General features: G+C 53.6%; 44 protein-coding genes (1 of these 44 running past the window's edge). 26 read left to right on the top strand and 18 right to left on the bottom strand.

Annotated elements, in window-relative coordinates; genetic code table 11:
* Positions 1–879 precede the first annotated feature (879 nt).
* The 5 genes from ACFODX_RS08710 to ACFODX_RS08730 form a co-directional block, all read right to left on the bottom strand.
* Positions 880–1749 carry a glycoside hydrolase family 11 protein gene (locus ACFODX_RS08710; RefSeq protein WP_378118141.1) on the bottom strand — a complete coding sequence of 290 codons (870 nt, stop codon included), beginning with the start codon at positions 1747–1749 and terminating at the stop codon, positions 880–882.
* A 150-nt stretch (positions 1750–1899) separates the two neighbouring features.
* Positions 1900–3798 carry a putative bifunctional diguanylate cyclase/phosphodiesterase gene (locus ACFODX_RS08715; protein WP_378118143.1) on the bottom strand — a complete coding sequence of 633 codons (1899 nt, stop codon included), beginning with the start codon at positions 3796–3798 and terminating at the stop codon, positions 1900–1902.
* A gap of 215 nt (positions 3799–4013) precedes the next feature.
* Complete coding sequence (locus tag ACFODX_RS08720; RefSeq protein ID WP_324259809.1) at positions 4014–4367, bottom strand: DMT family protein; 354 nt, start codon at positions 4365–4367, stop codon at positions 4014–4016.
* Between the two features lie 15 nt (positions 4368–4382).
* Positions 4383–4820 carry a hypothetical protein gene (locus ACFODX_RS08725; protein WP_324259810.1) on the bottom strand — a complete coding sequence of 146 codons (438 nt, stop codon included), beginning with the start codon at positions 4818–4820 and terminating at the stop codon, positions 4383–4385.
* Between the two features lie 4 nt (positions 4821–4824).
* Entirely contained in the window at positions 4825–5670 is an 846-nt protein-coding gene (locus tag ACFODX_RS08730; RefSeq protein ID WP_378118146.1) for a 23S rRNA (adenine(2030)-N(6))-methyltransferase RlmJ, read from the bottom strand.
* 136 nt (positions 5671–5806) lie between these two features.
* Between ACFODX_RS08730 and ACFODX_RS08735 the strand changes: the two genes are divergently transcribed.
* The 3 genes from ACFODX_RS08735 (at position 5807) to ACFODX_RS08745 (ending at position 12855) form a co-directional block, all read left to right on the top strand.
* The gene (locus ACFODX_RS08735) at positions 5807–7663 is read left to right on the top strand and encodes an autotransporter assembly complex protein TamA (protein WP_378118148.1); all 1857 of its coding nucleotides are present in this window, start codon (positions 5807–5809) and stop codon (positions 7661–7663) included.
* The gene (locus ACFODX_RS08740) at positions 7663–11628 is read left to right on the top strand and encodes a translocation/assembly module TamB domain-containing protein (RefSeq protein ID WP_378118150.1); all 3966 of its coding nucleotides are present in this window, start codon (positions 7663–7665) and stop codon (positions 11626–11628) included. The genes ACFODX_RS08735 and ACFODX_RS08740 overlap by 1 nt, the downstream gene beginning before the upstream one ends.
* 111 nt (positions 11629–11739) lie before the next feature.
* Positions 11740–12855, top strand: coding sequence for a glycoside hydrolase family 5 protein (locus tag ACFODX_RS08745; protein WP_378118152.1), 1116 nt, complete (start codon positions 11740–11742; stop codon positions 12853–12855).
* A 61-nt stretch (positions 12856–12916) separates the two neighbouring features.
* On the opposite strand, the gene smpB is transcribed toward ACFODX_RS08745, so the two are convergent.
* On the bottom strand, positions 12917–13399 hold the full coding sequence (smpB, locus tag ACFODX_RS08750) for an SsrA-binding protein SmpB (RefSeq protein ID WP_378118154.1): 483 nt from the start codon (positions 13397–13399) through the stop codon (positions 12917–12919).
* Here smpB and ACFODX_RS08755 point away from each other — a divergent pair.
* From ACFODX_RS08755 to ACFODX_RS08780, 6 genes are all read left to right on the top strand, one after another.
* On the top strand, positions 13398–14897 hold the full coding sequence (locus ACFODX_RS08755; protein WP_378118156.1) for a sodium-dependent transporter: 1500 nt from the start codon (positions 13398–13400) through the stop codon (positions 14895–14897). The genes smpB and ACFODX_RS08755 overlap by 2 nt on opposite strands.
* A 30-nt stretch (positions 14898–14927) precedes the next feature.
* Positions 14928–15362, top strand: coding sequence for a type II toxin-antitoxin system RatA family toxin (locus ACFODX_RS08760; protein WP_378118158.1), 435 nt, complete (start codon positions 14928–14930; stop codon positions 15360–15362).
* Between the two features lie 60 nt (positions 15363–15422).
* Positions 15423–15785 (top strand): RnfH family protein, encoded by a 363-nt coding sequence (locus ACFODX_RS08765; protein ID WP_378118160.1) that lies wholly within the window; start codon positions 15423–15425, stop codon positions 15783–15785.
* 67 nt (positions 15786–15852) lie between these two features.
* On the top strand, positions 15853–19806 hold the full coding sequence (locus ACFODX_RS08770) for a PAS domain S-box protein (protein ID WP_378118162.1): 3954 nt from the start codon (positions 15853–15855) through the stop codon (positions 19804–19806).
* Entirely contained in the window at positions 19803–21398 is a 1596-nt protein-coding gene (locus tag ACFODX_RS08775; protein WP_378118164.1) for a GAF domain-containing sensor histidine kinase, read from the top strand. Before ACFODX_RS08770 ends, ACFODX_RS08775 begins: the two co-directional genes overlap by 4 nt.
* A 19-nt stretch (positions 21399–21417) precedes the next feature.
* Positions 21418–21801 (top strand): response regulator, encoded by a 384-nt coding sequence (locus ACFODX_RS08780; protein ID WP_378118166.1) that lies wholly within the window; start codon positions 21418–21420, stop codon positions 21799–21801.
* A 29-nt stretch (positions 21802–21830) separates the two neighbouring features.
* Here the strand turns inward: ACFODX_RS08780 and ACFODX_RS08785 are convergent, their stop codons facing one another.
* Entirely contained in the window at positions 21831–23054 is a 1224-nt protein-coding gene (locus tag ACFODX_RS08785; RefSeq protein WP_378118168.1) for an HD-GYP domain-containing protein, read from the bottom strand.
* Positions 23055–23319: 265 nt separating this feature from the next.
* Between ACFODX_RS08785 and ACFODX_RS08790 the strand changes: the two genes are divergently transcribed.
* Positions 23320–24966, top strand: a complete 1647-nt coding sequence (locus ACFODX_RS08790) for a diguanylate cyclase (protein ID WP_378118171.1) — start codon at positions 23320–23322, stop codon at positions 24964–24966.
* A 93-nt stretch (positions 24967–25059) separates the two neighbouring features.
* Here the strand turns inward: ACFODX_RS08790 and ACFODX_RS08795 are convergent, their stop codons facing one another.
* Complete coding sequence (locus tag ACFODX_RS08795) at positions 25060–25515, bottom strand: outer membrane protein assembly factor BamE (protein ID WP_378118173.1); 456 nt, start codon at positions 25513–25515, stop codon at positions 25060–25062.
* Between the two features lie 78 nt (positions 25516–25593).
* Here ACFODX_RS08795 and fur point away from each other — a divergent pair, with 78 nt between their 5' ends.
* Complete coding sequence (fur, locus tag ACFODX_RS08800; protein ID WP_324259824.1) at positions 25594–26001, top strand: ferric iron uptake transcriptional regulator; 408 nt, start codon at positions 25594–25596, stop codon at positions 25999–26001.
* A 66-nt stretch (positions 26002–26067) separates the two neighbouring features.
* Here the strand turns inward: fur and recN are convergent, their stop codons facing one another.
* Positions 26068–27738, bottom strand: a complete 1671-nt coding sequence (gene recN, locus ACFODX_RS08805) for a DNA repair protein RecN (protein WP_378118176.1) — start codon at positions 27736–27738, stop codon at positions 26068–26070.
* 160 nt (positions 27739–27898) lie between these two features.
* Complete coding sequence (locus ACFODX_RS08810) at positions 27899–29518, bottom strand: methyl-accepting chemotaxis protein (protein WP_378118178.1); 1620 nt, start codon at positions 29516–29518, stop codon at positions 27899–27901.
* Positions 29519–29839: 321 nt separating this feature from the next.
* Here ACFODX_RS08810 and grpE point away from each other — a divergent pair, with 321 nt between their 5' ends.
* From grpE to ACFODX_RS08860, 10 genes are all read left to right on the top strand, one after another.
* Positions 29840–30412 carry a nucleotide exchange factor GrpE gene (grpE, locus tag ACFODX_RS08815; protein WP_378118180.1) on the top strand — a complete coding sequence of 191 codons (573 nt, stop codon included), beginning with the start codon at positions 29840–29842 and terminating at the stop codon, positions 30410–30412.
* A gap of 214 nt (positions 30413–30626) precedes the next feature.
* Positions 30627–32549 carry a molecular chaperone DnaK gene (gene dnaK, locus ACFODX_RS08820; protein ID WP_378118182.1) on the top strand — a complete coding sequence of 641 codons (1923 nt, stop codon included), beginning with the start codon at positions 30627–30629 and terminating at the stop codon, positions 32547–32549.
* A gap of 275 nt (positions 32550–32824) precedes the next feature.
* Positions 32825–33943: a molecular chaperone DnaJ gene (gene dnaJ / locus ACFODX_RS08825; RefSeq protein WP_378118184.1), complete on the top strand. Its 1119-nt coding sequence runs from the start codon at positions 32825–32827 to the stop codon at positions 33941–33943.
* Between the two features lie 65 nt (positions 33944–34008).
* Positions 34009–34755, top strand: a complete 747-nt coding sequence (locus ACFODX_RS08830) for a hypothetical protein (protein ID WP_378118186.1) — start codon at positions 34009–34011, stop codon at positions 34753–34755.
* 70 nt (positions 34756–34825) lie between these two features.
* The gene (locus tag ACFODX_RS08835) at positions 34826–35632 is read left to right on the top strand and encodes a CPBP family intramembrane glutamic endopeptidase (RefSeq protein ID WP_378118188.1); all 807 of its coding nucleotides are present in this window, start codon (positions 34826–34828) and stop codon (positions 35630–35632) included.
* Between the two features lie 226 nt (positions 35633–35858).
* Positions 35859–36467, top strand: coding sequence for a hypothetical protein (locus ACFODX_RS08840; RefSeq protein ID WP_378118190.1), 609 nt, complete (start codon positions 35859–35861; stop codon positions 36465–36467).
* 45 nt (positions 36468–36512) lie between these two features.
* A complete protein-coding gene (locus ACFODX_RS08845) occupies positions 36513–38456 on the top strand; it encodes a RecQ family ATP-dependent DNA helicase (RefSeq protein WP_378118192.1) in 1944 nt (647 codons plus the stop codon).
* Between the two features lie 212 nt (positions 38457–38668).
* Positions 38669–39721 (top strand): sugar phosphate isomerase/epimerase family protein, encoded by a 1053-nt coding sequence (locus ACFODX_RS08850; RefSeq protein WP_378118194.1) that lies wholly within the window; start codon positions 38669–38671, stop codon positions 39719–39721.
* 161 nt (positions 39722–39882) lie between these two features.
* Complete coding sequence (locus tag ACFODX_RS08855) at positions 39883–41028, top strand: Gfo/Idh/MocA family protein (protein WP_378118196.1); 1146 nt, start codon at positions 39883–39885, stop codon at positions 41026–41028.
* Positions 41029–41150: 122 nt separating this feature from the next.
* A complete protein-coding gene (locus tag ACFODX_RS08860; RefSeq protein WP_378118198.1) occupies positions 41151–42368 on the top strand; it encodes an MFS transporter in 1218 nt (405 codons plus the stop codon).
* A 47-nt stretch (positions 42369–42415) separates the two neighbouring features.
* Here the strand turns inward: ACFODX_RS08860 and ACFODX_RS08865 are convergent, their stop codons facing one another.
* The 4 genes from ACFODX_RS08865 to ACFODX_RS08880 form a co-directional block, all read right to left on the bottom strand.
* Positions 42416–42613 (bottom strand): hypothetical protein, encoded by a 198-nt coding sequence (locus tag ACFODX_RS08865; RefSeq protein WP_378118200.1) that lies wholly within the window; start codon positions 42611–42613, stop codon positions 42416–42418.
* A 166-nt stretch (positions 42614–42779) separates the two neighbouring features.
* Positions 42780–44003, bottom strand: a complete 1224-nt coding sequence (locus tag ACFODX_RS08870; RefSeq protein ID WP_378118202.1) for a cellulase family glycosylhydrolase — start codon at positions 44001–44003, stop codon at positions 42780–42782.
* A gap of 358 nt (positions 44004–44361) precedes the next feature.
* Entirely contained in the window at positions 44362–45216 is an 855-nt protein-coding gene (gene fghA, locus ACFODX_RS08875; RefSeq protein WP_378118204.1) for an S-formylglutathione hydrolase, read from the bottom strand.
* A gap of 44 nt (positions 45217–45260) precedes the next feature.
* Positions 45261–46370, bottom strand: a complete 1110-nt coding sequence (locus ACFODX_RS08880) for an S-(hydroxymethyl)glutathione dehydrogenase/class III alcohol dehydrogenase (protein WP_378118206.1) — start codon at positions 46368–46370, stop codon at positions 45261–45263.
* 125 nt (positions 46371–46495) lie between these two features.
* Here ACFODX_RS08880 and ACFODX_RS08885 point away from each other — a divergent pair, with 125 nt between their 5' ends.
* On the top strand, positions 46496–47395 hold the full coding sequence (locus ACFODX_RS08885) for a LysR family transcriptional regulator (RefSeq protein WP_378118208.1): 900 nt from the start codon (positions 46496–46498) through the stop codon (positions 47393–47395).
* Here the strand turns inward: ACFODX_RS08885 and ACFODX_RS08890 are convergent.
* From ACFODX_RS08890 to ACFODX_RS08905, 4 genes are all read right to left on the bottom strand, one after another.
* The gene (locus tag ACFODX_RS08890) at positions 47392–48285 is read right to left on the bottom strand and encodes a chemotaxis protein (protein WP_378118210.1); all 894 of its coding nucleotides are present in this window, start codon (positions 48283–48285) and stop codon (positions 47392–47394) included. The genes ACFODX_RS08885 and ACFODX_RS08890 overlap by 4 nt on opposite strands.
* A gap of 76 nt (positions 48286–48361) precedes the next feature.
* Positions 48362–50272 carry a 1-deoxy-D-xylulose-5-phosphate synthase gene (dxs, locus tag ACFODX_RS08895; RefSeq protein ID WP_378118212.1) on the bottom strand — a complete coding sequence of 637 codons (1911 nt, stop codon included), beginning with the start codon at positions 50270–50272 and terminating at the stop codon, positions 48362–48364.
* A gap of 65 nt (positions 50273–50337) precedes the next feature.
* Entirely contained in the window at positions 50338–51225 is an 888-nt protein-coding gene (gene ispA / locus ACFODX_RS08900; RefSeq protein ID WP_378118214.1) for a (2E,6E)-farnesyl diphosphate synthase, read from the bottom strand.
* Positions 51225–51473, bottom strand: a complete 249-nt coding sequence (locus ACFODX_RS08905) for an exodeoxyribonuclease VII small subunit (RefSeq protein WP_378118216.1) — start codon at positions 51471–51473, stop codon at positions 51225–51227. The genes ispA and ACFODX_RS08905 overlap by 1 nt, the downstream gene beginning before the upstream one ends.
* Before the next feature lie 547 nt (positions 51474–52020).
* Between ACFODX_RS08905 and gspC the strand changes: the two genes are divergently transcribed.
* The 4 genes in view from gspC to gspF are tightly spaced (at most 14 nt apart) and all read left to right on the top strand, a layout consistent with a single transcriptional unit that may run on beyond the window.
* Positions 52021–53028, top strand: coding sequence for a type II secretion system protein GspC (gspC, locus tag ACFODX_RS08910; protein ID WP_378118218.1), 1008 nt, complete (start codon positions 52021–52023; stop codon positions 53026–53028).
* Between the two features lie 7 nt (positions 53029–53035).
* Positions 53036–55111 (top strand): type II secretion system secretin GspD, encoded by a 2076-nt coding sequence (gspD, locus tag ACFODX_RS08915; RefSeq protein ID WP_378118220.1) that lies wholly within the window; start codon positions 53036–53038, stop codon positions 55109–55111.
* 14 nt (positions 55112–55125) lie between these two features.
* Positions 55126–56649 (top strand): type II secretion system ATPase GspE, encoded by a 1524-nt coding sequence (gene gspE / locus ACFODX_RS08920; protein ID WP_378120068.1) that lies wholly within the window; start codon positions 55126–55128, stop codon positions 56647–56649.
* Between the two features lie 10 nt (positions 56650–56659).
* Positions 56660–57671 carry the 5' portion of a type II secretion system inner membrane protein GspF gene (gene gspF, locus ACFODX_RS08925; protein ID WP_378118222.1) on the top strand. It continues 224 nt past the right edge of the window, so only the first 1012 of its 1236 coding nucleotides appear in the window; its start codon is at positions 56660–56662; its stop codon lies off the right edge, out of view.

Consider the following 57671-nt stretch of genomic DNA (forward strand, 5'->3'; position numbering starts at 1 on the left):
AAAAATGATGACGATTTTAAACGCTATGGTGCGGGATAACTGCGAGTGGCAGGCTAACTAAATTTGCGTTTCAGGTATTGATTTTCTACCACAGTCGCTTGTTAGCCTTTAAATTTGTTTTTTTTAGATTTGAAATAAAACCGCGATAAATAGAACCACCAAATGCTACCAAAAACACCATGAATTAAATATGGAGGATATAAGAAATACCCTAGAGAAGGATAGCTTAGATGCATTGTGAGGAGTGACTTAGGAAGAAGAAAATGAAGCAATGAAATGGGGAGATCAATCAGCGTCCAAACACCCCAGACAAATACAGCATTCCAGCCTTCATTTAGATTGGCAATAGGTATAGATATTAAAAAGAGGACAAAATGCAAAAAAGCTACATGATAAGGATTCTTTAACATTTTATAATTAAGCTCGCATTCCATTTGAGTTCTATTTGGCTAACATTTGTATACCGCGCATGCGCGTTATAACTCTTTAAGATTTTTCCAGATTTACTTTTGAGGTGTTTGAATTCAAAAGATATTTAGCTGGGGTTTTTCGCTTTTCCCTAGTGTGAAAGTGTGCGTGCGTGTTTTGCACTGGGGGTTGCGCGTTATCATTCTAGTGTTATTCCAAGTTGTTGACTACACGGGTGTTTTTTTAGCGCGTGGGGAAAATGTGCTGTATAGATAGTTAATCCACGCAGCGTGTTGGCGCTTTTAAAAATATACTGGTTATTGTGTCAGGGGTTTAGGTATAAACCAGATGTGAGTAATAAATAGGAATAAACCCCTTAATGCAATTACAGGGGATAACAGCCTTGGTGGTTGAGTGATGGAGGGGTTGAGAAAAATGCCGCGCGGTAAAGGCGCGGCATTTTTTGCGGGCTTATTGTGCTGAGGCGTCCCAGACTTTGCCGGAGGCGGTGCCGTCTTTGGGGGGATTGAAAACTTCTACGGCCATAACTTGATAGCTGGGGTCGTCGCTGGCGTTGAGGTTGTTCATGTTGGGAATAATCCAACCGCTGTCAGCCCAGGCTTTTACGTGGTCTGCAAAAATAATGACATGGTCTTCACCCAGTGGGCGCTGTTCTGTGGGTTTGCTCCAGTATTGATAAAACGTGGAGGGGCCATTGATGGAAGGTTTTTGCTCGCGAATGGAGCGATAGGTGGAATATTCCACGCCGTTGCTCACGAAGGTTTTGCCAAAGGTGCCGTCTTTGCTCGGGTCGTAAGTCCAGCGTTGCAAAATGTAATATTCCACCAGATGGGCGGGGTCGGTGGCGGGCATGGTGTTGTCGTAACCCCAGCCGTAGAGGGTGATATAACTTGCGCCGCTGTCTTCGTTAAAACGATAACCAATCTTGCGCGTTTCATCACCGTAGTGCCAGCCGGGGCCGCCTACGTAGTTATAGCCACCACCTTGCCAGCTCACACTGAATTCACCATTGGGGTTGAGGGTGAGTGATGCGGCGCCGCCATCTTTCCAATGGGTGAAGAAAAAATTACCCACATGACCGGTGGCGTGGTTTTGGGTGATTTGTGTTTGCCCGCTAAATTGTTGGGTGTAGGCAGTAAATTTTTTTAACGCTGATTGTGAGCTGTCGCTGCTGCTGGCGGCCGATAATGCTGTGGCAGCCGGAATGACGCTGGATTCCGGGCTGGCTTGATTGGTTGGTTGTTGTTGATCATCACTACAGCCGGTGATCTGGGTGACAGCCAGCAAACTGGCCGCAATTAAAGCGATTGGATATTTCACAGATTTTCCTCGCGTGCGGTTAAAGGGTTTGGGTTGCGGCTGTGTAAGACAGGTTTTTGTTTTTTGGAATATGAATAAATTAAAACACTGATTGCCGGGTAAACCAATCGCAGTGCTTGTGAATAAATGCAAAGGTATTTGGTTTTTTATCTAGAGCGATTCCGCGCTATTTTTTTCCCACAAATCGCAATAAATCGGCACTTCGTCGGCGGGCATGGGGCGCGCCCAATAATAGCCCTGTGCCTGGGTGCAACCCAGGTTGCGCAGCAGCGCGAGGGTGGGTGCGTCCTCTACACCTTCGGCGATGGTTTTCAAGCCGAGGCTGTTGGCCATTTGAATAATCGCGCGCACTATGGCGGCATCGTTACTGTGATCATCCATTTTGCGCACAAAGGATTGATCGATTTTCAGCGCTTCCACTTCAAATTTTTTCAAATAACCCAAATTGGAATAGCCGGTGCCAAAGTCGTCGATGGAGAGGTGTACTCCTTCGCTGCGCAGATGGCTGAGGGTGGTGGCGAGCCGGTCGCTGTCTTCAATTAATAGTGATTCGGTTAATTCCAATTCCAAATACTGCGGTGGCAAACCGCTGGCGGCGAGTGCACCCAATACCAAATTATCGATATTGCCGCGCTTGAATTGGATGGAGGAAATATTGATGGCAACGGTAAATTGCAGCAGGCCAATGTCGTACCAGTGTTTGGCCTGACGACAAACTTCCTGAATAACCCATTCGCCCAATTGAATAATTAAACCGGAGGATTCCGCCAGTGGAATAAAAATACCCGGTGAAATAAAACCCTGCTCCGGGTGTTGCCAGCGCAGCAGTGCTTCAAAGCCACATATTTGTTGGGTGCGCAAATCAATTTTGGGTTGGTAGTGCAAACTGAATTGTTGGTCTTGCAGGGCTTTGCGCATTCCGGAAATCAAACTGATATGGTCGAGCATATTGCGATTAATCGCCGGGTTGAAAAAACGGAAACTGTTGCGGCCGGAATCTTTGGAGTGATACATGGCGATATCGGCTTTTTTAATCAGCGTGTCCAAATCCTCGCCGTCCTGTGGTGCCAGTGCTATGCCAATAGAGCAGGTGCAAAAAATTTCTATATTGCGATACCAATAGTTTTCCGACACCAGTTGCAATATTTCCAGGCTGGCTTGGGAGGCTTGCTCGGCGGATGCTATGTTGGGCAAAAATACAATAAATTCATCGCCGCCATAGCGACACACCGCCTCGACTTTTTTGGTGTAACCCAGCAGGCGCAGCGCCACCTCTTTGAGAATTTGATCGCCGGCCTGGTGACCCAGTGAATCGTTGATGGGTTTTAAATTATCCAGATCGATATAAATAATGCCGAGCAGTTGCTGTTGTTGTTTGGCGGGCAGGAAAAATTTTTCAAAATTGCGTTGTGCAACATTGCGGTTGGGCAAGCCGGTGAGTGTGTCGTGGGTGGCCAGGTGTTCAATCTGGTTTTTGATATTTTTCATGCGCTCATTTTCGCGCGCCAATTCATCCAGCGCGGCGCGGTAATCCTGCGCGAGTAAACCCACAGCGAGCGCAATCACACACAAAATAATAATAGTGATGCTGCCGGTCGCGAGGTTAATCGGTGCCAGGCTATTGGTATACCAGCCGACATGGTTGACGTAACTGATGCTGGCGAGCATCAACACCATGATGGCGACCAACAAAATCAACAGGCGTTTGTTGCCGAGCATGGCAGCAAATACCAACACCCCGCAGTAACCGAGCAGTGCGCTGTCGCGAATGCCGCTGCCATGCCAGGCGAGGTAGGAGAGCATCAGGGTGAGGCTGAATAAAAAAATACTGGCGCCCAGTAACAGGCGGTGACGCGCGATTGCCCAATCGACACTGAACAGGAAAATCCCGCAGGTCACCATGATCAAACTGTCGTGATAGCGCGCCGCCAGCATCGTAATAATGCTCACCAGCAGTAGCGCAATTTGGGTGACGCGCAGGCTTTGCACCAGTCGTCGGGTTTTGGTCTGTTTGAGAGAGTCACAGACGTGCGGCGTTTCTAGGTCCACAGTATGCCCCGGCCATAAAGCCAGCGGCCTGCCTGCACCAAGGGGGTGGTGGGTGAATCACAAAATCCGTTGCGGTAGGGCAAGCGCTGGGAAAAGGTTGATGCCGACACCGGCGGCGGTTGTTGTGGTTATAGGAATAACCCGCGGCTCGATGCGGTGTGCGTAACCCTAGTTATAGTTGAAATTCGCGCCAGTTTCCCGCGAAGGTGCGGTTTTTAACCTGTTATTTTGTCCCTAAACATAAAAAAGACTGCGCCTAAAAGACATAAGCCGGCCCAGAGGTAATCCAGCTTGAGCGGTTCTTTCAGGTAAAACAGGGCAAAGGGCACAAATACGCTGAGCGTGATCACCTCCTGCAGGATTTTCAGCTGCCCGACATTCATCACCGTGTAACCAATGCGATTGGCGGGCACCTGCAGTAAATATTCAAACAGCGCTATACCCCAGCTGATAAGGGCAGCGATGATCCAGGGTTTGTTGTTTAACTCCTTCAGGTGGGCGTACCAGGCGAAGGTCATAAAAATGTTGCTGCAAAACAACAGGCCTATGGCGATAAGTGATGCCTGCATAAGGGCTCCAAGGGGTTAGGGTGATTCCGGCGCGGCAGTAGCGGTGGTTTGCGCCTGTTCCAGATCGCGCTTTTTCCCCACCGCGTAGGAGCTGGTGATGCTGAATAGCCAGGCCGCCAGCAGCAGCCATTTGCCCTGCTCCCAGTAGGGCGAAGCAAATACGGCGTTGTGCAAACTCTGCCAGAGATAGGGAATATCCAGCGCAAAGTCGCCACGTTTGGCGCGCTCATCCAGTTCATTGGAAAGCTGTATGGCCACCTGCAACAGGTTGATAAACAGCAGGCCAATAATCAGCGCCGAGGGCACCGCAAAAATACAGCCGCGCAGGCGCTGCCCGAGCAGGAATAAACCGGCGCCGGGAAAAATAAAGGCCGAGGCTATTGCGGCGCGTTTGGCATGGCTCATACCGGCACTGGCATTGTTCGTTTTAGTCATGGTGCTCGTTTTAGTCATGGTGTTAGTTCTCCGCAACCAGTTGTTCCAGGCGATAAAACCCCTGGCCGGCCTCACTCAGGTTGTCCACCAGCCAGGGCAGGGTTTCTTCCATCGCGGCCCAGAGTGTCCAGGGCGGGTTAATCACTATCATGCCGCTGGCGGTCATGCCATGCTCCAGGCTGTCGGGCGCTGTGGCGAATTCCATCAGTTGGATATTTTTGATGCCGGATTTTTTCAGCGCCAATTCCATCTCATCGATACGCAGGCGATTCACCACCGGATACCAGATGGCGATAGTCCCCACCGCAAAACGTTTGTGGGCACTAATCACCTGTTTGATGACCTGCTGGTAGTCGCTTTTGATTTCGTAGGAGGGGTCGATCAATACCAGCGCGCGGCGCTCCAGCGGCGGCAACAGCGCCTGCAGGTTGGTCAGGCCGTCTTCATTGAGCACTTTTACCCGTTTATCGCTGCGCATCGCATCGCGCAGGAACTGGTAGTCGGCGGGGTGCAGCTCGTGCAGGAACAGGCGGTCTATGGAGCGCATCAGGGTTTGGGCGATCAGGGGCGAGCCGGGGTAAATTTGCAGGTTGCCGCGGTCGTTGAGGTTTTTTACCAGGTCCAACAGGCGGTTGATGGCGGCCGGCGCCTGCGGCAGTGTCCAAAGTGGGCCAATGCCCGTATCAAACTCGCGATTCTTTTGTGCCTGGGGGCCGTTTAGCTTGTACACCCCGGCGCCGGCGTGGGTATCGATAATACGCAGGGGTTTATCTTTTTGCGTCATATACTCCAGCATATGCACCAGCACGGCGTGTTTGAGGATATCGGCATGGTTGCCGGCGTGAAAACCGTGACGGTAGCTGAGCATAGGGCGCGATCCAGGTGTGCGGGAGAAGGGCCGGAATTATAGCGAGGCGGGTGGATAAATACCCGAACAAGATTGTCACACACTTGCCCTTTTAGAGAAGGAACCAAGCAGTTAGAGTAGCCGCTGCATCCATCATATGAAGATACCCGGATTGTTATCTCTCCCTCCCTCCAAGCTGTTCAGCGGCGGTTTCCTGCATTTGTGGCGCGCGGCTTGTGCCCCGCTATCGTCCTTATTGCTGCTGTCATTGTTGCTGGTAGTGCTGCCCGCAGGCGCGGCGCGGGCGGCGGAACCGGAAATCGACATAGAGGGCGGCACCAAGGCGCTGCGCGACAATATTCGCCTGCACCTGAGCCTGGCGGAGGAGAGCTGCAGCTCGCCTCTGTGGCGACTCAACAGCCTGCTCAACGACAGCGAGGCGCAAATCAAGGCGGCGGCCCAGGCGCTGGGGTTTTATGAGCTGGAGTACGAGGCCAAACTGGTGCGCAACAAGGATTGCTGGGGGCTGAACATCCAGCTCACGCCCGGTGAGCCGATTCTGGTCACTGAGCTGCGCATCGAAATCCTCGGCGAGGGCAGTAACGACCCCATTTTCAAGCCGCTTTACGACAAGCCCGGTATCAAACTGGGCAATCGCCTCAATCACGGCCGCTATGAAACCCTCAAGGCGCGTTTTGCAACCCTGGCCTCGCTGCACGGTTATTTTGATGCGGAGTTTGTGCAATCCCAAATCGCCATCAATGTCGGCCAGAAAAGTGCGGCCATAGCGTTGGTGTATGACACCGGCAAACGCTATCGCATTGGCGCCATCAGCCTCAAACACGGGATTCTGGATCAGGATTTTCTGGAGCGCTATTACACCTTCCGCAGTGGCGATTACTACGATACCGATGAGCTGCTGGAGCTGAAAAACCTCTACAACGCCAGCAATTATTTTGCAGTGGCGAGTGTGGCGCCGGATCTGCGGGCGCTGGACGGGCAGCAGGTGCCGATTAATATCGAACTGGAAGAGCGCAAGCGCCGCGCCTATTCACTGGGTGCGGGCATTGAAAATGACGAGCCGCGCCTGCTGCTGGGGTTTGAGGATCGCTACCTGAACCGTCGCGGCCACAGGTTTGATGCAGACCTGGCGCTGGCAGAAAACAAAACCGCCGCGCTCGCCACTTACACCATCCCGCTGCGGCGCCCCGCCTATGAGTTCCTGCGCTTTTACACGGGTTACGACAAAGAGGACACGGTGACCTCGCTGAGTAAAAAGTACACCTACGGCAGCAGCTATACCTATTATCAGGACAACAAATGGCTGCAAACCTACGCGCTGGATTACGTGCAGGAGGAGTCTGTTATCGGGCGTATGGCACCTATTAATACCAACCTGATCATTCCCTCTGTGTCCTTTCTGCGCACCCAGACCGATGGCGCTCCTTACCCCTTGAGCGGCTGGTCGGCGCTGGGGCGCATCTCCGGTTCACCCAAAAGTATCGGTTCGGATTTCAGTTTTGCGCAGTTTTATGGCCGCGCCAAATACGTGAAAGGGTTTAGTTACGGGCGACTGCTGCTGCGCGCCGAGCTGGGTCTGACCGAGACAGACAATGTGGATCAGCTGCCCGCCTCGGTGCGCTTTTTTGCCGGTGGTGATGCCAGTGTGCGCGGCTATGAATACAAATCCCTGGGGCCGACCCGCAATATTTATGGCAAGGATTTTGTCGGCCCGCTGGAAGACCCGGCCGCCGCCGAAGAGGTGATTGGCGGCAACAACCTGCTGGTCACCAGCATCGAATACGACTATCGCTTTGAGGATTCCAACTGGGTTGCCGCGCTGTTTTACGATCAGGGCAACGCCGCTGATGACACCAATATTGATTTCAAACGCAGCGCCGGCCTTGGCGTGCGCTGGATTTCCCCCATAGGGCCCATCCGTATCGATCTGGCGCGCGCGCTGGATGATGAAAAGTCCTGGATGTGGCACATCAGCATGGGGCCAGACCTCTGATGAACAAACCCTGGCGCCGGCTGCGCAATGCCCTGTTAAGCCTGATCGCGGTGCTGTTGATCCTGCTCGCCAGCATCAGCGCACTGATGGAAACCCAAACCGGCAGCCGCTGGCTGGTGCACCGGCTGGCGGGTTTGGCCAATATCAGCCTTGGCACTGTGACCGGCAACCTGCGCGAGGGGCTGGATATCGCCAGCCTGGAATATCGGCAGGAGGGGGTGCTGGTGCAGGCCTCGCAGCTGTCCTTTCGCTGGCGCCCCATCGACCTGTTTTACAGCGCGCTGATGATTGATTCGCTCAGCGCTGCCCAGCTGAGGGTGCAGCTGCCACCCGCCGCACAACCCGAGCCGCCAACTGCCGAGCCGTTTAGCCAGTGGCCCAGTTTGCGTTTGCCGCTGCGCATCCAGCTCGCCAAGCTGGAGTTGCGTCAAATCCGCTTCCAGCAGGGTGAACAGCAGTTGGCCTGGGACAAGCTCAGCGGCGACCTGAGCCTGGGAACCTTTAACCTGCGCTATAGCGACCTGACCCTGATCCACCCGGATTACGAGCTGCGCCTCACTGGTCGCACCGCGCTGGATTACCCCTATGCCAGCAGTGCCAATCTGCACTGGCAGTGGCAGGCACCGGCAGGCGCGGATGGTAGCGCTGGCCTGTTGTATCGCGGCGTGAGCCAGTTGGATGGCGACCTGACGCAGCTGGCGCTGGCGAACCGAATCGATTCGCCCGTGGCGCTTAACGCCACCGCCTCGGGCGCACTGGTAAATGCGCAGCGTGAATTACAGCTGGAACCCGCACTGCAATTGCACATGGAGTGGCTGGCGCAACCCTTGCCGGCCGCCTGGTGGTTGGCAGAAAAGCGCCCGCCCATTACCCGCGGCCTGCTCAAGGCAGAGGGCAATTGGTTGGCCTATCGCGCCAGTCTGGAAGGGGCCATCCAACTGCCGGATACCCCGGCCCTGGCGGTTAATACCCGGGTGGATGGCAGCTTGGACGCGGTGAATATCCAGCAGTTGGACATCCGTGAACTGGGTGAGCGGCTGCAATCGGTGGTGGCCTTGAGCAGCTCGGCGGCTTCGTCGGTTGCAGCCACTGCAGGCGATACGGAAGAAGCCGAATCATCCGCCAGCACTGAGGCAGCGGCACAAGTGTTGGAGGCCCAATCGCTCAACCGCGATGCCAGCCTCTCGCTCAAAGGGCGGGTCGCCTGGGCGCCGGCGCTGGATTGGCAGCTGGCGGTGGAGGCCAAGGCCTTTAACCTCGCCGGGCTGATTGATAACTGGCCGAGCCGGTTGGATGCCAGTTTCACCAGTCGCGGCAGCCTTAAAGATGACCACTGGCAGGCGGCGCTGGAGGATCTTGTGTTAGCGGGCGAGCTGCGCGGTGTCTATGCCCAGGGCAGCGGCAGTGTGGTGTTGGATGGCAGCAACCTGCGCAGCGATTCACTGGCGCTGACGGTGGGCGCCAACCAGTTACAACTCAAAGGCGAACTGGGCGATAGCCTCAGTTTGCAGTGGAACATCAATGCGCCGCTGTTGCAGCAGTTGGATGAAAGCATTACCGGCAGCCTGATCAGCAAGGGCGAATTGCGCGGTGATCGCAACCACCCGCGCATCGACCTGAGTGCCAGCGCCAACAAGGTGGTACTGGGCGATTATGGTGTGGAAAAACTGGAGCTGGCGCTGGTGCCACTGACGGCTCAGTCCCAGCCGATTGTCGGGCCACAGCCTGGTTCAGGTTCGGGGCAGGATTCAGGTGCAGCGCCGCAACTGGATAACAGCGCCGCCGCCAGCTCACCGGTTGGCGCCGGCCTCAACCCGGTGCGGCTGCTCACCGACGAATTGCTGCAGGAGCGCTATCAACTCAACCTGAGTGCCAGCCGCCTGCAACTGGCGCAACAGTATTTCTCCAGCATCACCATGAGCGGCAGCGGCTCAGTGGCCAAACATGAACTGCAGGCCACGCTGCGCAGCCCCAGCCTGGGGCGCGCCGATATAGGCCTGCAGGGCGACTATGCCGACTACCGCTGGCAGGGCAAGCTGACCCAATTGGCGCTCAAACTTACCAAGGTGCCGCGCTGGTGGCTCACCTCGGGCCAGCCGATCCGCATCTCCGCCGAGGGCGTGCTGCTGGGCGAGCAGTGCCTCACCACCCGCACCAACCTCACCGCCGCGGTGGAGCGCGATACCAGCATTGAGCGCGAGCAACTGCGCGCCGAATGGCAGCCCAACCAGTCGCCACAGCGCATCAATCCCTATGACTGGCTGGTGAATAAACCCGCGCCGCCCGCCAGCCCGATCGAGCGCTACAACCTGCCGCGCCTGTGTTTGGCGGGCGATTGGTCCAAGTCCAGCGGCGCCCGGCTGGACGCCCAGCTGGACGCTGTGCCGCTGCGCCAGTTTTTGTCGCTGTTTAAAACCGAGGTATTTTTTGCCGGGGTGATGGACGGCAACCTCAGCCTGCGCTCCCCCGACCTGACGCTGGCCGGTACCAGGGCAAGCCTCGATATCACCACCCGCAATGCCGAGCTGCGCTACCAATACGCCGGCGGTGTGACCGATGTTTACCCCTGGCGCGATTTTGCGGTGCGCGCGCAACTGCAAAAATCCCAGCTGAGCACCAGCGCCGGTATGGAGTGGACGGGTTTTGGCCGCATGGATCTCAACAGCCTGTTGGATTTGCAGCAGCAGACCATTAACAACGCCAGGCTGCAGGTGAACTTCCACAACATAGCGCCGCTGGAAACCCTGCTGCCCTTTACTAACGATGTGAAAGGCGAGCTGACCGCCGACCTATCGGCCGGCGGCAGCTTCAGCGCGCCTTATCTCGCCGGGGATATTTACCTGCGCAACGGCAGCGCCAACCTGACCCGTTTGGGGCTGGATCTGCAAGCCGTCAGCCTGAGCCTGAACGCCGCGCGCGACGGCCAGTTGAAACTCATGAGCGAGGCGCAGTCGGGCGATGGCCGGCTGACGCTGGTGGGCGACCTGAAGGGTTTTGGCAGCGACAACTGGCGCGCCCAGGCCTTTGTCAACGGCACCAATTTCCGCGTGGTATCGCTGCCGCAGCTCAAGGCCAACCTCTCGCCCAATATCAAAGTTGAGCTGGATGCCAAAGCCATGCACCTGACCGGCGATGCGGTGATTCCCTGGGCGCGCACCAACATCAAAAGCCTGCCGCCCAGCGCGGTGCAGGTGTCCGACGACGCGCTGATTGTGGATGAGAAATTCCTCCAGCAGCAGGCGGTGTCGCCCTTTGAGGTTTTCAGCAACCTCAATTTGTCGCTGGGGGAGGACGTGAGTTTCAAAGGCTTTGGCTTGAGCAGCAAACTGAGCGGCCGCCTGAATTTGCTCAAAGAAGCTAATCGCCCGTTTTTTACCAATGGTTATGTCAGCGTGTCCGAGGGCAGCTACAAGGCTTACGGCCAAACCCTGACCATTGAACGCGGCCGTCTGGCCTTTCAGGGGCCTTACGACAACCCCGGTCTGGATATTCGCGCCACCCGCACCATCCGCGACAGCGAGAACACCAAAGTCGGTCTGGATATAGATGGCACCCTGCAGCGCCCCAAAGCCAAGGTGTTTGCATCGCCCAGCAAAAGTGACAGCGAGGCGATGATGATGTTGCTGACCGGTAAACCCATCAAAGAGGCCTCCAACGCCGATGCCTCACTGCTGCTCAGCGCCATGAGCGGACTGGGGATGGATTCGGGTGGCTCCATCACCTCGGAGATCAACCGCTTTTTCGGGGTAGATCAGCTGGAGGTGAAAGCGGATGACGGCATAGACCAGAGCCAATTGTGGGTGGGCAAATACCTCACGCCCAAATTATTGGTGCGCTATGTGGTGGGCATATTTGATCAGGCGTTCAGCTTTGGCATTGAATACCAGCTCACCGACAGTTTCCGCATAGAAGCTGAGTCGGGCACCACCAAGAGTGTGGATTTGATCTACAAAATCGAACGCTAGGTTGTAGCAAGCGCAGGGCCATGCCGGCGTAAATTAGCGCAAACCTCGTGGCATAAGCGGCTGCTATCGGTTACATATTGTCTCTCAAACAATAACCAGCGAGACAATCCTATGACGACACAATTCCTCCCCCCAAGACCTCTGGTATTCAGGCTGCCGCGCCTGATGCTCGCCAGTTTGTTACTGCTGGCCAGCAGCCTCAGCCTGGCCGACAACGCCTGGGAAAACAGCAGCGGCTGGTGGAACGCTGGCGATATCCCGGCGTTTGATAAAACCAACATCACCCGCCAGCTACCGCTGATCAAGGTGGACGGCAACCGCTTTGTGGACGAGCAGGGCAAAACCCTGGTGTTCCGCGGCGTGAACATTGCCGACCCGGACAAAATCGCCAAGGACAAACAGTTCACCAAAAAACACTTTGAAGTGATTCGCAGCTGGGGCGCTAACGTGGTGCGCGTGCCGGTACACCCAAGGGCCTGGAAAGCGCGCGGCGTAAAAGGCTATTTGGAACTGTTGGATCAGGTAGTGGCCTGGAACAACGAACTGGGCATGTACACCATTATCGACTGGCACTCCATCGGCAACCTCAAGTCCGAAATGTTCCAAAACAGTTCCTACCACACCACCAAAGGCGAAACCTTCGACTTCTGGCGCCGCGTTTCCGAGCGCTACAACGGCATCAACTCGGTGGCCTTCTACGAAATTTTTAACGAGCCGACGGTATTTAATGGCCGGTTGGGGGTAGTGAGTTGGGCGGAGTGGAAAGCTATCAACGAAGAGGCCATCACCATCATCCAGGCGCACAACCCCAAGGCGATTGCACTGGTTGCCGGGTTTAACTGGGCCTATGACCTGAAAGAAGCGGCCGCCAACCCGATTGATCGCCAAAACATCGCCTACGTCAGCCACCCCTATCCGCAAAAAGTCGGCGCGCCTTACCAAGCCAACTGGGAGCGCGACTTTGGTTTTATGGCCGATAAATACCCGGTCTTCGCCACCGAGATTGGCTACCAACGCGCCACCGACAAAGGCGCCCATATCCCGGTCATCGACGAAGGCGGCTACGGCCCGCGCATCACCGACTACTTCAACAGCAAAGGCATCAGCTGGGTCGCCTGGGTCTTCGACCCCGACTGGTCACCCCAGCTGTTCACCAGCTACGACAACTACCAACCCACCATGCAGGGCGAGCATTTCCGCAAGGTAATGTTGCGGGACAATAAATAGTTTTGCTGCCAGTAAAAACAACAAACCCGCCAGCTGGCGGGTTTGTTGTTTATGTATAGGTTTATTTGCGCAGATCTTTCTGGAACAGGCGCTGTTTGTCGCGCGCCCAGTCGCGTTCCTTTTCGGTTTCGCGTTTGTCGTGTAGCTGTTTACCCTTGGCGATGGCGATTTCCAGTTTGATCAGGTGGTCTTTCCAGTAAAGCGCTGTGGGCACCACGGTGTAACCTTTTTGCTCGACGGCCTCTTGCAGGCGGCTGATTTCGCGGCGGTTGAGCAGCAGTTTGCGGTTGCGGAAGGGGTCGGTGACAAAGTGGGTGGAGGCGCTCAGCAGCGGTTGAATCTGCGCGGCTTGCAGCCAGGCTTCATTGTTTTTGAATATCACGTAGCAGTCGGTAATGTTGCCTTTGCCGGCGCGCAGGCTTTTGACTTCCCAACCGGTGAGCGCCAGGCCCGCTTCAAAACGGTCGTGCAGTTCGTAGTCGAACTTGGCTTTTTTATTGAGGGCAATGGTATTGCCTTGGTTCTTTTGTGCTTTTTTGGCCATGGCGAAACGCTACTTGAGTGAAGCAAAAACGGGCGGGCATTATGCCCTGCAGGGGAATCTGGGTACAATCACTTATCCTACCGTGAATAATGACAAAACTTCTGGGAGCGAGCCGGTGAAACGACTCAAACAACATGTGATTTGGGGGCAGCGCGGCAGTTTTATTCTCGCCGCCACTGGCTCGGCTGTGGGCCTGGGCAATATCTGGAAGTTTCCCTACATCACCGGCGAAAACGGCGGCGGCGCTTTTGTACTGATGTATCTCTGCTGCATTTTGCTGATTGGTATGCCAATTATGATGGCGGAAATTCTCATGGGCCGCCGCGCCCGCGCCAATCCCATTCTCGCTACCGCCGAACTCTGTGAAACCGCCAAAGTCTCCAAGGCCTGGACCATCATCGGTTGGATGGGGGCCTTGGCGGGTTTGGTGATTTTGTCGTTTTACACGGTGATTGCCGGTTGGACCCTGGAATATTTAAGTCAGGCTTTGAATGGCCGTTTCACCGGTCTGACCGGTGATAGCTCCCAGCAGCTGTTTGATGGTTTGCTGGGTAATTTTGACCTGATGTTGCAATGGCACACGGCGTTTACCCTGATGACGGTCATTATTCTGGCCTTGGGGGTGTCGCGCGGGCTGGAATCGGCGGTGCGCCTGATGATGCCATTATTGATGTTGCTGCTGCTGTGTTTGCTGGTGTACGCCATAATGGAAGGCGAGTTTGCGACCTCCCTGCGGTTTATGTTCAGTTTTAACCCGGAGGATATTTCCTGGGAGTCGGCCTTGATTGCCATGGGGCATTCGTTTTTCACCCTGAGTTTGGGCATGGGCGCGATTATGGCCTACGGCGCTTATATGCCCAGCAACCAGTCGGTTGGGCAAACCGTATTGACCGTGGCGCTGTTGGATACCTTGATCGCCTTAATTGCCGGTGTCGCCATTTTTGCGTTTGTATTTGCTACGCCGGGTATTGCAGCGGGCCATGGGCCGGGGCTTATGTTTGTCACCCTGCCGGTTGCTTTTGGCAACATGAGCGCCGGCTTGGTGGTGGGTTCCATTTTCTTTGCGATGGTGGTGCTGGCGGCCTGGACATCCACTATTTCCCTGCTGGAACCGGGGGTTGCCTACCTGAATGAGCGCTTTGGCCTGCACCGGGTGCTGTCCAGCGTACTGTTGGGCGCGATTGCCTGGGCGCTGGGCATAGGTTCGCTGCTGTCCTTTAACGATTGGGCGGATAAGCCCTTTTTGTGGGGCAAGACCTGGTTCGACAGCATGGACTTTATCGCCACCAATATTATGTTGCCGCTGGGTGGGTTGCTGATTGCCCTGTTTGTCGGCTGGAAGCTGCGCGATGAACATTTGCTGCATGAACTCAAGTATGAATCCAGCTGGCTGTTGCGCTGGTGGCGTCCGGTGCTGCGCTATCTCTCGCCGCTTGCGGTTTTGATTGTGCTGATCAATGGCGTTTTCCCGGTATTGCGCGGTGTGTTGGTTGAGTAGCGGATTGATCAAATCGAGTGGTGATTTCTGGTGGTATATAAAGTAGAGCGCAGCGCGCTGGTGAATTACTCCGCGCAGCAAATGTTTGATCTGATCAACGACATAGAAGCCTACCCGCAATTTATGGAGGGCTGCGTTGGCGCTAAAATCCTGGCGCGTGGCGATGACTGGCTGGAGGCGCGGTTGGAGCTGAGCAAGGCCGGGGTGAGCCAGAGCTTTGTCACCCGCAACCAGTTACAGCCGCCGCTGAGCATGAGCATGACATTGGTGGATGGCCCTTTTAAATTCCTCTCCGGCGTTTGGCGCTTCCAGCCCTTGGGTGATGCCGCTTGCAAGGTATCGCTGGGCTTGGAGTTTGAACTGAGCAATCGCCTGTTAGGGTTGGCGGTTGGCAAACTGTTTGAGGCGGTCAGCAATAAACAGGTGGATTCACTCTGCGCCCGTGCCAAAGTGGTTTATGGCTAAAGCCAGAACCATCAAGTGACTAAACCATCAAACGATTAAAAGCATTAAACGAGTAGAACCATGGCCGATTTTGACCTGATTACTGTAGAAGTCGCTTACGCGCTGCCACATAAGCAAAAAATTATTGCCTTGCTGGTGGAGCCGGGCACGACTGCACTGGAAGCTGTGCAGCGCTCCAAAATGACCGATTATTTCCCCGATCTGGATCTCGCCAGCGCCAAGTTAGGTATTTTTGGCCAGTCCTTGGGCACCAAGGGGCTGGACACGGCGGACAAACATATATTGCATGCCGGCGACCGGGTGGAGATCTATCGCCCGCTGGCTTCCGACCCCAAAGAAGCGCGCCGTAAACGTGCGGAAAAAACTGCCGCTGAAACTGCCACCACTAGCGATCAAGCTCCCGCCAGTACTGACACGCCGTAAACCTGCGTCACAAAAAATTTGCACTACACTGGGGTAATCGCTGTTTACAGCTTTCCCCGAGATTCACATGTCCCTGATCCGCAAAGGTTGGTACTCATGGTTGCCCTGGCTTGCCGCGCTGGGGTTGACCTTGGCCTTTGCCGCGTTTATGCGCGCTGACTTGCATCATTATGAATTGGTGTGGAAGGAGCGGCTGGGGCTGTGGGTGCAGCGCCATCAGGACAGGGTCGCCAGTCACAATCGCGATATGACCCAACAGGCGATGTTGCTTGCCCAATTGATCCTGCGCGATACCCATGTCGTCAACCAATTGCGCGAAGCCCAGCAATTATTTGTTGCCAGTCAGGGGCGTATGGCATCGCCACCAGTGCGTAATGCCCAGCTAAACTTGCGCCAAAAGCTGGATGATTACTGGCCGGGCATGCGCGACTCGGGTGTTCAGCGCCTCTCTATTTACATGGCTCCGGGTGGGGCGGTGTTCCTGCGCATGCACCTGCCTGAACGCGCCGGCGACAGTGCGAGCAATGTCCGCCCTATGGTCAGCCGGGCATTCAGTTCCGGTTTGCCGGTGTGGGGCACTGAGGTATCACGCAGCGGCAGCGGCCCCAGTGCAGCAATACCCGTCATGGCCAATACCGATCAAAGCGGTGAAGTGGTCGCTGTGGTGGAAGTGGGCATGGCGCCCCTGGCGTTGGATGATCCCGATAGCGGGATTCATATGGCCAGCTTCCTGCAAAAAAATGCCATCGAACAATTACTCTGGGATAGCACCCGCCAGCGCTTACATGACTTGAACCCGACAACAGTGGAAAACTGGCGCCTGGAAAGCAGCGACAACCCGCAGCTGCACCAGTGGTGGAACGAAGGCAAAGTGATGATTGACCACCTGGGGCACTTGTTACACAGCGATGGCAAGGTATACCTCACCTCCTGGATTCCGCTGCGGCCAGCCACAGAAATACGTGGTGAGTCCCCTATGGCCGTGCTGGTGTGGCACGAAATTACCGACGAATACGCCGCCTACCAGTCAAGCTTGCGGCGGGTGATGATCAAATGGACGGCGGCGCTGGGGTGCGCGCTTCTGCTGTTGGTTGGTTTTATCCGCTTGCAGCGCAACTACTTGCGCGAGGTGATCGCGGAACATGGCGAACAACTCAAGGCGGAGCATCAGGAAACGGAACAGGCGCGGCAGCGACTGGCACTGGCGCTGCGCTCCAGCGATTCGGGCTTCTGGGAGTGGGACATAGTAAATGACCGCGCCCGCTTTTCCCCCGAGTGGCGCCAGCTCTGTGGTCTGGGCCCGGAAACCGCCAACTCGCTGGATTTGGACGAATGGATGAGCCGCGTTCATCCAGCCGATAAGCGCGCCAGCTACAGCGATATTATTCGCCATATCAAGGGCGAAACGCCCATGTACGAAAACGAATACCGGCTCAAAATCCACGATGGCAGCTACAAATGGATTCTCACCCGCGGCAAGGTAGTGGAGTGGCAGCCCAATGGTAAAGCGGCCTTGGTGGTGGGCGTTTATACCGATATCACCGAGCGCAAAAATACCGAACTCATCAGTATTCGCCAGCAGGCGGCGCTCCACTCCCTGAACGAAATTGCCTCCCTCTCCGGCGTTGACCCTGACGCGCAATTGCAGCGTGCGTTGGCCTTGGGCGCGCGCTACCTGGGCCTGAGTTGTGCGGTGATCAGCGCCATCAACGGCAGTAATTACCGGGTGCGGGTTGCCTTTTCAGCGCAGAGCCAGCGCGATCAGCTAAGCGCCAGTAATCGCCTTGCGGATCACTATTGCAGCCTCACCATGGCTACCCGCGATGTGGTGGCCGAGGACGATATTCCCACCAGCCAACACCGCCAGCATCCGGCCTATCGCCTCACCCAGGTGGAGTCCTATATCGGCGCGCCGCTGTGGATCAACGGCGAAATCAGCGGCACCCTGGCCTTTAGCTCGCGCAAGACGCGCCATCACCAATACGATTCGCTGGACAAGGATTTTGTGCGTCTACTGGCGCGTTGGATCAGTTCGGTGGTGGAGCGCTGGCAGCAGGACATAGACAAAAAAGTGATTATTGAGCGCTTCCACAAATTGAGTGAGCGCCTGCCCGGGTTTCTCTACCAATACCAGATGCGGCCCGATGGCAGCTCCTTTTTCCCTTACGCCAGCGCCGGTATTAAAAACATTTACGATGTGGAGCCGGAAGAGGTGGCCGAGTCTGCAGAGCGGGTTTTCCCGATGATTCACCCCGAGGATGTGGGCTGGGTCGGCGAAACCATCTCTTATTCCGCCAGCCGGCTCACGCCCTGGGTGTCCACGGTGCGCATCAACCACCCTACCCGCGGCCTGATTTGGGCGCATTTTGAATCCCTGCCGGAGCGGCTTGAGGACGGTGGTGTGCTGTGGAATGGTTATGTGTCCGATGTCACCTCGCTCAAGGAAACCGAACTGCAGCTCAAGGAGACTAATGCGCTGCGCAAGGCCATCCTCGATGCGGCCAATATAGCGATCATCTCCACCGATATTCACGGCACCATCAAGACCTTCAACCTGGGCGCCGAATTGATGCTGGGCTATCGCGCCGAGGAGTTGATCAACCAACAAACGCCCGCGCTGTTTCACCTTGATACCGAAAATCGCGCCTATGCCGAGCAGCTTACCAACGAGCTGGGGTATCCGGTCGCACCCGGCTTTGATGCGTTTGTTGCCAAGGCGCGCGAAGGGTTTGGCGACGAGCGCGAGTGGACTTATGTACGCAAGGATGGCTTCAAGTTTCCGGTGCTGCTCACGGTGTCCGCGCTGCGTGACAGCGATGGCGAAATCACCGGCTACCTGGGCATAGGGCGCGATATCAGCGAAATCAAACGCATCGACCAGATGAAAACCGAATTTATCTCAACCGTCAGCCATGAATTGCGCACTCCGCTCACCGCTATCAGCGGCGCACTGGGCATAGTGATTAACGGCTTGGCTGGCAGCCTGCCCGAACAGGCACAGCGCATGATCCAAATCGCCCACAGCAACTCCCACCGGCTCATCTATCTGGTCAATGACTTGCTGGATATGGAAAAACTGGTGGCCGGGAAAATGAATTTTGATATGCAGCCCCACAGCCTGCGTGAGCTGGTGTTGCGCAGTATCGAAGAGAACACTGCTTACGCCGAACAGTTTGGTGTGCAGTACCAGCTGCTGGGGCGCGCCGATGCCAAGGTCACCGTCGATACCCAGCGTTTGCTGCAAGTGCTGGCCAACTACCTGTCCAACGCCGCCAAGTTCTCCCCGGTTCAGGATACGGTCAGTATCCAGATAGAGGTGCAATTTGGCCGCGCCAGGGTGAGTGTTAGCGACAACGGCCCCGGTATCAGCGAGGAGTTCCGCCCGCATTTGTTCAAAAAGTTCTCCCAGGCGGATTCATCCGATACCCGGCAAAAAGGTGGCACCGGGCTTGGGTTGGCGATCTGCAAAGAGATTATCGAGCGCATGGGCGGCAGCCTGGGGGTTGAGGCCGATACCGGCAAAGGTGCCTGCTTCTATTTTGAATTGCCCTGTGAAGATGCTACGCAAAAAGTACCTTCCAGCCGTATCGAGCCGGTAAAAAATAAACCGCATTTACTGGTGGTGGAAGACGATGAGGCAACCGCTGAAATTCTCAGTGCGCTGCTGCCGGGCGAACACTACGATATAGATTGTGCCGCCACCGGGCAGGCCGCGCTGGAGCTATTGCAGTTGCGCGACTATGACCTGATGACCCTGGATCTCAACCTGCCGGACATGGGCGGTTTGGACATAGTGCAACAGGTGCGGGCAGCGGGCTTGCGTAAGGCAGGCCAAGCCAGGCTCTTGCCAATTATCATCATCAGCGGTGATATAGAGCCGGCGCGTGAGCAGCTTAATGCAGCGGGTTTGTTGGCCGATATTTTCTGGCAGGCCAAACCCTTGTCGTATATTGAATTTGATGAGCTGTTGAACAGGGTGTTAGCGCGCGCTAGCGATAAAACCCCGGAGAATTTGTTATGAAAGCGGCGCTGCCGGAGAACGAACTGATCCGTCTTGCCCACTTGCGGGCATTGAATGTCCTGGATTCCGAACGCGAGCAAAGTTTTGACGATATCGCCTATCTGGCCATGACGGTATGTGCAACTTCAATGGCAATGGTGAGCCTGATTGATCGCGACCGCCAATGGTTTAAAAGTTGTATCGGGTTGGATGCCACAGAAACGCCGCGCGATGTGGCCTTCTGCGCCCATGCGATATTGCAGCCCACGGAATTATTAGTGGTTGAAGATGCGACCCAGGATCCTCGTTTTAGCGATAACCCCAATGTGCAAGGGGACGCGCATATCCGGTTTTACGCCGGTGCGCCACTGGTGTCCCGGCAGGGCTATGCCTTTGGTACCTTGTGTGTGGTAGATACAGTTCCGCGCCAGTTGTCATCCACTCAACTCAACCAGTTGCAAGCGCTTGCGCGTCAGGTAATCCAATTGCTGGAGCTGCGCGAGGCCAATCAGGCGCTGCAACTGTCCCAGCATAAATTGATGACGCTCTACAGTCAGGCGCCGGTGGGTATTGTCCTGAATGATCTGGATGGGCGGTTTGTTGAATTCAACCCCGAGTTTGCCCGGTTGACTGGCTATAGCCCGGCGGAAATGCGCCAGCTCTCCAATGCCGATATTACTCCCGAAGAGTTTGCCTCCGCCGATGCCTATCAATTACAGCAAGTTGTGGCGAGCGGGCGTTATGGTCCCTACGAAAAACAGTACAAATCCAAAACGGGCGCATTGATTCCTGTACTGCTCAACGGGGTATTAATTAAAACCCCGGCGGGCGAAGCACAAATCTGGACCTTTGTGCAGGACATCAGCTCCCGCAAACGTGCTGAACAGTTGAAAAATGATTTTGTCTCGGCGGTCAGCCACGAGCTGCGCACACCGCTCACCTCCATTTCCGGCGCGCTGGGTTTATTGGTCAGCGGCAAACTGGGCGACATTCCGGCCACTATGGAAAAGATGCTGGTCATCGCCCACAAAAATGCCCTGCGCCTGCAAGAATTAATTAACGATCTGCTGGATATGGAAAAGCTGATTGCCGGCAAAATGGAATTTGATATGGAGCGCCAGCCACTGGTGCCCATCATTGAACAGGCACTGGAAATCAACAAAGCCTATGCCGATAACTTCAATGTGAGCTTGCACCTGAGTGTTATTGCTAACGAACAGGACATGCCGCTGATGGTATCGCTGGACGCCCATCGCCTGCAGCAGGTGATGGCGAATTTCCTGTCTAATGCCATCAAGTTTTCGCCCCCCGGCGGGCGCGTGGAAGTGCAACTTATCCAGCAGCAACGCGAGGTAAAAATCGCCGTAGTTGACCATGGCCCGGGTATTAGCGAAGAATTCCGCGCGCGCTTATTTCAAAAATTTACCCAGGCCGATTCCTCCAGCTCGCGCCAGCGCGGCGGCACCGGGCTTGGTTTGGCAATCAGTAAAACCTTTGTTGAACGCATGCATGGGCGCATAGGTTTTGATTCTGTACCGGGGCAGGGGGCTACGTTTTACGCCATCTTTCCTCTGGCCAATCGCGCCACCGATTTACCGGCTCACTCCCAATAATCACAAGCAGGTTGAATTTATGACTCAGGCTCTTAGTCGCATTCTCTATGTGGAGGATGATCCAGATATCCAGGCAATCGCCATGATGGTGTTGGAATCTATCCACGGTTTTACCATGGAAGCCTGCAGCTCCGGTGCCGAGGCCTTGGCAAAGGCGATGCCCTTCAAGCCCGACCTGATCCTGCTGGATGTGATGATGCCGGGTATGGACGGCCCTGAAACCCTAAAGAGTTTGCGCAAGTTTCCCGAGCTGGTGGATGTTCCAGTGATTTTTATGACGGCCAAGGTACAGCCGCAAGAAGTGCAGGGCTACTTGAATCTGGGTGCCCTGGGGGTGATTGCCAAACCTTTTGACCCCATGACCCTGGCCCAGCAGTTGGCGAGTATCTGGGAGAAACGCTAGGGCGCTCTGTGGCTTGGTTAGCCTGGCCTTTAACCTAGCCCAGACCAGAGCATATCCAGATTCTTAAAACCCCATTCATCGGGTGATTCGCGCCCGATGATTTTGTCTTTACCTTTGAGTGCCGCCAAATCCAGCGTCTCTTGCAGGATAGGCATTTTGGTTTTGGCGGAGAAAAAGATTTTTACCTTGGGGTTTAAGAGCGAGTTTTCATTTTGCTCCACGACTACCGCCAAGCGCCCGCTCTCCAATCGCACCAGCGAGCCAGTGGGGTAAATGCCCACGGTTTTTACAAATGCCTGGAATACGGCTTCATCAAAATGCCCCTTGCTCCACTCCGCCATCTTGCGAATAGAATCGGCGGGTGCCCAGCCTTTTTTGTAGGGGCGGTTGGAGGTGATGGCATCGTAAACATCGCAAACGGCGCCCATTTTGGCAAACAGACTGATATTTTCACCCTTTAGGCCATGGGGGTATCCGGTGCCATCTACCTTTTCGTGATGGTGCAAACAGACATCCAGCACCAAGGGGCTCACGTCATAATTTTCCATCAGAATCCGCGCGCCAACTTCCGGGTGGGATTTCACCACCGAAAATTCGGAGTCGGTTAATTTGCCCGGTTTGTTAAGTACTTTATTCGGTATGCCCACCTTACCCAAATCGTGTAACAGCCCGGCAAAACCCGCCTCGCGCACCATTTCTTCGTCCAGTGCCAGTTGCCGTGCCAGGGCAATCATCAGGGCGCAGACCGCCACGGAATGCATGTAGGTATATTCATCGGCATTTTTGAGCCGCGCGAGGCTGATCAGGGCGTGGGGTTGGCGCAGCACCGAGCTGGATATTTCCTCAACCAGTGCGCGTGCCTGCTCAACTTTGATGGCCTTGCCCATCCGCGCATCGCTGAACATTTCGATGACGGCTTCTTTGGCCTTGGCGCAGAGTTTTGCTGCAGTGCGTATTTCATCATCCAAAGAGACTTTTTCTGTCGCAACCGCGTTGCCGGCTTCCAACAGAAGTGCTTCGGCTTCCTGTGCGACTTCCGCTTCGGTTTTTGCCGCTGCACTGGTGCCGGCATCAATACCCTGGCTGACGTCTATCCATAATTCCTTGATGCCACTCGCTTGTATGGCCAACAGGTCTTTTTCATCGTCCAGTAAAAAACGGGTTTTCCAAAAGGGGTGTTCCATCCATGAACCACAAAATTCACAGATGAACATGCCCAGTTTTATATCTTTAACCGCTATTCTTTTTAGCATGGGGTTCCGCAGTGGTCACAAAAGGCAAAAGGACGGGTTAGCTCGTGGTTTTGAACTTAGTATAGACGCGCTTTATTTAGACGCAGTTCCGCGCCGCGATATATTCATCTTCGCCCGATAATAGCCCCGATTATGGATTGGATATTCGCTCTGAAGGCTTCTACTATTTATTACTAACGCTGTTTGTCGCCCTCACCCCGGACGACTGGAACCTGTTGATAACCCACAGAATAAAATACTGATGCAAACCGGATACAGTTTTTCTATGGATAAAAAAACGGAAATTGCAGCACGCCTCGAAGCTTTGCGAGCGGATTATGCTGCGCGGCTGCCAGGGGAAATTGCGCGATTGAAAGAGTTGGTAGCCCTTGCTTTGGTGCCTGAGGGGCAGGCCGATGCATTGGTTGAGCTGGCGCAAAAATTACATAAACTTGCCGGCTCCGCTGGCAGCTTTGGTTTTCCCGAGCTGGGTAAACAAGCCAAAAAACTGGAGCTACAGGTACAGGGGTGGTTGAATTCAGGCACGCTGGATATTGGCTTACTGCGCGTTTTCTCTGTTGCTATCAATGCCCTGACCGGTGAATTAAAACCTGTGCCGGCGGCCGCACCCCTATTACCCTTGGGCAGTGCCTCAGGTGCTACGGGTTCACTGATTTATGTCCTGGAGGATGACCCGGATCTCGCCAATGAGCTTTCCGTTACCCTGCAACATTTTGGTCATCAGGTAGAGCACTTCTCCAGCATCGCCGCCGCCGAAACCCACGTTCTGAAACGTCCGCCGGATTTTATGATCTGCGATGTGCTGTTGGCGACTGAGCCTCACAAAACGCCGGAGTCTATTACCCGCTTGCAGCAACAACTGCCTGCACCTGTACCGGTTATTTTTGTTTCCGATTGTACGGATTTTGATGTTTACCTTGCCGCGGTGCGCGCCGGCGCCGTTGGCTATTTTGTGAAACCGCTGGACACTATTCGACTGGTGGATTGTTTTGAAAACCATCTGGATCGCCATCGCAGTACACCTTACCGGGTGCTGATTATCGACGATGATTTAGCCTTGGCCGAGCATTACAAATTGGTACTGGGTAGCGCCGATATTCGCGCTGAAGTCAGCAATAGCCCGCGCGAGATTTTTTCACTGCTCAATGATTTTCATCCCGAATTAATTTTGCTCGACATCAATATGCCCGAGTGCAGCGGCATTGAATTGGCGCAGGTGATTCGCCTGAATCAGGATTGGCTGCGCGTTCCAATTACTTATTTATCCTCCGAACAGGACGAACAAAAACGCGCCCTGGCGATGGGGCGCGCAGGCGATGATTTCCTGAGTAAACCGCTCAGCGATTTGGAGCTGGTCACGGCAGTATCGGTGCGCGCCGCGCGCAGCCGGCAATTAAGTGATGCGCTGGACCGCGACAGTTTGACCGGGCTATTAAAACATTCGCGCATCAAAGAGCAGGTGGATATAGAGCTCAGCCGCGCGCAGCGCAGTGGTGAGCCGCTGAGTGTGGTGATGTTGGATCTGGATCATTTCAAACAAATCAATGACAGCTACGGCCATCCCGCGGGCGATAAAGTCATCAAAGCGATTGCGCATTTGTTGCGTCAGCGATTGCGTAAAGTGGATGCGGTAGGGCGCTACGGCGGTGAGGAATTTGTCGCCGTGTTACCGCGCTGTACCCGCGCCGAAGCACAGCTGCTTATGGAAGATATTCGCAAACGCTTCCGCGATATTAGTTTTAGTGTCGATCAACAAACGTTTCATGTGACCTTAAGTGCAGGTATTGCTGCCTATGAGGCCGGTGTCGAGCGCGCCGATCATTTATTGCAGCAGGCAGATGCCGCGCTCTATCGCGCGAAAATGGAAGGCAGGAATAGGGTTTGTAGTTCGCCTGTAGCGGGCGATAACTAAAATTCACAGCAAATAAATCAGTAACATTTTCACCAACAAAAACGCCCGGAAATCCGGGCGTTTTTATGTGTGCAGGCCAATCTCGGTGAGTGGTTATTCCAGCTCTTCGGGATCTGGCATTTCCGGTGGTGTGCTGTCTTCAGTGGGCACTGGTACATCGCGCTGCATATCTTGCAAATAACGCTCGGATTTTTCGCCACTCATCGGCGCTTTACCGGGAAGGAAATCCCCTTCTGTTTTTACCAGTTTGTCGTTTTCAAAATACACAGTGTAAAGGTATTGGGTAATTTCACCCTGTGACCCGCGACGCACGCTGTAGGGGTAATCCCAGCGATCATCGTTAAACGTATTGGGTAAAAGTGTGTTGCCCAAAACAAAACGGACCTGACGTTTACTCATACCGAGTTTCAACTGATCAACCATTTCCTGGGTAATGATATGACCTTGTTGAATGCCAACTTTGTACACACCGGGAAAGCGGAAGCTGGAGCAGGCGGTGAGGCCGGCGATAAACACAAGGGCCAGAAGTACGCGGCTGGCTAATTTCATACTAGGGCTTCCACTAACGAAAATGAACGCGGATAATACCCGAACCACAGGAACACTGAGAAGGGTTTGGGGGAAATAATGGCAGACGGTAACCACGAACTGCGCAAAGCGGGTCTTAAAGTGACCTTGCCACGGGTGAAGATTTTGCAAATGCTGGAGTCCTCTGAACAGCATCACATGAGCGCGGAAGATGTTTACAAAGCGCTGATGGAGCAGGGTGACGATGTTGGTTTGGCGACTGTTTATCGGGTATTAACCCAATTTGAAACCGCCGGTTTGGTAGTGAGACACAATTTCGACGGTGGCCATTCAGTATTTGAAGTGGCGCGCGGCGAGCATCATGATCACATGGTGGATATAGATGCCGGCACTATCATTGAGTTCCATAACGATGAAATTGAAGCGCTGCAAAAACGTATTGCGGCCGATTATGGTTATGAGCTTACTGATCACAGCCTGGTACTTTATGTGAGAAAAAAACGCTGATCCTAGTGCTGATCTCAAGATAGATTCGATGGCTAAAAGGGGCGCTCAACTAGCGCCCCTTTTTTATTAATAACAGCCCAGCATTTCGCGCGCGTGCGCCAGCGATTGGTCGGTAATTTTGAGGCCGCCGAGCATGCGTGCAATCTCTTCTACTTTTTTATCGCCGGATAATTCCACCAGTGTGGATTCCGCGCTTTTTTTGCTCGCGGTTTTTACCACCTGCAAATGTTGATGCCCCTTGCTGGCGACTTGTGCCAGATGCGTTACACAAATTACCTGACCGCGCTCACCCAATTGACGCAGCAGTTGCCCCACCACATCTCCGGTTGCGCCGCCTATACCAACATCCACTTCATCAAATACCAGGGTGGGGGTGGCCGAGGTTTTGGCGGTGATCACTTGTATGGCGAGGCTGATGCGCGACAACTCGCCACCCGAGGCAATTTTGGCCAGCGGGCGCGGCGCCTGACCGGGGTTGGTGCTGATTAAAAACTCCACTTCTTCCATGCCGTTGGGGCCGGGTTTGTCGGTCAGCGGCAGCAGGCTAATGGTGAGTTTGGCATTTTCCATCGCCAATAACTTGAGTTGTTCATTCACTTGTTTGGCCAGTGTGGCGCCGGCTTTACTGCGTTTGGCCGACAGTTGTTCCGCAAGCTGGCGATAGGCTGTTTCGGACTGTTCGACCTGTTGTGCAAGTTGATCCAGGCGGGCATCGCCACCTTGCAGCTGTTCCAGTTCAGCGCTGAGTTTGTCGGTAAACGCTGGCAGCTCCTCGGGTTGGATGCGGTGTTTGCGCGCTATGTCGTAAATTGCGGAGAGGCGCTCTTCCACCACGGCAAGGCGCGCGGGGTCAAGGTTGAAATTATCAATGTGGCGATCAATTTCGTGCTGGGCTTCTTCCACCTGAATCTGCGCGCTGGTGAGTAATTCCTCGGCGGTTTGCAGTGCCGCCGATTTCTCCGGCAAGCTGCGCAGAATATGCAGGGCGCGATGCAGGTTTACACTCAGCCCCTGTTCGTCATCGCCACAAAAGGCTGCGAGCTGCTGGCTGCCGCGCAGAATTTCTTCGGCATTGGCCAAACTGCGCTGCTCTGCTTCCAACTTGGCCAATTCGCCCGGGTGCAAATCCAACTGCTCCAGTTCGTTGAATTGATAACTCAATAACTGGAAGCGTGCGCTCACGTCAGCGGCGTTATCGCGCAGGTGGATGAAGTGCTCAAGGCGGCTCTGCCATTCGCGAAATGCCAGGCGCACCTGTTTGACCAGTTCCGTTTGGCCGGCAAACTCGTCCACCAAGCGGCGATGGGTGTCTTTTACCAGGAGCGATTGGTGTTCGTGTTGGCTGTGGATATCAATCAGCATTTCGCCCAGTGCGCGCAGTTGCTGCAGGGTCGCCGGTTGGCCGTTGATATAGGCTTTGGATTTGCCATCGGCATTAATTACCCGGCGCAGCAGGCATTCCTGCGGGTTGTCGCTCTGCTGCAAATCATGGTTTTGCAACCACTCCTGCGCTGCTGGGATCTGGCTGGTATCAAAACTGGCGCAAATATCGGCGCGGTTGGCGCCGGTGCGCACTCGCTCGCCGTCGGCTTTGTCGCCCAGTGCCTGCCCCAAGGCATCCAGCACAATGGATTTACCCGCGCCAGTCTCGCCGGTAATCACCGTCATGCCCGCTTTAATGTCCAAGTCCAGTTGGTCGACCAGTGTGAAGTTTTGGATATTCAGGTGAGTCAGCATTAGCGCCTCGCAGGTCCGGCTTGGTTAGCACCTTAAAAAGATTGCGCCATAAAAAAGCCAGACATCAGGTAGATAAATGTCTGGCTATATATACAGTATTTTTGCGCCTCTCGGCAAGGCCGATTTTTGTACGGACAAGCGCCGGCAACAGCACAAATGCCTAGAGGCGGAAGCCCTCCAACTGCCTGCTGAGTTCGTCAGAGGCATCGCGGATTTGCTGGGATGCCATGAGTGTGCCGCGTGCCGCGTCTTTGGTGCCGAGTGATGACTGCTCCACCTGGCTGACGTAGTCCAAAATCAGGCTACTGGCCTGCACGTGTTCGATCAGCGAGTTGCCTATGTGCGCCACCATCTTGGCGACTTCATCGGTCTCGCGGCGCACGCTTTCCACAATTTCACCGCCCTGGCGGGTTTGGCCTATGCCATCTTTTAACTGCACCACCATGTCGTCCATGTTTTGTTTGGCGACGCGGCTGGAGTTTTGCACGGCGGTAATGGTATCGCCTATTTCACTGGTAGCCTGGGTGGTGCGCTGGGCAAGCTGGCGCACTTCATCGGCCACTACCGCAAAACCACGCCCCTGTTCACCGGCGCGCGCGGCTTCAATCGCCGCATTCAGCGCCAGCAAATTGGTCTGGTTGGCGACTTCACTGATCACCGAAATCACCGCTGAAATGCTGTTAATTCGCGCCGCCAGGTCATCGATACTGGCTTGGGTTTGGGTCACACTGTTGTCGATTTCGATAAAACTTTTCACCGCACTGGATATCAGCTTTTGCCCCTGATTGGCGGTTTTGGAGGCGTGATCCGTTTGGTTGGTGGCAATTTTGGCCTGTTGCATTGCATCCTTGGTTTGCATATTAAATTCCTCCGCGGAGGAGGCGATTTTGATGGTGTTGGCACTTTGGTCTTCGGCCATGGCGGTGCTGGTTTCGGCCTTGTGCACTATGTCATCGCTAATGGCATGCAGGCGCGCCACCATCTGCGAGATGCTGCCAATCATCTCGCGCAATGCCGAGCGCATCCTGACCACTGAGCCGTAAATACTGTCCTCGGGCGCGTTGTGTACATTGCGCTCGGTAAGGTCGCCGCTGGCAACGGCGCGCACCAGCACCAGCACCTCTTTCAGCTCAGCGCCCAGGCCTCTATCCAGCTTGCGCGCAAACAGCACGACCGGCACCACAATCGCCAGCATCACTAACAAACAGATGGTGAGCTGCCATTTGGCGGTTTCCCAGAAACGCGCGTTCACTTCGTTAAAACCTATGCCAGTGCCTACCACCCAATTCCAGCGCGGGGAGAGTTTGGCAATGGATAATTTGTTTTCGATGGAGCCATCGGTCTGGCGCTGGGTCCATTTATAGCGGGCAGTTTGGCCGCGCGCTTTCTCCACCGATTTCAACATGATGTCGCCCACGCTGCGACCATTACCGTCCTTGAATTCATGGAAGCTGGTGCCGTGAAGTTGCGGGTCCAGTGGCGCCGCGACAAAGTTGAGTTTGTCATCGGCGACATAAACATATTCAGACTTGTGGTAGATGTTGTTGCGCAGCAACTGGGTGGCGATTTGTTTGGCCTGTTCATCGCTCAGTTCGCCGCGCGCCGCCAATTGTTCCATCTGGATGACGGTGGCGTAGGTGCTGTTAAGTAGTTGTTCTACGCGCCCGGCATTGTCCTGATTGCTGGAATAGCGCAGGGTGAAGAGGCCGATCAACATGATGCCGAGTAGCCCCACCAGAATTTGGGCGGAAACTATCCAGATTTTGACACGCAGTGACATGATGCCTCCGAAGATGGCTAAGTTGTGATCAATTGATAGACATTAGATCTATCGGACAACGTTGTCAATCGGCATTGGAATCATTTTTGGTTTTTTGTATTTTTTATATCCGGAACACAATCAGTGCCGCCATTTGGCATCAAAACACACATAAAAAGCGCTGGTATTACTGATTACTGGTGCACTCACATGGTGCAGCCGGCGCAAGCAAAAACTTGCGCCTGCTCTTGAATCCAATTGCGCTAGCCCCATATAGCGATCTTTGACGATTCTGGCTATTCACGGCGGCTTGCTCCGCCCAACTGATCACTGGAGAACACTGTGTCTACTCAAGATTATTCCGATATTCAACACGCAACTGAACCACAACCACAGGACGCTGGCGAGGCGCAAGCTGGGGCAGAGGGCAGCGCCGAGCTGAGTATTGAAGGCCTGCAAGCCCAGTTGGCGACTCTTGCTGCGGCTTATGAGTCGGCGAGAGAGCAATCGCTACGCGCCCAGGCGGATGCACAAAATGCCCGCCGTCGCGCTGAGCAGGATGTTGAAAAAGCCCATAAGTTCGGCTTGGAAAAAATGGTCAACGATTTGTTGCCGGTAGTGGATAACCTGGAGCGTGCGCTGGCGAGTATCGACCCTGCCAATGAAAGCCTGAGCGCGATTGTTGAGGGTATTCAGCTAACCCATAAATCCTTTGTGGATGCACTGGCTCGCCATCAGGTGGCGGTGGTTAACCCCGAAGGTGAGCCCTTTGACCCCAACTTGCATCAAGCCGTATCGGCGGTACCCAACCCGGATGTTGAGCCAAATACTGTGCTCAATTGTTTCCAAAAAGGTTACACCCTGTATGGCCGCTTGGTGCGCCCGGCGATGGTGGTGGTATCCAAGGCACCTTGATGCCCAATAACCGCAAAAAAAGCGGGGATTTTTTTATCGGCCCACTTGAATTCATTAGGCGGGCGCCAATATAGGAAACAACTACAGGCAAAGGCACAAATCTTCCGCGATTTGTCTTAAAAAAGCCGGTAACAACCTAATTCATTCGTTAACAATACGGCGCAGGTCATGCGATTTTGCGCCCGGCAATAGAGAGATTTTCAGGAGCAACACCATGGGCAAAATTATCGGCATCGACTTGGGTACTACCAACTCTTGCGTATCAGTATTGGAAGGCGGCAAACCAAAAGTGATTGAAAACGCCGAAGGCGATCGCACTACGCCATCCATTATCGCGTTCACCAATGACGACGAAATTCTGGTGGGCCAATCCGCCAAGCGTCAATCAGTGACCAACCCGCACAACACTCTGTACGCGGTAAAACGTTTGATTGGTCGTAAATTCAAAGACGACGTAGTGCAAAAAGACATCTCTATGGTGCCTTACAAAATCGTTGCGGCTGACAATGGCGATGCCTGGGTAGAAGTTAAAGGCGATAAAAAAGCACCGCCACAAATTTCTGCTGAAGTGCTGAAGAAAATGAAAAAAACCGCTGAAGATTATCTCGGCGAGACAGTGACCGAAGCGGTAATTACGGTTCCTGCTTACTTCAACGATTCACAGCGTCAAGCCACCAAAGATGCTGGTCGCATCGCAGGCCTGGATGTAAAACGCATCATCAACGAACCTACTGCTGCTGCGCTGGCCTACGGTTTGGATAAAGGCGTAGGCGACCGCACCATCGCGGTATACGACCTGGGTGGTGGTACTTTCGATATTTCCATTATCGAAATCGCTGACGTAGATGGCGAACATCAGTTCGAAGTGCTTTCAACCAACGGTGATACTTTCCTCGGCGGTGAAGACTTTGATATGCGTTTGATTGAATTCCTGGCGGATACTTTCAAGAAAGATACCGGCATTGATTTGCACAACGATCCATTGGCACTGCAACGCTTAAAAGAAGCGGCAGAAAAAGCCAAGATCGAATTGTCATCCAGCCAGCAAACTGAAGTGAACTTGCCGTACATCACTGCCGACGCCTCCGGTCCAAAACACTTGGTAGTCAAACTGACTCGCGCCAAGTTGGAATCGCTGGTGGAAGATTTGGTTACTCGCTCCATGGAGCCAGTAAAACAAGCCATTAAAGATTCAGGTAAATCGCTGAGCGAAATTGATGACGTGATTCTGGTGGGCGGTCAAACCCGTATGCCACTGGTGCAAAAAGCCGTTGCCGATTTCTTTGGCAAAGAAGCGCGTAAAGATGTGAACCCGGACGAAGCGGTTGCAATCGGCGCTGCAATTCAAGGCTCCGTATTGTCGGGCGATACCACCAACGTATTGTTGTTGGACGTAACCCCACTGACCCTGGGTATTGAAACCATGGGTGGTGTTGCAACGCCACTGATTGACAAAAACACCACGATTCCAACCAAGAAATCGCAAATTTTCTCAACTGCGGATGACAACCAAACTGCGGTAACGATTCACGTAGTGCAAGGTGAGCGCAAACAAGCCTCGCAAAACAAATCGCTCGGTCGTTTTGATTTGGCCGACATCCCGCCTGCGCCGCGCGGTATGCCACAAATTGAAGTGACTTTTGATATCGATGCTAACGGTATTTTGAACGTAAGCGCGAAAGACAAAGCCACTGGCAAAGAGCAATCCATCGTGATTAAAGCATCCTCAGGTTTGAGCGATGAAGAAATCCAAAAGATGATTAAGGATGCAGAAGCCAACGCCGAGTCAGATCGCAAGTTTGCCGAAGTTGTCACCGCGCGCAACACGCTTGAAGGTTTGATCCACGCTACCGAAAAAACAGTGAAAGAAGCGGGCGACAAAGCTACTGCTGAAGAAAAATCTGCAATCGAAGCGGCCTTGACCGAAGCGCGCGATGTTGCCAAGTCGGACGATCTGGCAAAAATCGAAGCGGCCACTACCAAGTTGACCGAAGCTTCCAGCTCATTGGCGCAAAAACTTTACGCCGAGCAGCAAGCAGCAGGCGCAGGCGGTGCACAACAAGCTGGCGGCAGCAAGCCAGCCGATGACGGTGTGGTGGATGCCGAGTTTGAAGAAGTGAAAGAAGACAACAAATAAGTATGAATCTCCCTCCCCTTTTTAAGGGGAGGGGCGGGGAGGGGTTTTGTTTTTTAAGATAACCCCCTCCCGGCCTCCCCCTTAAAAAGGGGCAGGAGAAAAGTAAAAACAACAAATGCGGGCTTGCCCGCATTTGTCATGTAAGAAGCAAATATTTTTCACAGCTCCCTCCTCTTTTTAAGGGGAGTGTTGGGGTGGGGTAATTAAATCCTGAACCCCCTCCCGGCCTCCCCCTTGGCAGGGGGAGGGGATGAATTATTGATTAGGGTAGCACCATGGCAAAACGCGATTACTACGAAGTGCTCGGCGTCAAAAAAGATGTAGACGCAGCAGAATTGAAAAAAGCTTACCGTCGTGTGGCGATGAAATATCACCCGGACAGAAATCCGGATGATCCCTCTGCGGAAGAAAAATTCAAGGAGGCCAACGAGGCTTACGAAGTATTGTCCGACGAACAAAAACGCGCGGCCTATGATCGTTTTGGTCACGCCGGCGTGGATGGTCAGTCCGGCATGGGCGGTGGCGGCGGTGCTGGTTTTAATAATTTCAGCGATATTTTTGGCGATGTGTTCGGCGATATTTTTGGTGGTGGGCGCGGTGGTCGCGGCGGCCCCAGTCGCGGTTCCGATTTACGCTATAACCTTGAGCTGAGTTTGGAAGAAGCGGTTAAAGGCACCAATGTACAGATCAAAGTGCCTACGCTGGTCAGCTGTAAAACCTGTGACGGTTCCGGTGCAAAAGCGGGCAGCAAACCTGTGACCTGTTCCACCTGTGGCGGCCACGGCCAGGTGCGCATGCAGCAAGGCTTTTTCTCTGTGCAGCAAACCTGTCCAACCTGTCGCGGGCGCGGCACTATTATTTCTGACCCTTGTAAATCCTGTCACGGCCAAGGCCGCGTGGAGGAAACCAAAACCCTGTCAGTAAAAGTGCCGGCGGGTGTGGATACCGGTGATCGCATTCGTCTGTCCGGCGAAGGCGAAGCGGGTGCAGACGGCGGGCCAAGCGGTGATTTGTACGTGCAGGTCAACGTGCGCGAACACAATATTTTTAAACGCGACGGCGCCGACTTGTACTGCGAAGTGCCTATCGACTTTGTAGATGCCGCACTCGGCGGCGAGCTGGAAGTGCCCACACTCGATGGCCGCGTAAAATTAAAAGTGCCGGCAGAAACCCAAACTGGCAAATTATTTAAATTGCGCGGAAAAGGTGTAACCCCGGTGCGCGGCGGTGGTGTGGGTGATTTGCTCTGCCGTGTGGTAGTGGAAACTCCAGTGAACCTCACCAACAAACAAAAAGAGTTACTTAAAGAATTCCAGTCGACCATGAAAGGCGGAAAATACTCGCCGAAACAATCCAGCTGGTTCGATGGCGTTAAAAAGTTTTTTGGTGAGTAATCAAAAAGTAAACCTAAAAAGCCGATTCGAGAGAATCGGCTTTTTTCTTTGTGGATTTAAATTGTATGTTGCTGAGTTGCGATGATCTTGATGACGCTATTAATTCATTGGCTTCTTTTTATGGCGTTAAAAAGCATTGCATAGAAACTATGTTTAATGTGAAGTGGCCAGCTTTTCTTTCTGAAGACATAAATCATTGCGACTTTAGCGTAAATGTTGAGTTGCTTTCTTTTGTCATGGCAAAACATCTTAATGTGAGTGAACCTGCCAACATATCTACATATGTCTCTTATTATCATAGAGGGCGTTTTGATGGTTCCCGCAAGTGGTATGAGTCTGGATTGTTGCCATCTTCAGATGGTATTCGTGCATTATTCGAGGCACTGCGGGACTTAATTCCAAGAGAGAGCTTTATTAAATTGATGAGCAGATCATTGGCAATAGTAGATGAGCAAATTAGTTTGGGTGGGCAATCAGAAGAAGGGCCATTTGGATTCGCCTCGTTAGAGGTTGCTCTAGGCGCGAATAAAACAGGTTGTGATTTTTCTTTGCCTGAGTTCTTAATAGAATCTTCTTGGGTAGGTAGAGAGGAAGAAAGGAGGCAGCTGGCAGAAATTATCATAAAGTATTTGTCACCAGTAGTTGTGAAGTTTCAAGTTGAAGTTGCTGATTCCAGGAGCTATGTTGCTTGGCTTTGGCACTATTTATGGTGTAAGAAATTTTCTATCGAATTGCCTGATCTAGTTCCAACCTACTCTGGGCATGGTAAAGCAATACAAAGCGAGCATATCCTCCGTATATTTCCTATCTAAAATTTTGAAAATTCACGTTGGGCATCGCTGCGCTCAGTACCAACCTACGGAACCTTGAAGAAAAATAATCGTGAATAAAAAAGAATTGATGTTGAGTGTGATATTAGCTGTTGCAATCACAGGGCTGGTAATCGCGGGTTGGTTGGCCTTAGTGAATGCAATTGGTTTGATCGGTGTTGCTTGCCTTGCATGGTTTTATCGCAAAGATCAGATTAACCGCTGGATAAAAGCCGGTTTATTTTTTCTGTTGATGCCGCTGGTATTTTGGGTGGCAACTTATCGCCCGGAAGGGTTTTCTTATCCGCTGTTATTCACTCTGCCCGGCACAGAAGTGGGTGAATCAGGTTTTGAGTTGTATGTTAATTTTGCCAAGGCCTTGGTTGGATTGGTGCTGTTATTGTTGCTTTGGCATAAGCCGCGAGGTGATGAATTTGTGGCGGCGCCCAGGTGGCAGTTTTTAAGCGCGCTGTTTGCGCCGGCGATTATTATTGCGGTGGCTATTCCCGCGCTGGGTTTGGCGTTGGAGCCAAAACTTATCGAGCAAATAGTTTTATTTGCGCTGGTGAATTTATTGGTGATCGCGGTGGCTGAAGAAGCATTTATGCGTTTGTTGTTGCAGCAATCTATACGCAATGCGGCGGCCAGTTTGGGTGCTCAGCGTTGGGTACAGGAACTATTTTCGCTAGTGGTAGTGACAGGGATTTTTGTGCTTATCCATTCCGGCTTAACCGGTGCGGCAGTTTGGGTTTATGCGTTGGCGGGGCTGTTGTACGGTTTGAGTTATACCCTTAGTAAGAATGTTTGTTACCCCATCATGATTCATTTTTGGGTGAACCTGATTCATTTTGCCTTGCTGACTTACCCCATACCGAGTTAAACCGGCTGTTATTCGAATTCAATCTTTACGAAATTGGCTGTTATAACTTGTTTATTGTTTTTGCGGCGGCTCTCTGGATTCTGCCCTTGTAAAAAATTGTTCTTGTCAAAAAGTTCACTGTTATCCGGCGAGTGTAGGGTTAGTATAATGTTTCTTTCAGGACAGCCTGCTGCTAGTGTAGGTTTGAGAGAAAGGTGTCGTTATCAGGGATTTTGGGAGACGTGATATGAAGTTAATAACAATACTGGGCTTGTGGGTGGCGTTGATTGCGCCTTCAGCTGTGGCCGGATTGATACGCCTGGATGTGGAAAATCTCACTCGCTACGACTGGGAAACCGGTGAGCCAGCCCTGGGTGGCAGTGTCAGCTTTTTTATTGATGAAACAGTTACAGATTCTAATGCCCAGGCTGATCGAGGTCGCTATCAAGGAGCGATCAAGGGCGGGCAGTTTACTAATTTTATTTCGGGTGAAACTTATTCGTTTGATGTAGATGCAACGAATTATATGGATATTGAATCCGTTGCCGATATGTTCACTGGCATCGCGCTGCGTGGTTCATTCAAGAATCAATTGGGCCAAAGTTTTTTGTTTGATCTGTGGATGGAAGCCACCTACAAACCTGATGATTATTTGCATAATTTGGAGTCGTCGGTTTCAGTGTGGAACAATTCAGTGTTATTTAACTTGCTGGAACCCATGGATTATTTTGAAGGGTTTGGCGCGTCCAATGTCAGTTTCAAACCCGTCAGCCATGTGCCTGAATCAGGTTCATGGGGGCTGGTGTTGATGAGCGCTATTGTGCTTGGTTGGCGGCGCTTGCTTCGCTCAGATTAACAACTCGCTGTTCATGGAAGAACAACAACATTATGGAAATTTTTTATGTCCTCTCCTCATGCTGTGCTTGAGCGTACCTTCAAGCTCACTGCTTTTCGTCCCGGTCAGGAACAGGTAATCCAGGCATTGTTAGCCGGGCGTTCGGCACTGGCCGTTTTTCCTACGGGTGGTGGTAAAAGTTTGTGTTACCAACTGCCTGCATTGTTGTTCGATGGGCTTACGCTGGTAGTTTCACCTTTGATCGCGTTGATGAAAGATCAAGTTGATACACTCACTGCGCTGGGAATTGCTGCGGCGCGTTTGGATTCTTCATTATCCAAAGCGGAAACCCAGGCAATTTACGATGGCATTTTCCAACAGCGAATCAAGCTGCTTTATGTTTCCCCCGAGCGTTTAAAGAACGAGCGTTTTGTGCAGCGGTTGGCGCGCTGCAACATCAGTTTATTAGCCATCGATGAAGCGCATTGTATTTCCGAGTGGGGGCATAATTTTCGCCCGGATTATTTGAGCCTGGCTGATGTTGCGCGCACCTTGCGTGTGGAGCGTGTATTGGCCTTAACCGCCACAGCGACACCCACCGTCGCTGCCGATATTTGCCAGCAATTTTCTATAGCGCCGCAGGATCATATTCAAACCAGTTTTGCCCGCCCTAATTTGCAGTTGCGAGTTACGCCGTGTACTCATGCCGAGCGATTGGATTTGCTGTTGGCGCGCTTGCAAAAACACCCAGCTGCTGCAGCAACGATTATTTATGTCACCTTACAGAAAACCGCTGAAACAGTCGCGGCGGCAATTAATAGCGCGGGCTTGCGCGCCGCGCATTATCACGCCGGTCTAACCGATGATGAGCGCGAGCTGGTGCAAAATCAGTTTATGAGCGGTGATGTTCCAATAGTGGTTGCCACTATCGCATTTGGAATGGGCATCGACAAAAGTAATATTCGCGCGGTGTACCATTTTAATTTGCCTAAATCGATAGAAAATTACGTGCAGGAAATTGGCCGTGCCGGCCGCGATGGTTTACCGTCGCTGTGTGAAATGTTTGCGGTGGCAGATGATCTGCGAGTTTTGGAAAACTTTACCTACGGCGATACACCTACGGCGGAAAGCTTGCGCGCTTTGGTGCAGCACTTGCTCGCGTTCGATGATGAATTTGATATTTCCAGTTACGAGTTATCCAATCAATTTGATTTGCGTCCGCTGGTGCTTAACACCGCGCTGACTTATTTGGAATTGCGTGGAGTTATTGCAGCGCAAAGCCCGTTTTATACCGAATATAAAATTGCCTTTGTGCGCGATGCACAATTTATCCTCACGCAATTTGATGCGGAGCGTGCGCAATTTTTAGAGCGGGTTTTTGCTGCTGGCCGCATGGGACGCAAATGGTTGACCCTGGACATGTTGCGTGTGCCCGCGCAATTAAATGAAACCAAAGAGCGCATTAGCAAAGCCCTTGAGTATTTGGCTGAGCAGGGCTGGATTGAATTGACGGTAGCCAATCTGCGCCAGGGCTACAGCAATCATTGTGCGCGCCTTGCGCCAGATTCTGCCGCTGCGCAGCTGGATGAACTCAGTAATTATTTGGCTGAGTTATTTGCCCAGCGCGAGGCGCGCGATATTCAGCGGATTCATTCGGTGCTGGGTTTGGTAAATAACCCCGACTGTTTAAGCCGCCAATTGATGCAACATTTTGGCGAAACCGGCGCGGCGGCCTGCGGTATATGCACTCACTGTCGCGCTACAAAGCAGCAGTCGCCCTATGTTGCTCTGCCACCCGTTTTGCCACTCACTGCCGAGCAGCAGGCGTTAATAGTGGCGCTGCAAAAAGAGGCGCATCCGGCTTTGCAACAGCCGCGGCAGTTGGCTCGTTTTTTATGTGGCTTGCCCAGCCCGGCAACCAGTCGGGCCCGGCTTAAAGCGCATCCCGCTTTTGGTGCGTTGGACAATATTTCTTTTCCGCTGCTTGTCGCGGCAGCAGCATCCAGCTGAGCTACACTCCATACGGCGCCCAAAGTGTAAATAACTGTTTGCTCTGTCGCGCCTTTTGGCGACTTGGAATAAAGTCTTGATTCTGTGCGACTTATTGTTATCTTAACCTTAAGTCGTCCTGGATAAATGTTTCCAGAAGCAATCAAATAATGAAGCGGCAATCACCCCTTATGCCGCCTTGATTCATGCCCCTGTTCTGTTGGAGATCCCCCATGAAAACGCTGAAAGGCCCCGCGATTTTTCTCGCACAATTTTTAGGTGATACAGCGCCATTTAACAGCCTGGATAGTATTGCGGGCTGGGTGGCGAGTTTAGGTTTTAAAGGCGTGCAAATTCCTACCTGGGATAAGCGCGTATTTGATCTGGAAAAGGCGGCGACCAGCGCTGAGTACTGTGCTGAATTCAAGGCAACACTGGCCAAGCACGGTTTGGTCGCCACGGAATTGTCCACCCACTTGCAAGGCCAACTGGTTGCTGTACACCCCGCCTACGACGAAATGTTTGATGGTTTTGCACCTGAGTCAGTGCGCGGCAACCCCAAGGCGCGTCAGGCGTGGGCTGTTGAGCAGTTAATGCTGGCGGCGCAGGCGAGTAAAAACCTCGGCTTGAATGCCCATGCGACCTTTTCTGGCGCATTGCTCTGGCCCTATTTGTACCCCTGGCCACAGCGCCCAGCTGGTTTGGTAGAGCAGGGTTTTGCTGAGTTGGCCAAACGCTGGTTGCCTATCCTTGATGCCTTTGACAAAGCCGGTGTGGATGTCTGCTACGAGATCCACCCGGGTGAAGACCTGCACGACGGCGCCACCTTTGAGCGCTTCCTTGCGGCGGTGAATAATCACCCGCGCGCGAATATTTTGTTTGACCCATCCCACTTTGTACTGCAGCAGCTCGACTACCTGGCATTTATCGACCGCTATCATGCGCGTATCAAAATGTTCCATGTCAAAGACGCTGAATTTAACCCCAGCGCCCAGCAGGGTGTTTACGGCGGTTATGAAAGCTGGGTAGATCGTGCCGGGCGCTTCCGCTCGCTGGGCGATGGCCAAGTGGATTTCAAACAAATCTTCTCCAAGTTTGCTGCCTACAATTACGAGGGTTGGGCGGTATTGGAGTGGGAGTGTGCACTCAAGCACCCGGAAGTGGGGGCAGAAGAGGGCGCCAAGTTTATCCAGCAGCACATTATTAAAGTGACTGAACGCGCCTTTGACGATTTCGCCAAGAGCGGTATTGATGAGGCTAAAAACCGTAAAATTCTCGGTTTATAAAATACTTAACCCCTCCCCGACCCTCCCCTTCAAAAGGGGAGGGAGAAAACGCGGCCTCGCTGCGATGACGGGGCGGGAAAGCCCCTCCCTCTGCCAAGGGGGAGGTCGGGAGGGGGGTAACTCCGTTCTGAGATTCCATTTCAAACAAGAAGAATACAGCTATGACAACTCCAAGAATTCGTTATGCCATGGTCGGTGGTGGTCGCGGTGCTTTTATTGGTGCGGTACACCGTATTGCCGCGCGTATGGACGACCGCTTTGAACTGGTCGCTGGCGCTTTATCGTCCAACCCTGAAAATGCCAAAGCCTCGGCAGCCGATTTACACATTGCCGCCGATCGCGCCTACACCTCCTATGAAGAAATGCTGCGGGTAGAAAAGACCCGCCCCGATGGCATTCAGGCGGTGGTCATTGTGACCCCCAACCATATGCACTTTCCCGTCGCCAAAGCCTGTTTGGAAGCTGGTGTGGATGTGATTTGCGATAAGCCCGTCACCCGCACCCTGGAAGAGGCGCTGGAGCTGGAGCAAATCGTTAAAAAGAGTGGCTGTTTCTTTGCGCTCACCCACAACTACTCGGCTTATCCGCTGGTGCGTTATGCCCGTGAGTTGGTGGAGCAGGGCAAGCTCGGCAAAATCCGCGTGGTACAGGTGGAGTACCCACAAGAGTGGCTCACCGAAGCGGCGGGCGATGACAACAAACAAGCCTCCTGGCGCACTGACCCCGCGCGCTCTGGCGCCGCCGGTTGTTTGGGCGATATAGGCACCCACGCGTTCCAGCTGGCGCGTTTTATTACCCAGCAAAAACTCAGCGCGGTCAGCGCCGATTTAACCAGTTTTGTGGATGGCCGTTTGGTGGACGACAACGTACACGCGCTGTTGCGTTTTGATGGTGGTGCCAAGGGCATGCTGTGGAGCAGTCAGGTTGCGCCCGGCTGTGAAAATGGCCTGCGTATCCGCGTGTTTGGCGATAAAGCTGGCATCGAGTGGGCACAGGAGAATCCCAATGAGCTGTGGTTCACCGAATTGAACAAGCCGCGTCAACGCATCACCCGTCGCGGCGACATCGGCAGCGACATAGCCGCGCGCGGTATGCGCACCCCCGGCGGTCACCCGGAAGGCTACCTTGAAGGTTTCGCCAACCTTTACAAAGACATCGCCGATATCCTCGTGGCCCGTCAGCAGGGGGAGAGCCATTTCCTGTTGGACTGGGTGCCGAATATCGATACGGGCGTAGAAGGTATGCGCTTTATCCAGGCAGTTTTGGCCTCATCACAACAAGACGGTGCCTGGACGCCTTTTGTGTGAGCCTGATTAACCGCCGTGCCTCTCGCCCGGCGGTTGTTCAAACCGTAAAAACATGCAGTACAAACACAACCCAAACAATCACTCAACAATAACCAGCCAACAATAAAAAGGTACAGACTCCTATGACCAGTACACCCGCTATCATTAACCCGCAGCGCCTGTTTATGGCCTGCTGTATCGCATTGATTGTGACCGCAATGACCTTTGCGATTCGCGCCGGTATCCTCACCCAATTGAGCGCAGACTTTAATTTCAACAACACCCAGCTGGGCTGGATTAATGGTATGGCCTTCCTTGGCTTTCCGGTTGCCATGATGTTTGGTGGCCTTATTTACAACCATGTAGGCGCACGCACCCTGATGTATTTGGCATTTGCCTGCCATCTGCTGGGGTTGATTATGACCATCTCCGCTACCGGCTTTTGGTCGCTGCTGTTGTCCAGCTTTTTTATCGGTTTCGCCAATGGTTCCGTTGAGGCAGCCTGTAACCCCCTGATCGCTGACATCTACCACACCCGCAAAACCGCTATGCTCAATAAATTCCACGTTTGGTTCCCCGGCGGTATTGTGATTGGCGCCCTGGTATCTACACTGATGACCAAGCTGGGCTTGGGTTGGCAGTGGCAGATTGCCATCATGATCATCCCGACCATCATTTACGGCATCATGATTTTTGGTCAGCCATTTCCCAGTATGGCCAACTCTGAAACCTCTACGGCAACCAACATCAAAGCACTTTTCTCACCGCTGTTTATCTTCATGTTCTTCTGCATGACGGTAACTGCCGCCTCCGAGTTTGGCACCCAGCAGTGGGTTGATCGTATTTTTGGTGCCTCTGGCGCTCACCCCATGTTGGTATTGGCCTTGGTGACTGGATTGATGGCGCTGGGTCGCTTTTTTGCCGGCCCCATTGTGGAGGCACTTAATCCTGTCGGTGTGCTGTTGATGTCCGCCATAGTGACCACCATTGGTATCTACCTATTGAGCAATGCCTCCGGCGGCATGATTTATATCGCCGCGATGGTATTCGCCCTGGGTGTAACCTATTTCTGGCCGACCATGATTGGTTTTATCAGTGAGTACCAACCTAAAACCGGCGCCTTGGGTATGTCACTTTTGGGTGGTGCGGGCATGTTCTCCATGAGTATGTGGAACCCGGTGATTGGTGGTTGGTTGGACGATGCAAAAGCAGAAGCTATCGCCAAGGGTGTTCCCGCTGAAGCGGTAGAACTGACTGCAGGTCAGGCAACCCTGCAAAATCTGGCGCTCTTCCCGCTGTTCCTGATTTTTGCTTTCGGTTTCCTGTTCCTGATTCGCAAGCGTTTTGCCCACAACAAATAATGCCCCGGTTTTTGAGCATCACAAAAAAGCGCCTTAGGGCGCTTTTTTTATGCTTGTGCAGTCCTGTTATAAGGGCTTTGTAATAGTGTGTAATAAGTTGAAGAGTTTTGCGCCAAAGATGGGAACTGCATCACATAAGTGAGTTGGCTGATTGGTTTTAAAAAAGTACAAGCGGTATAAAAGCGAGGCATGACCATGAAATGAGTGAGTGGTTTAGTGAGGCTCAAAAGGATTTGAGTTTCCATGCATCCCCCTGATGTTTTTCCTCCCCGGTTTTTCTCTTTCGCGTCTCCCGTTACCTTTATTTTTTCTGTTGTTGTTTTTGCTTATCCCGGTGGTTCAGGTTTTTTTGCGCGTAAAAAAGGCGATGTACTGCTACATCGCCAAGGGCTAAGAGAGAGTCCGGAACTTTTATTGCGAGTTGCAGGTGCTTTGTGAAATGCAGCTGCGATTATTTTCCCAGCCCCAACCGGAGCTGACACTGGTGCAAATGGGGTAGCTGGTGCCGTACCAATTACAGCTAGTGGCAGTGGTGCGAACGACACAGCTTTGATTATTTTCCCAGCCCCAGCCGTTACCGGTGGCAGAGTTGGCGCTGCAGCAATAAGGATAACCATTGGGCGCTGTGCCGCAGGCGTGGCCGGCACTGGAGCTGCTGGAGGAGGTTCCCCCAAAAATGGTCGCGCGTTTAGCGGTAGCTTTGATGCCATTTGCACCATTAATCAAGGTATTGCCCCAGGTGGTTAAGCTGCCGGGGTTAAAGTTTTGCACCACATCCAGAGCGGTTAGCCCCGCGCCATTACCCGACCATGACCAGCCAAAGTAGCCATAATTGTGCTGGCGGGCATAACTCATAATGGCTCCTTCATCGACATTCTTGCCAAAGTGGTCTGCCGCAAATTCGCCTATTACCAGTGCCAGCCCATTGTTTTTGAAGCTGGTCATGTAGTTATTGATAGTGCTGGCACTGCCGTACACTTCGTACATGTGCACACTGAACATCACGTTTTTCTGTGGGTCGCTGGCCAATACGCTCGCGGCATTGTCGCGCATGATATTTTGCCAATCCTGGCCCCAGTTGGCCGCATCCACCATCAGTGCATGTTTAAAACCGGCGGCGCGCAGGCGACTGATGGCATTTTTGTGGCCATCAGTCCAGGCGCTGGCTGACTGGCCGTTGCCAAAAGGCTCATTTCCTATGTTGATGATCACATAGTCCTCCTGGCCAATCAGTGCGTTTTTAATACTGATCCAGTAATCCACGGCTTCATTGAGCGTAGCGGCAGTTTGTTCGCCATAGCCGGTGGTGTCGTGCACTTCCAGAACGGTGATCAGTTTGTTGGCTTTGGCTTGACTGATAATGCTGGCTACCTGCGATTCCGGGGTGCGTGCCCACAGTTTGCCGCTGGCCAGCACTACGCGCACGCTGTTAGCTCCCGCGGTGGAGATATCACTCAGCGAGCTATTGGTTTTATCGGCATACCAGGCGTGGGCGACATTGACTCCGCGCATCACAAAAGGAGAGCCATTTTCATAAACGGTGCTGCCGGAGACGTAAATCCCGGCGCTACTGCTGGCGGCTACAAGGCTCAGTGCCAGCGCTGCGAGTTGTTTGAACAGGGTTGTTGGTTTCATAGGGGTATTCCTCGTTATGGTTATTCTTGCGTTAGCCTTTGGTTGGAAGGCGTAAGTTACTCGCTGTAAATACCTTCTTCCTGACGTCCATTTCCCTGTTTTATCTGATTTAACTGTAATCGGTTACTTTTATTTTTATGAAATGATGGCGGCTTAATCATTTATATGAATATCAATTTATAATTAACCTTCTGATTTTATTTGAAAAATTTATTATTTTTATTTTTCGCTGGTAACTGCTTTTGGAATTTGATGATTATTTTTGTAATCGGTTACAAAAATAGAAGAAAAAACAGGGCTTGGCAAGCCCTGTTTTTGTGAAGGAGAAATGCGCGTCAGTCAGCTTGTTGATGCTGCGTTACTGGCCAGCTTCTTTGAGATGACGGGCATGGTAGTGCAAATGGTCATCGATAAAACTCGCGATAAAAAAGTAGCCGTGGTCGTAGCCGCTGTGGTGGCGGTAAAGCAGCGGAACCCCCGCCTGTTTGCAGGCTGCCTGGAGTGCGTCAGCGCCCAGTTGAGTTGCCAAAAAATCATCGGCTTCGCCCTGATCCACAAACAATTCCTGGGTGGACGCGCCACTGGCAATCAGCGCGCAGGCATCGTATTGCTGCCAACTGCTGCGATCCTCACCTAAATAACCACTAAACGCTTTTTGACCCCAAGGACAGTTGCTGGGGTTGGCGATAGGTGCAAATGCCGATACCGAGGCGTAGCGCCCCGGTTGGCGCAGTGCCAGTACCAGTGCGCCATGGCCGCCCATGGAGTGGCCGCTAATGGCCTCGCGACCATTTAGCGGGAAGTGTGCCTTGACGAGTTCCGGTAGCTCCCGGGTGAGGTAGTCGTACATGCGATAGTGCTCAGCCCAGGGCGCTTGGGTGGCGTTGAGGTAAAACCCGGCGCCTGAGCCAAAATCATAGCTTTCGTGTTCGCCGGGCAGGTTGAGGCCGCGCGGGCTGGTATCCGGGCAGATGATGGCGATGCCCAGCTCTGCCGCCATGCGCTGGGCGCCCGCCTTTTGCATGAAGTTTTCATCGGTACAGGTAAGGCCTGACAGCCACCAAAGCAGAGGCACAGGGCGTGTCTCCGCTTGGGGGGGCAAGTAGATGGCAAACACCATATCGCAGTTAAGGCTGCTGGAGTGATGTTGGTAGCGCTTGATCCAGCCGCCAAAACTCTTGGTGCTGGAGATGCTTGTCAAAATACTGGTCATGGTAATGCCTCCATGGTTACTGTCTCGCCTTTAATCTTCCGTTTTCAGTAGTGCAATACAGTGCGGATGCTCTTGCCTTCATGCAGCAAATCAAAAGCATGGTTGATTTGCTCAAAGGGCATGTCGTGGGTAATAAACTCATCGATTTTGATCTCGCCGCGCATGTAGCGCTCCACATAGCCCGGCAGTTGGCTGCGGCCTTTTACCCCGCCAAAGGCCGAGCCTTTCCAGACGCGACCAGTGACTAACTGGAAGGGACGGGTGCTAATTTCCTGCCCGGCGCCGGCTACGCCGATAATGATGGATTCACCCCAGCCCTTGTGGCAGCACTCTAGCGCCGAGCGCATCACGTTCACATTGCCGATACACTCAAACGAATAATCCACACCGCCGTCGGTCATGTCCACAATCACCTGCTGGATAGGTGCGCTGTAGTCCTTGGGGTTTACAAAGTCAGTCGCGCCAAATTGGCGGGCAAGCTCGAATTTATCGGGGTTGATGTCAATGGCGATAATGCGGCTGGCGTTCATCATCTGCGCCCCCTGAATCACTGCGAGGCCAATCGCGCCCAAACCAAACACCGCTACCGTAGAGCCGGGGGTGACTTTGGCGGTATTGATAACCGCACCTATACCGGTAGTGACACCGCAACCGAGCAGGCAGATTTTGTCCAGCGGCGCATCGCTGGAGACTTTGGCGAGCGAGACTTCTGGCAGTACTGTGTACTCGGAAAAGGTGGAGGTGCCCATGTAGTGGAACAGGGGTTTGCCCTCAAAGGAGAAGCGGGTGGTGCCATCGGGCATCAGCCCCTTACCTTGGGTGGCGCGCACTGAGCCGCACAGGTTGGTTTTGCCCGACAGGCAGAATTTGCATTTGCCGCACTCGGCGGTATAGAGCGGAATCACGTGATCGCCCACTTTCAAGCTGGTTACGCCTTCGCCCACTGCTTCTACTATGCCGGCGCCCTCATGGCCGAGTACGGCGGGGAATACTCCTTCTGGGTCGCTACCTGAGAGGGTATAGGCATCGGTATGGCAGACACTGGTGGCCACAATGCGCACTAACACTTCGCCAGTTCTTGGGCCTTCTACATCAATTTCCACCAGTTCCAGGGGTTTGCCTGCGGCAAAGGCGACAGCGGCGCGTGATTTCATAGGAGGCTCCTCAGTGAATAATCGATTAATCCCAACAGGGGGAATTTCCGGTGGCAAAGTGTAGACTAGTGATTCAGCGGCAATAAGTCGGCTGAAAATCACTTAATTATTGCTATGAGGCAACAATGCAGCATTGGGAGCGGGTAGAGGCATTTATCGCCGTGGTCAGATTTGGCAGTTTTGCGGCGGCAGCGCGGGATTTGCAGGTATCCAACTCCCACGTGAGCCGGTTGGTGAGCCAGCTAGAGCAGCAGTTGGGCACCCAGCTGCTCTATCGCACCACGCGCCAGATTCGCCTCACCGATGCCGGCCAGCTTTATTACGACAGCTGTCGCCATTTGTTTGATGGCCTGCGCGAAGCTGAATCGCTACTGCAGCACCATCAGGGGCAACCCACCGGGCTGCTTAAAATTACCGCCGCCACTACCTTTGGCGACCGCTACATAGCGCCGCTGGTGAATGACTTCCAGCTGCTCTACCCGCAATTGAAGGTGCAGATGTATTTCAGCAATCGGCAGGTGGAGTTGATCGAAGAGGGATTCGATCTGGCGATTCGCATGGGGGTAATGCGCGAATCCACCCTCATCGCCAAGCGGTTGTGTGACCGGCGCGAATACATTGTGGGGTCGCCCGCCTACTTGGCGCGCATCGCCCCGCCGCAGACACTAACTGATTTGGAGCGCCACAACTGTCTGGTGGGCACACGCGGTTATTGGCTGTTAAGTGACGCCGGGCAGCGCAAGGATTTGCAGGTGCGCGGCAACTGGCAGGCTAATTCCGGCCCAGCCTTGCTGGATGCGGCGCTTAAAGGCTTGGGGTTGGCGCAATTGCCGGATTATTACGTGGATACATTTTTGGCCGATGGGCGCCTGCAGTCGGTATTGGATGATTATCGCTTCACCGATGCCGGTGTTTGGGTGGTCTACCCCCAGCAGCGCCATTTGGCGCCCAAGGTGCGTCTATTTATCGATTTTCTGGCGGAGCGTTTTGCCGGCGGTGTTGCGCCTTGGGGGTTGGAGGCTTAGTGCGGCTTTTTGGCCGCGCCGCGCAGCATGGCGTCGATTAATTCGCGCGCGTCAAACTTGGTGAGAGCCTCATCCGCACCCACCTGACGTGCCTGGCTGACACTGATACTGCTGGACAGTGAGGTGTGCAGGATAATGTAGGCGCCCGCCAACTGCTTATCGTCGCGTACCGCAAACGCCAGTTCGTAACCATCCAGTCCGGGCATTTCTATATCGCTGACCAGCAGGTCGATTGGCTGCCCTTGTCGGGCGGCGGCGCGCATTATATCCAGCGCTTTTTGGCCGTCGTCTGTGACCTGATATTTCACGTTGATAGCATCGAGCGAGTCGCTCAACTGTTTGCGGGCAGTGCGCGAGTCGTCTACCAGCAGAATGCGCAGTGGGCGCAACTGTTCGCGCTCTATGTCAGTAATAGTGGCGGTGGCTTTGGAGGCGTCGAGCGGGAAGAGGCGCGCCATAATCACTTCTACATCCAGCAATTGCACTAGCTGGTCGTCCACCCGCGTGACGCCGGTGATGTAGATATGGTTGCCCAGAAATTTGTCGGGCGCACTTATGTCGCGCCAGTTGGCATCGGCAATGCGCTCGATTTGCCGCACCAGAAAGCCCACCTTCTGGCGCTGTACATCGGTGACAATAATAAAACTTTTGGCGAGCATGTCCTGCGGGGTTGCGCCCTTGCCTATAGCTGCAGCCAGATCAACGATGGGCATGGTCTGGCCGCGAATATTCAGCGCGCCCAAAATTCCCGGGTGCTGGTTAACCATAGGGGTAACGGGCTGGAAGGGCACCAACTCCTGAATTTTAAGTGTGCCAAGGCCAAACACTTGTTGGTTGTGCAGGCGAAATAACAGCAGCCCTTGGGCATGGTCAGCTTTAGCGGATGGCAAGGTGAAATGCTCCTCGCAAGTAAGTCCGGTGGTGTTCCAGCTTTGTGTGTCCTGACTAAGCTCTTGAATAATCCGATTATTGCACGAGTGAGATGGTATCGGGGGTTGTTGTCTTCAAGCGCTGGCTAATACGCTCGCCAATGGTTTTGGCATCCAGCCCCTGCTGCGCCAGTTGCTGTTTTTGGTTGTCGTGATCGACAAACTCATCTGCAAAGCCCAGTTGCAGTATCGGACACTGCAGGCCGAGTGCATTGAGGTATTCAGTCACCGCGCTGCCTGCGCCGCCGGCAATGGCGTTTTCTTCCAGTGTCACTATAAGTTGGTGTGTGCCGGCCATCTGCACAATAAGCGCGCCATCCAGTGGTTTTACAAAGCGCATGTCAACCAGGGTGTAGTTGAACTTGTCGGCGACTTGCTGGGCTGTTGCCAGCAGCGGCCCAAAACAGAGCAGGGCGACTTGTTTGCCCTCACGTTTGATAACAGCTTTGCCGATAGGTAGTGCTGTTAGCTCGCGCTCGATGGTGGCGCCCACACCTGTGCCGCGTGGATAGCGCACCGCAGCCGGCCCAGTGTGTTGGTAGGCGGTATAGAGCAGTTGGCGGCACTCGTTTTCATCGCTGGGGGCGGCAATCACCATGTTGGGAATGCAGCGCAGGAAGCTGATATCAAAGCTGCCGGCATGGGTGGGGCCGTCTTCGCCCACAAGGCCCGCGCGGTCAATGGCAAAGGTGACATCCAGATTCTGCAGTGCAACATCGTGGATCAGTTGGTCATAAGCGCGCTGCAAGAAGGTGGAGTAAATTGCCACTACTGGCTTCTGGCCTTCGCAGGCCATGCCGGCTGCCAGTGTCACTGCGTGTTGTTCAGCGATGGCGACATCGTAAAAACGCTCGGGGAAGTGTGCAGCAAACTCCACCATGCCAGAGCCTTCGCACATGGCGGGGGTGATGCCAACCAGTCTTTCATCCTGTGCGGCCATGTCGCACAGCCAGCGGCCAAATACATCCTGATACTTCACTTTTTTGGGGGCATCCACGGCGCCCAGTTCGGCTTTCTTCGGCTCAATTTTGTTGAGCGCGTGGTAGCCCACCGGATCCAGTTCCGCCGGCTCAAAACCCTTGCCTTTTTGGGTGATGATATGCAACAGCTTGGGGCCCTTGATTTCGCGTAGGTTGCGCAAGCAGCGCACCAGATCGCCAAGGTCGTGGCCGTTGATAGGGCCTACGTAGTTAAACCCCATTTCTTCAAACAGGGTACCCGGCGACATAAAGCCTTTGAAGTGCTCCTCGGTGCGGCGCGCGAACTCCCAGGCTGGCGGTATCTTGCCCAGCACCTGCTTGCTGCCCTCGCGCAGCGAGTTGTAAAACTTGCTTGCCCAGATTTTGGATAGATAGGTGGACAGGCCGCCCACATTGGGGGAGATAGACATGTTGTTGTCATTGAGGATGACTAACATGTCGGTTTCGGTGTGAGCGGCGTGATTTAACGCTTCAAACGCCATGCCGGCGGTCATGGCGCCGTCGCCGATAATGGCCGCAACTTTGCGTTCGATTCCCGCCATTTTGGCGCCAATTGCCATGCCCTGGGCGGCGCTAATGGAGGTGCTGGAGTGGCCTACACCAAAAGTATCAAACTCGCTTTCTTCGCGTTTGGGGAAACCGGAAAGCCCGCCGCCCTGGCGGATGCTGGCCATGCGCTCGCGGCGCGAGGTGAGAATTTTGTGGGGATAGGTCTGGTGGCCTACGTCCCATACCAGTCGGTCTTCCGGGGTTTGATAGACATAATGCAGTGCAATTGTCAGCTCCACTACACCCAGCCCGGCGCCGAAGTGACCGCCTGTTTGGCCGACGCTGTAAAGCAGGAAGGCGCGCAGCTCATCGGCGAGTTGCGGTAGCTGCTTTTCACTCAGGGCGCGCAGTTCCTCGGGGCTGTTGATGCTATCAAGCAGCGGGGTATGCGGGCGGGAGGTTGGGATCTCGTTATGCATTAAATGTCTTCAGTCTGATTATCGTCTGGCCATCGGCCATTGTAGGCAGCTTGCGCGATGCTTGGCTAGTTTGACCTTTCTACTATATAGCGCGCCAAATCGCGCAAATAGCTGGCGCTGTCGCCAAACTCATTCAGTGCGGAAATAGCTTGCTGGTGTAATTCCGCTGCTTTGTGTTTGGCGCTTTCCAAGCCCAATAGTGATACGTAAGTGGGCTTGTTTTTGGCTATATCTGCCCCCTGCTGTTTACCGATTGTTGCAGTGTCGCCAGTCACATCCAAAATGTCGTCCTGTACCTGAAAGGCGAGGCCAATAGCGGATGCGTAGGTGTCCAGCGCGGCTAATTGAGTGTGGGTTGCTTCGGCGGCAAGGGCGCCCATGGCCACAGCCGCGCGAATCAATGCACCGGTTTTATGGTTGTGCATCTGTTCCAATTGGGCGAGGTTGAGTTGGTGATCAACTGCGGCTAAATCTATGGCTTGGCCCAAGACCATGCCGTGGGCGCCCGAGCCCTGGGCTAGTTCGCGAACCAGTTGGATCTGGGTGCTGGCTGGCAGCCGGGTTTGGGTGAGCAGGTCAAATGCCAGAGTCTGTAAGCCATCTCCAGCAAGTATGGCGCTGGCTTCATTAAACGCGATATGGCAGGTGGGTTTGCCGCGGCGCAGGTCATCATCGTCCATGGCTGGGAGGTCATCGTGCACCAAACTGTAGGAGTGCAAGCACTCCAAAGCGCAGGCAATTGGGTCGATCAGGCTTAAATCCAGCTCCGGTTTTATTGCCAGCGCAGCTGCATAGGCCAGTGTAGGGCGTACTCGCTTGCCACCGTTAAACAGGCTGTAGCGCATGGCGGCGCGCAACTGTGTAGGGTCGTCGCCGGCAGGGAAATGCAGGTCAAGGGCTGTATCGACACGCTGCCGGCAGTTGCTGGCGAAGGTTTTAAAATCCTGCTGCATTAATGGTCGCCTTCATCAGCATCATCAAAAGGCGCAAGGTTTATATTGCCTTGTTGTTCAATCAGTTTATTCACTTGATGTTCTGCCGCCGCCAAACGGGTTTGACACTCGCGCGTCAGTGCTATGCCGGTCTCAAAGGCTTGCAGCGATTCTTCAAGGGTCATGTCGCCCTGCTCCATCCGGTTGACCAGGTTTTCAAGCGTAGCGAGCGACTGCTCGAAATCGATGCTTTTTTTCTTGGGGGGCATAGGGGTGTCTCGCTGGCGATTGGCTCTTGGCGGCGGATTATAAACCTGCTGTCATAAAACTGCAGGCGTTTTGGCTGGCAGGCTTGTGAGATATTTCCTACAAAACATACAGAGCTTCGCCACTATAAACTGACGTCTGGTTCATCAATAATGATTGCCATAGGAGCTTGTCGCAGGACGCGGCAGTCGCAAGGAGTTGAATGGAATAAAGCCCCCGTATTGCCAAGGTATGGTACTCATCCTGTAAAAAACCCTGATTGCCCCCTTAGCAGTCGGGGTTTTTTCGTTTGAATGTGTATTTTTTGTGTCTCCCTTCGCAGATTTTTATTCCGTTGCAACTTCTCTTCTACTTCGCTATCCAATATTCGCCAAAATGCTTATGCCGCAAGAGTTTGCGGGCAAACGGACTATTTCGCTTTTGTAATATGGATGGAGTAGAATCCCGTGGCTTTGATAAACATAACGCACTAAGCTTTTGATACGTCTGATAATTGCCATCCCCACGTCATTCCTGTCGTCAGCCAGCGTGAAGGACACAGTCATACCCATGCAAGAGAGATTGCAATCGAATCGAGCTGTTTTTGAACAGCGCACTGCGCAACTGGAGCTCCAGCTGCGTCGTTTTGTCGCATTTATCAATCGTGTGCCTCTCAGTCGCTGGCAGTGGTTGGTGACTTTGGTGTTGGTCGTTTGGCTTAGCCACAGTTTGGCGCGTCTTTTATGGTTGGTGGTGCCCACCCCGGAAATCCCCCCAGCCAGTCTTTCGCTGTTGGCTAGCGATCCGCAAACAACAAGTGCAGGCCCTACAGAAGCAGTTAATATTTCCCAGCTTAAATCACTCAAACCTTTTGGTGATGTAGCGGTAGCGCCTGTGGTAGAGCAGGCGCCCGCAGCGGCAACTGATATAGAAGCAAATACAGATACCCAGCTAAATCTGGTATTGCGCGGCGTTATTGGCAGTACTACCGAATCGGCGGCGCGGGCAATTATTGTTGCGGGCGACAAGGCGGATGTTTATGCCGTGGGGGATACTTTGCCCGTGGGTAATAAAGTCACTTTGGCCAAAGTGTTGGATGTGCGCGTAATTATTAATAACAACGGCAATTTTGAATCCTTGTGGATGTTTAAGGATGACCCCAATGCCCCCAAGCTCACCAATAGCCATTTTGTGCCACCTGCACCTAATGCGGGTGCGCAAAATTTCCAGCCGCAAGCGCTTAGCCCTGATCGCAATCCAGTACAGAATTCGCCCTCGCCTTCACCTGAGCCTTCCATGACAGAGGTGAGTAAAACTCTGGCGGATGTGGTTGCGATGAGCATTTACCGCGAAGGCGGGCAAGTGGTGGGTTACAAGATTCGCCCCGGGCGTAATGCGGAGTTATTTAATTCCCTGGGGTTGCAGGCAGATGACATAGTCACCGCTGTCAATGGTGTGCCATTAAGTGCGCCTGGCAAGGTGATGGAAATCTATAAAAGTATGGGTAGTGCCACATCAGCGAATCTGGAAATCAGACGCGGTGGCAGTACAGTAAATCTAGACGTAATGCTCAAGTGAGGTCTGTGTGATCCGGTTCAAAGGTCGTGACAATAACAAGATCAGCTCCCGCAGGGTAGTGCTTCGCCGGACGTTTGGCGGCCTGCTATTGTCGGCACTGATTGGCTTGAGTAGCTCTGCCGTTGCCCAGGTGCAGGCAGTTGAAGGTCAGGGTGAAATGCGCTGGTCGGTTAATTTTAACGACACCGATATTCAGGACGTGATCAAGTCCATCGCCGGGCTTACAGGCAAAACCATCATTATCGACCCCAAGGTGCGCGGTCCGATCAAAGTAATTAATACCCGTCCGCTAAACGCCAAGGAGCTTTATGAGCTGTTTCTTGCGTCCCTGGATGTTCACGGGTTTACCGCGGTTGAAAGCGGTAACATAGTTCGGGTGGTGATGAACCGCGATGCGCGTCAGTTTGCTATCCCCACCGAAAGTAGTGTCAAAGAGCGCGATGACCTTTACATCACCCAGGTTATACCGTTAAAAAATACCAGTGCTGCCAAAATCCTGGCTGCATTGCGTCCGCTGGTGCCACAGTATGGGCATTTAACCACCTACGAGCCCAGTAACGCTTTGATCATCACCGATACCCGCGCTAACGCCGCGCGGATTAGCGAGCTGGTGGTGCAGCTGGACAAAATTGGCAGCACCCATACCGATGTAATACCGCTGCGCTACGCCAATTCTGCGGATGTAGTGGCCATGCTTACCCAATTGGAAAAGCCCGACCCTAACCGCGGCATGACTACCGCGCCCCCCGTGATTGTCGCAGACAAGCGTACTAATGCCGTAGTGATTAGCGGTGACGATTTAACACGTCAGCGCCTCAAGTTTTTGATCAATGACCTTGATCGCCCACAATCCAAAAACAGTAACGTGCGGGTGTTTTACCTGAAATACGCCAAGGCAGAAGATGTTGCCAAGGTACTCTCCGGGATGTTGCAGAGTCTGGGGCAGGGCAAGCAGGCAGAGGGTGCTCCAGCCAACACAGCACAACCTGCAGTGCAGGCTGATGAGGCAACCAATTCGGTGCTGATTACCGCCGATGTCGACACAATGGATACACTGTTATCGATTGTAGATAGTCTGGATATCCGTCGCGCCCAGGTTCTGGTTGAGGCGATTATTGTTGAGCTTTCCAGCGGCAATGATAAGTCGCTCGGTATTGAGTGGATGTATCGCAATGATGATGTTGGTTTTGGTGGTTCAACCAACAGTGGCGCCTTGGGTGCTGTAGGTGCTGCCGCTATAGATTTGGAAGAAAATGGCTCGTCTGGCGATTCCCTTGTTCAATTGGCTGCTGGCGTTGCGGGCATTCCCGGCCAGCTTTTTGGTGTTGGGCGGCTGGGTGGAAAAACTGACTTCCTGGCTGTACTGAAAATGCTCCAGACCGACGATTCGAGCAATATTCTCTCCACGCCAAACCTGTTGACCACAGACAATACCGAAGCATCGATCCTGGTTGGTGAGCAAGTTCCGTTCCGAACAGGCTCTTATTCTGGCTTAGGTAATACGGGAACTACGGGTAACACCGGCTTCAGTAGTCCCTTCAATACGATCAATCGTGAAGATGTGGGTATCAAGCTACAGGTTACGCCGCATATCAACGAAGGCGACAGCATAGTGCTGGATATTGAACAGGAAATTTCCAGTGTGGTTCGCTCAACCGAAGACGGGCCGGTCACCAGTAAGCGCGAAGTCAAGACCCAGATACTCTCTGCCGACGGCCAAACTGTCGTCCTGGGCGGTTTGATTAAAGATGATGTGTTGGTATCCAACAGTCGTGTTCCCGTGCTGGGTAGCATTCCGGTTTTGGGGCACCTGTTCCGCAGCCAGACTTCCAAAAAGGTCAAAACCAACCTGCTGATTTTCATTCGCCCAACCATCATCCGCGATGATCGTGTATTGACCGGTGCAACTGCTGAGAAATACCAGGCGATCCGCGAGAAGCAAATTGAAACCCGTCGCAGCAAAGGGCTGTTGCTAAACAATGGCGATATTCCGGTATTGCCAGAGTGGGAAGAGCAGATCGAGCGCTACCGTCAATCACTGCCTGTGGATGCCAGTTCCACCGAGGCGACAGGGGAGCAGTGATCGTGAGTGAGCAGCTGGATGAAGCTCTGCCTTTGGGCGAACAACTGGCTGCGCCTGAGCCGGCTGTTTATGAGCGCTTGCCTTTTGGTTATGCGTCAGCCCATGGCGTAATGTTGGATGAGTCTACTGCCGATGGGCTGCCAAGAGTGCTGCACAAACCGGGCCTCAAACTCGAGGTTTTACTGGAGCTGCAGCGTATTTTGGGGCCGGATCTGCTACTTGAAGAACTGCCGACCGAAGATTTTCAGAAACGTCTGACCCGCGAATACCAAAGCGGCGATGGTGCCGCCCAGCGTGCGGCGGAAGATTTAGGCAACGAATTCGACCTGTCCTCCATGGCCGATGATCTGGCCGACCGCACCGACCTGCTCGCGGGCGACGACGATGCGCCTATTATTCGCCTGATCAATGCCATCCTTTCGCAAGCGGTGCGCGAAGGAGCTTCAGATATCCACCTTGAGCCGTTTGAAGATCGTGTATCGGTGCGCTTTCGTATCGATGGTGTGTTAACCGAAGTGCTATCACCCAAAGCCGAATTGGCGCCGGTATTGGTGTCGCGCCTGAAGGTGATGGCGCGTTTGGATATCGCCGAAAAACGCCTGCCACAAGATGGGCGTATTACTGTGCGTCTCGCGGGCCATGCGGTGGATATTCGTGTTTCCACTATCCCCTCTGCATTTGGTGAGCGCATAGTATTGCGTCTACTCGACCAGGCTGCCGGCCAGTTGCGCCTGGAACAGCTGCAAATGCCGCAATTGGTGTACGAGCGCCTCACCAAAAACCTGCTTAAACCTCACGGCATTATTCTGGTTACCGGCCCTACGGGCTCGGGTAAAACCACTACGCTCTATGCCGGTTTGAGCCATATCAATACCCGCAGCCGCAATATCCTGACCATCGAAGATCCGGTGGAATATCTTTTGCCGGGTATAGGTCAAACCCAGGTTAATACCAAGGTGGATATGACCTTTGCGCGCGGTTTGCGCGCCATTCTCCGCCAAGACCCGGATGTGGTGATGGTGGGTGAAATTCGCGATGGTGAAACGGCCGAAATTGCCATCCAGGCTTCCCTGACGGGTCACCTGGTGTTATCGACTTTGCACACCAACACTGCGATTGGTGCTGTGCTGCGGTTGAAAGATATGGGTGTGGAGCCCTTCCTGCTCGCTTCCAGTCTTGAAGTGGTGATGGCGCAGCGTCTGGTGCGGGTACTTTGCTCTCATTGCAAAGAGCAATATCTTCCCAGCGATGCCGAGCGCGATATGCTCAAACTGCCTGCGGAGACTGCCATCTGGCGCCCGGCGGCGAGCGGCTGTAAACACTGTAATCATCAGGGGTATCGCGGGCGTAAGGGGATTTACGAGCTGATTGAAATCAACGAGCGTTTGCGTCACCTGATCCACGAACAGGCCGGCGAGCAAGAGCTGTTGGCTGAGGCGCGTAAACACAGCGCATCCATGAGCGATGACGGCCGTCAATGTGTACTTAATGGCATCACCAGTATTGAAGAAGTACTGCGTGTGACAACGCAGTTGTAAAGGTAGGAATATGGGAGCCTACAGTTACAAGGCGCTGAATGAAGACGGGAAAACTGTCAAGGGTATCCTTGAGGGGGATTCCGAGCGACACATACGCTCACAGTTGCGCGCCAAAAAACTCAAGCCACTGGAAGTTTTAGGCGCCGGCAGTGAAGCTCAAGCCAATACCGGTGATGGTTTGGATCTTTCGGCTTGGTCGCGTCGTCGCGCTAGTCGTCTAAGCACCCGCGAACTCAGCTTGATTACCCGCCAGTTGGCGTCGTTGGTGAAATCCGGTTTGCCGCTAGATGAAGCCTTGCATGCTACCGCCAAACAATCGCAGAAGGCGAACGTGAAGCGTGTGGTGCTGCAGGTGCGTACCAAAGTTCTGGAAGGTTTTAGTCTCGCCCAAGCGTTGGGTGATAACCCTACTGCGTTCAATGACATGTATCGCGCTTTGGTGCGCGCCGGTGAAGGGTCCGGCTATTTGAGCCCGGTGTTGGAGCGCTTGGCTGACTACACCCAAACCAGCCAGCAGCTGCAGCAGCGTATCAAAATGGCGATGATCTACCCCGTTGTTATGCTGGTCGTGAGCTTGGCGGTAATTATTGCGCTCATGGTGTTGGTGGTGCCAAAGCTGGTCAAAATATTTGAGCAGGGCAAGCGTGAATTGCCGGCCCTGACCGAGGGCTTGATTGCCACCAGTGAATTCTTGATGAACTACGGCGTCTATCTTTTTGTCGCGCTTATCGCCCTGTATTTTTTTATCAAACGCCTGATGCGCGACCCCAAACGCCTGCGTGCCTGGCACGTGGTGCAATTGAAATTACCGGTTATCGGTGAGCTGGTTAAACAGATCAACTCGGCGCGGTTTGCGGCCACCTTAAGTTTATTATCTGCCAGTGGTGTGCCACTGCTACAAGCGCTGAATATTTCCGGTCAGGTGATGACCAATAAAGTGCTGCAAGAGGCCTGTGATCAGGTTGCTGCGGCGGTGCGCGAAGGTATGAGTCTGAGTCGCGCCATGGAAAATACCGGTCACT

The sequence above is a fragment of the Cellvibrio fontiphilus genome (assembly GCF_042646205.1).
Taxonomy (GTDB): domain Bacteria; phylum Pseudomonadota; class Gammaproteobacteria; order Pseudomonadales; family Cellvibrionaceae; genus Cellvibrio; species Cellvibrio fontiphilus_A.

Coding starts and splice junctions, on each gene's coding strand:
- fur (WP_324259824.1), top strand. CDS start 25,594: ATGGCAGACGGTAACCACGAACTGCGCAAAGCGGGTCTTAAAGTGACC.
- ACFODX_RS08795 (WP_378118173.1), bottom strand. CDS start 25,515: ATGAAATTAGCCAGCCGCGTACTTCTGGCCCTTGTGTTTATCGCCGGC.
- ACFODX_RS08730 (WP_378118146.1), bottom strand. CDS start 5,670: ATGCTCAGCTACCGTCACGGTTTTCACGCCGGCAACCATGCCGATATC.
- ACFODX_RS08720 (WP_324259809.1), bottom strand. CDS start 4,367: ATGCAGGCATCACTTATCGCCATAGGCCTGTTGTTTTGCAGCAACATT.
- ACFODX_RS08850 (WP_378118194.1), top strand. CDS start 38,669: ATGAAAACGCTGAAAGGCCCCGCGATTTTTCTCGCACAATTTTTAGGT.
- ACFODX_RS08780 (WP_378118166.1), top strand. CDS start 21,418: ATGACTCAGGCTCTTAGTCGCATTCTCTATGTGGAGGATGATCCAGAT.
- ACFODX_RS08905 (WP_378118216.1), bottom strand. CDS start 51,473: ATGCCCCCCAAGAAAAAAAGCATCGATTTCGAGCAGTCGCTCGCTACG.
- ACFODX_RS08855 (WP_378118196.1), top strand. CDS start 39,883: ATGACAACTCCAAGAATTCGTTATGCCATGGTCGGTGGTGGTCGCGGT.
- dnaK (WP_378118182.1), top strand. CDS start 30,627: ATGGGCAAAATTATCGGCATCGACTTGGGTACTACCAACTCTTGCGTA.
- ispA (WP_378118214.1), bottom strand. CDS start 51,225: ATGCAGCAGGATTTTAAAACCTTCGCCAGCAACTGCCGGCAGCGTGTC.
- ACFODX_RS08880 (WP_378118206.1), bottom strand. CDS start 46,370: ATGAAATCACGCGCCGCTGTCGCCTTTGCCGCAGGCAAACCCCTGGAA.
- ACFODX_RS08755 (WP_378118156.1), top strand. CDS start 13,398: ATGGCGAAACGCTACTTGAGTGAAGCAAAAACGGGCGGGCATTATGCC.
- ACFODX_RS08840 (WP_378118190.1), top strand. CDS start 35,859: ATGAAGTTAATAACAATACTGGGCTTGTGGGTGGCGTTGATTGCGCCT.
- ACFODX_RS08865 (WP_378118200.1), bottom strand. CDS start 42,613: ATGGAAACTCAAATCCTTTTGAGCCTCACTAAACCACTCACTCATTTC.
- recN (WP_378118176.1), bottom strand. CDS start 27,738: ATGCTGACTCACCTGAATATCCAAAACTTCACACTGGTCGACCAACTG.
- gspC (WP_378118218.1), top strand. CDS start 52,021: ATGCAAGAGAGATTGCAATCGAATCGAGCTGTTTTTGAACAGCGCACT.
- dnaJ (WP_378118184.1), top strand. CDS start 32,825: ATGGCAAAACGCGATTACTACGAAGTGCTCGGCGTCAAAAAAGATGTA.
- ACFODX_RS08790 (WP_378118171.1), top strand. CDS start 23,320: ATGGATAAAAAAACGGAAATTGCAGCACGCCTCGAAGCTTTGCGAGCG.
- ACFODX_RS08725 (WP_324259810.1), bottom strand. CDS start 4,820: ATGACTAAAACGAGCACCATGACTAAAACGAACAATGCCAGTGCCGGT.
- ACFODX_RS08745 (WP_378118152.1), top strand. CDS start 11,740: ATGACGACACAATTCCTCCCCCCAAGACCTCTGGTATTCAGGCTGCCG.
- ACFODX_RS08785 (WP_378118168.1), bottom strand. CDS start 23,054: ATGCTAAAAAGAATAGCGGTTAAAGATATAAAACTGGGCATGTTCATC.
- ACFODX_RS08740 (WP_378118150.1), top strand. CDS start 7,663: ATGAACAAACCCTGGCGCCGGCTGCGCAATGCCCTGTTAAGCCTGATC.
- ACFODX_RS08830 (WP_378118186.1), top strand. CDS start 34,009: ATGTTGCTGAGTTGCGATGATCTTGATGACGCTATTAATTCATTGGCT.
- smpB (WP_378118154.1), bottom strand. CDS start 13,399: ATGGCCAAAAAAGCACAAAAGAACCAAGGCAATACCATTGCCCTCAAT.
- ACFODX_RS08845 (WP_378118192.1), top strand. CDS start 36,513: ATGTCCTCTCCTCATGCTGTGCTTGAGCGTACCTTCAAGCTCACTGCT.
- ACFODX_RS08885 (WP_378118208.1), top strand. CDS start 46,496: ATGCAGCATTGGGAGCGGGTAGAGGCATTTATCGCCGTGGTCAGATTT.
- ACFODX_RS08735 (WP_378118148.1), top strand. CDS start 5,807: ATGAAGATACCCGGATTGTTATCTCTCCCTCCCTCCAAGCTGTTCAGC.
- ACFODX_RS08810 (WP_378118178.1), bottom strand. CDS start 29,518: ATGTCACTGCGTGTCAAAATCTGGATAGTTTCCGCCCAAATTCTGGTG.
- ACFODX_RS08765 (WP_378118160.1), top strand. CDS start 15,423: ATGGCCGATTTTGACCTGATTACTGTAGAAGTCGCTTACGCGCTGCCA.
- ACFODX_RS08775 (WP_378118164.1), top strand. CDS start 19,803: ATGAAAGCGGCGCTGCCGGAGAACGAACTGATCCGTCTTGCCCACTTG.
- ACFODX_RS08770 (WP_378118162.1), top strand. CDS start 15,853: ATGTCCCTGATCCGCAAAGGTTGGTACTCATGGTTGCCCTGGCTTGCC.
- ACFODX_RS08860 (WP_378118198.1), top strand. CDS start 41,151: ATGACCAGTACACCCGCTATCATTAACCCGCAGCGCCTGTTTATGGCC.
- fghA (WP_378118204.1), bottom strand. CDS start 45,216: ATGACCAGTATTTTGACAAGCATCTCCAGCACCAAGAGTTTTGGCGGC.
- ACFODX_RS08870 (WP_378118202.1), bottom strand. CDS start 44,003: ATGAAACCAACAACCCTGTTCAAACAACTCGCAGCGCTGGCACTGAGC.
- dxs (WP_378118212.1), bottom strand. CDS start 50,272: ATGCATAACGAGATCCCAACCTCCCGCCCGCATACCCCGCTGCTTGAT.